Source organism: Aliinostoc maniaoense, assembly GCF_058172895.1.
Genome location: NZ_CP187952.1, coordinates 6,341,834 through 6,399,504 on the forward strand (window position 1 = coordinate 6,341,834; position 57,671 = coordinate 6,399,504).

Consider the following 57,671-nt stretch of genomic DNA (forward strand, 5'->3'; position numbering starts at 1 on the left):
CAGGGGATATGGTTAAGGTTTTAGCTGTGTTACAAGCAGGATTAGACTCTCCAGAACATACAGAATTTGTGGATAGCTTAAATTTAGTCTAGATTTATACCTTGTTGTTGCAGTCTTGTCAGTAAATCTTGGTATTTTTGGCGTTCTTGCTCAAGTTGTTGCAACGCTGCTTCTTTGGCTTGGCGTTCTATTTTTTAAAAATTAATAGTAAATATGTACTATAAAAATTAAGCGATCGCCAAATTAACCAGAGCATATCAAAACTTAGGCGATCGCTTTCTTTTCCCTACACCCCACATCCTACACCCCACACCCCGCCGCAACGGGGCTTGGTCACTATTCCCTATGACAGATGTCGGGTTCTAGCTTGATAATCTAACAACGCACCTTGACTAATCACAGTGCGTCCATTTCTTTTGTGAGTGGGGATCTGTCCCTTTTGTAGAGCCATGTAAAGGGTACTTTGGTCTACACCTAAAAGTCTAGCCGCTTGTACCAGAGAAGTACCTGGTTTTGGCATACCAGGTTTCTGCTTTCTTCGACGTGATGAGAATTTGAACATGGCGAAATGTGAAGAACTACTTAAGAAATCTCAACTTTTTTCACAACGAATCGCAAAATTAACATTAATTCAAAATTAACCAAAGCAGAGCTTGTGCTGCATCAGAAGATTACAGCATCAGTAATTCGATTTACCTCTAATTAGATTGGGGTCGAATTAAGTATAACAAATTATGAACAAAGAACAATTTCAGACCCTGCTACAATTTTTCAAAGCGTTGGCTGACGAAAGCCGATTAAAGATTTTAGGAATCTTAGCTAATCAAGAGTGCAGTGTTGAAGAATTGGCAGCACTCATGCAACTCAAAGAGCCTACCGTTTCCCATCATTTGGCAAAGCTAAGAGAGTTAAACTTGGTGACAATGCGTCCAGAAGGTAACAGTCGTATATATCAGTTAGACAGCGAAGTCTTACAAAACATCAGCAAAGAAGTGTTCACGACTGAACAACTAGCCTCTTTAATAGAGAATGTAGATACAGAAGCATGGGAAAGCAAGGTCTTAAAAAACTACTTGGAGACAGAACAAAGTAGTACGGGAATAGTACAAAAGCTCAAAGAGATTCCTGCTAGTCGCAAAAAGCGTTTAGTAATTCTTAAATGGTTAGCCAACAAATTTGAGTTAGGCGTTCACTATTCCGAACGGGAAGTGAACGACATACTCAAAACGTATCATCCCGACTACGCCGCTTTGAGACGGGAGTTAATTGGCTATCAGTTGATGCAGCGAGAAAATGGGGTGTATTGCAGATTATGAGTAATGAGTAATGAGTAATGAGTAATGAGTAATGAGTAATGAGTAATGAGTAATGAGTAATGAGTAATGAGTAATGAGTAATGAGTAATGAGTAATGAGTAATGAGTGATTTTTTCTCCCCTGCCCCCTGCCCCCTGCCCCCTGCTCCCTGCTCCCTGCTCCCTGCTCCCTGCCCCCTGCTCCCTGCTCCCTGCTCCCTGCTCCCTGCTCCCTGCCCCCTGCTCCCTGCTCCCTGCTCCCTGCCCCCAGTCCCCAATCCCCAGTCCCCTGCCTCATTGCCCCAAGTAAGCTTCTAAAACTTGGGGATTGTTTTGAATTTGGGCGGGTGTGCCATCAGCTAAATTCCTACCTTCTGCCAGTACCCAAACGCGATCGCACAAGGACATAATTACATCCATGTTGTGTTCGATAATCAGAAAAGTCATGCCGTCTTCATTCCACTTGGTAATGCGATCGCATATATCATCAATTAATCTGGGGTTGACTCCGGCGGCTGGCTCATCTAACAAAATCAATTTGGGATTAGTCATTAACGCCCTACCCATTTCTAGCAGCTTGCGTTGTCCCCCAGACAAGCCACCAGCATAATCATAGGCTTTATGGGCTAAACCGACAGATTCTAGCACTGTCATGGCTCTAGCTTTTAATTGCTTTTCTTCTTGAGCAACTACCTGGGGCTGTAACTGTACTTGCCAGAAATTTTCCCCGGTTTGTTTTTGGGCTGCTAACAGCATATTTTCTAACACCGACAGCCTAGAAAGTGTCCGCGCTACCTGAAAAGTCCGTACTAATCCTTGCTGGGCGATTTGGTAGGGTTGTAGGTTTTGGATGGGTTCGCCGTCAAAAACCACCCGTCCCTTATCTGGACGAATGAAACTGGAAAGTAAGTTAAATAAGGTAGTTTTACCAGCACCATTGGGGCCAATCAAACCGGTGATACTGCCTTGAGCAACTTCAATTTGGGCTTCACTAACAGCTTTAATTCCACCAAAACTTTTACAAAGTCCGGTAGCTGCGAGTAAGGGAAGTGGGGGTGATTGGTTATTTACCAAGGGTGAGTTCCTCCTTTTTCCCTAAAATACCTTGAGGCCGCCAAATCATCAGCACCATTAAAATCAGACCAATAACCATGATTCTAAATGCACCTAAGCGTGCTGTATCCAGAGGAATAATTTGGGGTAAAACTTCGCGGGTAATGGCATCGTAGGCAAAATAAATCACTGCACCTAAAATTGTGCCAACATTATTACCAGAACCGCCCAAAATCACCATAATCCAAGCGTCAAAAGTTAGCTGTGGCTGGAAGTTATCAGGGTAGATAGCACTGATTTGCCAAGCGAAGAAAGCACCAGCCACACCTGCGATCGCACCACCCAACATCAAAGATTGTAACTTGTACCAAAACACATTTTTACCCACAGCTTTGGGTACTTCTTCATCTTCGCGGATAGCTTTAAGGATTCTACCCCAAGGCGATCGCACTAAATACTCCAACCGCCAAAAGACAAACGCTAACACTAACAGCGATAACAACATTAAACCGGCTTTCGGAATGTAGTTATAGAGTGTAATCACCCCAGAAATATAAATCGCTATTGCTAATAAACCTAAGATACCGCCCACCACCAACCGCGAAGTAAATTCTTGCTTGTTACCGACACTGTAACCAGAATCAGCAACCCGCGATTTTTGAGCATGACGAATCCACCGCCACAATGAAAAGATAGTAATTCCTAACAACAAGGTTAATACACCAATCATCCCCAAGCGGAACAACAAATTTGGCTCTGTTGAGAGAGGGATAGGATAACTCTGCACACCAAACGCCCCAGATACCCAAGTATCACCCACAGGTAACTCTTGGTTATTCACCACCAAGCGAATTAATTCACCTGTGCCGATAGTGACAATTGCTAAATAATCTTCACGCAGGCGTAGAGTTGCTAAACCGATAATTAAACCTAATAAAGCTGCAACAACTGCCCCAATTAGGGCTGATATCAATAAGGGAACACCCTTAAGGCTTAATAACACAGTAGTGTAAGCACCCAAGGTCATAAAAGCGATATGACCAAAGTTAATTAACCCTGTAAAACCCCATTGTAAATTGAGTCCTAAACTAAACAGGGCAAAGGTAGCTGTAGAAATGGCGAGAAAAATAAGATATTCAATCATTGGTTATTGGGAATAGGGAATGGGGCATCGGGCATCGGGCATTGGGCATCGGGCATGGGGCATCGGGCATTGGGCATCGGGCATGGGGCATGGGGCATTGGGCATTGGGCATTGGGGTAAAATCTACCTTGTCTACCTTGTCTACCTTGTCTCCCTTGTCCCCTAAACCCCCACACCCCTAAACCCCCACACCCCCACCGTTAAACCCGGACAATATTTGGGAACAATACGTTTGTGTTTCGGTTGATATTAAGAATAGATGAACTTGTTGAGAATTAGAATCCATCATTTAATTGAGCAGTTGGGGGATGAAGAACTCGAAAGCGTTTGGAATGATATTCATGCGCTGCACTGTGATTTTTATATGCTAAGAGCAATACAACAAGTCAAGCGATCGCAGCAACCGTGGGATATCTTAACCCATGATGAAGCCGTCAGAATGATGATGTTTGTTTAGGGTTGGGGACTAGGAAAAAGGAGGCGAGGGGGCAGGGAGCAGGGAGAAATCAGGAAATTCTTCTCCCCCTTGCCCCCTGCACCCTGCTCCAATTCCTCTTCTATGCCTCTACTAAGGTGAACACAGTGAATCTGGAAATGCGTTATGCTAGGTCGTTTTTATTAGACCTGAAAAGTTTAGAACCTGCTGCTTATCAGCGAGTATATGATTTTGTATTTTTTGAGTTTGCTGAAAAGTGGCCTTTGCATTGTCTGCCAGAATTACGGCAACTTGATGATGAAGGCATCTTTCATCGGTTTACTATAGATGATTATTTGGTTGGCATCGAAATCCGGGGAGAGATTGTTAAATTTCTTCGCGTCATACCTATGCCGGATGTTTAGGCTGATGAGTTTCTCAACACTAAAAACTGTATAAGGCAAAGCAGGGATGGGTCTACCGTTACATTACACTTGATTTTAAGGACACTTTACTAGAGATTTCCCTATGGATGCGAAGGCACTTTGGCAACGATACCAAGATTGGTTATATTTCCACGAGGGATTAGGACTGTATCTAGATGTAAGTCGGATGCGTTTTGATGATGCCTTCGTGAAGTCGTTGCAGCCGAAGTTTGACAAAGCGTTTGCGGATATGGCTCAATTGGAGCAAGGCGCGATCGCTAATCCTGACGAAAACCGTATGGTGGGACACTACTGGCTCAGAAACCCAGATTTAGCCCCCACTCCAGAACTGACACAAGAAATTGTGCAAACCTTAGAACAAGTTGAAGCTTTTGCCGAACAAGTTCATACAGGTGCTATTCACCCACCCAAAGCAAGCCGCTTCACAGATATTATTTCTATTGGTATAGGTGGTTCTGCCCTTGGCCCTCAATTTGTTGCTGAAGCCCTCGCCCCAGATTTTCCACCTCTCAAGATTCATTTTATCGACAATACTGATCCTGCTGGTATTGATCGGGTGCTAACCCAAGTGAGAAATCATCTTGCTAGCACACTAGTACTAGTGATTTCCAAATCTGGAGGCACACCAGAACCCCGTAATGGCATGATTGAAGTCAAAAAAGCCTATGCTGGACAAAATTTAGACTTTGCTCAATATGCAGTAGCTATTACTAGTGCAGATAGTAATCTGGATAAATTAGCAAAAGCTGAAGGTTGGCTAGCGAGATTCCCCATGTATGATTGGGTAGGTGGACGAACTTCCGAAATGTCTACCGTCGGGTTAGTTCCTGCCGCTTTGCAAGGAATTGACGTTCGCACCATGCTAGAAGGTGCAAAAGAAATGGATGACGCTACCCGCGTCGCTGATGTGAAAAAGAACCCGGCAGCGTTGTTGGCGTTGTCTTGGTATTTTGCGGGTAACGGTAAGGGTGAAAAAGACATGGTTGTCTTACCCTACAAGGATAGTTTGCTATTGTTTAGCCGCTACTTACAACAGCTAGTTATGGAATCCTTGGGTAAAGAAAAAGACTTAGATGGCAACACTGTTTATCAAGGTATTGCTGTCTATGGTAACAAAGGTTCAACCGACCAACACGCCTATGTACAACAGTTGCGTGAAGGTGTACCCAATTTCTTTGCTACCCTTATCGAAGTTTTAGAAGATCGTGAAACTGCATCCCCAGAAATTGATCCTGGCGTAACTTCCGGTGACTATCTCTCTGGTTTTCTGCAAGGAACTCGTCAAGCCCTGTATGAAAATCAGCGTGACTCCATTACAGTAACTATTCCCCAAGTCAACGCCCGGACTGTCGGCGCATTAGTTGCTTTGTATGAACGGGCTGTTGGTTTCTACGCTAGCTTGGTAAATATTAACGCTTACCACCAACCAGGGGTAGAAGCAGGTAAAAAAGCGGCTGCGGCTATTTTAGATTTGCAAGCAAAAGTAGTAGGATTACTGCAAACAGAAAAAACAGCCCTATCTTTGGCAGAAATTGCTGATAAATTAGGTGCTGCTGACAAAATTGAAGCTATCTACATGATTCTGCGTCACTTGCAAGCAAATCAACGCGGTGTAGTCTTCCACGGAAGTCCTGCACAACCCAGTAGTTTAAAAGTTTCTCTTGGCTAATTAACAAGAAACCCGTTTTCAGAAAACGGGTTTCTTATTATCGTTGTTGACTAACAAAATGCAGCTTAAAGTAGCTCTTGGGTAAATAACAGCGATCTGGTAAAAAAGGATCATCAGTGTATTGGGCGAGGAAAGCCAACGGGGGATCTTTATGACAAAATGGCGCGATTAGTCCCCATTCTTCCGCTAACCAAATCCAGTATCCTATTTCAATTTTGCCGTAGTTCGATACAGTGTCAATTTCTCCGACGCTGTTATTAATAGCTACTAATTCAGATGATGACTTGACTTCAGTTAATAGCCAAGATAATTCATCTATAGTAAAGTAATAACCATAATTAGCGGCAATATTAACAAAATGCTCTGGGCTTTTAGCTGCTAACAATTCATCTTTGATGACTCGTACTTTCTGTGCTAAATCGAAAAACTCCCAAATTTGCTTTCTGGTGACTAGAAACCAAGCTAATTGTTCTGCGGTTACATTATAACCACTCTCATTAATTAAGTTAATGAACTCCTCTAGGTTTTGTGTTTCTCCTAATTGATGCTTTAAGAAAAAACTATTCTCTACAAAACCAAAGAAATTATTAATTTTTTCCCATGTAAAGTTAGTACAAGTACGATTCACTTTTATTTTTTCTTTCCAGGAGTTATATACATCATCTTTTAAGAAGAAATTCCAAATCTGGTAGTACATAATTCATTTTCCTCTCGCTGGGCTTCATGAAAAGTATGCTTAAATACCAGTGTAATAACCATATGCTTAGTTATTCGACAGTATTAATTAAAAAGTTTTTGTAAAGTAAACAACACAGGGTACAAGTATAATATAAACGTAGTGTATATAACTTGTAGTAAAATTTACTGATAAAAATTAAATATTAAAAAAAAGCGATCGCCTTTTTTTTGTTACATTTATTAATGTTAACAAATCGGTATTTTAGTGATAGCGATCGCTCATATTTTATCGTTACTTTTATTAATATAAAATTAAAGAATTGATTCAGCATAAAGTGTTTTTGAATCGTGTTGAGTATGCTAAAGGATGGAGTTGCTTTCATCTGTGAAGACACTCGATAGTTTTGGGTATGGTAATTTGTGACGAGCAAAAGCTTGCTTGGAACGTCGAATCAAATCAGTTTTATAAACAAATTCATTACGGGCATCCATTGGGTAAGACCGCAGTTTGAACTGAGTACCCCAAAGTTTTTCTTCCATAACCACGACAATGGGGAGTTTAAGCTGGGTGTACTTGCTGCTATATGCAGCCTGATACAAAATCCGTATCACCTGTTCTGCATCCACACTGTGATCAAAGTAAAAATCAGTAGCAACTTGGGCTTCTAGTTGCCCACTGTTGGCATTAGAGACAGCTTCTGTCCAGGTTTTATTGTGAGGGATAGTCACAGTATTATCATCGGGAGTCTGTAGTCGAATCCCCCGCAGTCCGAAGCCTACCACTTCACCATAATTGTCTGCTATTTGAATCCGATCGCCTACTCTATAAGGAGCTTCAAACAAGGCAACTACTCCGGCGATGATCGAACTAACATAATCCTTAAACGCAAATCCTAGGGCAACGGCAATCGTTCCTGTTAATGCCAAGAGATTTGCTTCGGATAGATTCAGGAATAGGTTGAGTAAATAGAAAATTGCCACCATCAAAATCAGCCCTTTCCAAAAAGGTACGGACTGTTTGATCAACAAGCGAAATCGCCGGGGGACTTGTTCTGAAAGCCAGTTTGTTAGTGATTGAACAGTTAATGAACTAGTATAGGCGATCGCAATGGTGATGATCGCCCGCAAGATTTTTTGCAGAGTAATGTTTGTGAGCAATCGTTGGGAGAGGTTTTGTGATGCCTCTAGTTGGGCAAGTAGGAATATTTGACTAGACCATTCCATAAAGTATCTCAGTATTATTTCAATCCTTACCAACAAAGAAGTTGTTATTTGCTAGTTCTTTCTTCAATTTATTATGGTGTACAGCTAGCACAGATAAAGCCCCGTTGCCTCGTTCCAATACACCTGCTTGTAATAATCGTTGAATATGAGGCTGGATGTGGTTTTCTGATTCACCCAAACTGAGTGCTAAATGAGCGCGGGTGAGATGCCCATGAATCAACACAGAATGAAGTAAATAGCGATCAGTGACTGTTAAAGACGGTAGATGGGGTAAAACAGGGTTGGTTTCGTGGAGGATAATGCGTTGTTTACTGCTATTGTTCGCTAACGTGAGTTGATTTAGCTCGCTATCTTCTATATCTGCTTGTTTAACGCGCAAACTCTGTAACCAGAGATTGGCGGCTATACTGCTGACTCCAGATGATTGACTCGCCAAGGAATCCCAATAAGATTGACGACGTTCTTCAAAGGTGCGATCGCTCTCAGCGTCTGCGGGTGTGTTTAGATCAATCACTGTTTTGGCAATGGGGTCTAGCCATGCTTGCAGCATAGCTCCATCCAGTATTGGTAAAGCTTTCACCTCACTAAAGTAGGAGCTAATCTGACAGACAAAATCGAGAAAGTCCCAAGCCCACTGATTACATCCCATAACCCAGAAACAGTTGCGATTGTCAATAGCTATGTCTCGCAAATATTCGATACCATTCCAGCCACCTATACAGCGCAGGAAACATTGCTCTAAACAAGGAATGACAATCACAGTAGTACGATCTTCCAGGCTTTCAATATCAAGTTGGTTATCAGCATCCCTGGAGTTAGTTGTAGTAATCTGCTCGTAGGATGCAAATGCCTCTTGAATCTTTTGGGTAATTGTTAATGGATCTCTGGGACGGTTCAGACAAGAAAGCGGTGTAATCACCTGCAAAGGTTGATTTGGCCAATTTTGCCAGCTATCGTGCAGAATTTTGGCTATCCCCTCTACCGGATTAGCTAAAATCACCAGGTTATTCGGTGCATCTAGGTTCTGTTGCCAAGTGTTAATTGCCTCTTTGATCGCCTCCTGCACAGTGGTTTGATATGCTTTGGGTGTAGGCAATGTCTGAATTTTCTGTATTAGTTGAGCTTGGATAGTATCAGGCGGCTCAACCAATTCTTGATCTGATTCTGGGTGTTTGACTTGGCTAAACCACAACCGCGCGCGCTGTCCAATGGATTTAATCAAAGAATCGCTCATCGATGCTCCTCTGGAGTGGCAGAAGAATCTTGTTTGGGAACTAAAGACGGATCTCGAAATGCTAGGGTATAGATTTCTGTTTTGGCCTCTGCTCCGGCTTGGTCTGCCTTGAGTTTCATTTCACTTAGCTTTACACTTCATTCTTGAGGTTTCGCTGCCATATTGACTCTCATAGGCGATATTCCATGACTTTTGCCTCACATTAGACTTTTAGAAAGCTTCATGGTTAGTATAAGTGCCAGGGCTAGAGCATGAAACTTTACTTAATTTTTTTTAAACTCTGAGGAATTACGCATTTTACAGAATATTACGGTGATATATACTTCAATGAAAATAGATACACCCGACAATACGGGAAACTTGGTAGCCTCGCATCTTTAGATCGAGGAGGAAAAGTGACTCGTGCGACTTTAGTCGCAGTCAAAAAAAATGGTAAAATAGTAGCGTGAGTAAGGTAATACTCCTACGTGAAGAACCATCCTAGTACGGCGAACTCCCGGCATCTTCGGAATTGCATTGTGACAATCTCCCAAGAATGCAAGTAAAGGCAGGATGGGGAGCGTACCGAATTGGCTGAGTGGAGAACCCCGGAAAGCATTAATTAATTGAATAAATAACGTAGCTGTAAGACTCATGGATGTCGTATGTTCAGTGATGTCAAGCAGGTAGGGGGACTTTTGACTGTCCCTTCTAAGTGTTTCTTAGAGAATCCCCCGACTTTTTGTTTAAATGAGCGTAGCGAAATTTAAACGGTCGGGGGAGTGTCAAACACTCTGGGTTATCATTAGTTAATTGGTAAATCACGGAGGTAGTAAAAGCGATCGCTTCTCCAATCACTACCTTTAATTCTTCCTAAATAACCTGTTAATGGTGATGAAAGTTCTATTAAAATTTCGTGCATTTCTCCTGGTTTAATTGGTTGTGGTGGCTTTGAACCAAAATATGCACCATGTAAAGCGTCAACACCAGCAGATTCTGCACCTGAGTTTTGCAGGTAGCTTTTAACAAGCTGGATAATGTGCGATCGCAATTGAAGATTTTGCCTAACTTTATCAATATAAAGATTAATTTTATCGTCAGCTATCCCAAAAGGAGCTTGTTGTAAATGCTCTTTTAGTTCTAATAGGTTGATAGAATTTTTGTGCTGTGCTTGCAATGCAACCAATTTTTGTAGTGTTTCAGGGCGAATAACATTCATATAGTGTTCAGTAGCTGTTCTTAAGGCATAATCATTTAATTCTCCAGCAGCAACAATTAATTTAATTGCTTGCTCATACTGGAACTTACCTAAATGGTTTACACCTATTTTGAGTAATTGTGCCGGTGTACCATCAGAAACTTTCTCTGTTTTAGTAGCTTTACACTCTCCTACAATTGGGAAAGGTGCTTCAGCATAAAAATCCATACCTCCTGCTCCGCCAGTTGCATCTGGATTTAAATGTGAACCTGTAAAGCCTAATTTTATTAATCCTCGGCGGACTAATTTCTCAAATGTTTGTCCGTCACTAGAATTTCCAATGTCAGCAATTTTATTAATCCATACAAAGTCTGAATCTAGAGTAATTTCTGAGCTATCGCTGCTCCAGCCAAGAATTTTTTTAATATCACTATCTAATTCTTTAGCTGCTGGACTATTATTAGAGATTTGGGTTAAAGCATTTTGCAATTCTTCTAATTCAGGATGCTTTGGAGGTTCTAATTTTTCAAGTTGTTGTCTGCGTTCTGCGAAAGCGCGATCGCTTAATATTGGGTTGTCTTCAGAACCCTTCACATTAGGTAAACTAATGAATCTACCCAATTTTTCTTGAATGTTGTGATTAACAGCAACTTCACAGACATGAGATAAATGATAAACACGTAAGTAAGCCAGAAATATGTTTTCTTGCTTCTGTATGATGGACTCAAATGCTTCTGATGTCCATATTGTTAAATCAGATAAAAGCTGTAAAGGTTTAGTCTTGTCTATAATTTGGCAAAGTTCACATTTAGCCCAGGCTTTAATTGAGACAGTTTGAGACGAGTTTAATTTAATATTTTTTTGAGTAATTGATAATGAATTGGCATGATAGTATTGCCCAATTGAAAGTATATTGTTGGAATACTCAGCAGGATAAAGAGAAAACCTCTGCCCAGGACGCATAAACATCTTGGGCATAGCTGCAATTGTTCGCCCCTGTATTAAAGCTTCAATTTCAGGGGCAGGTAAACACAGTGCTGTTGGAAGTGAGAACAGCTGATTCATTTCTATGTATCTATAGGGTTAGTTCGATATTTTCATTCACAGCAACGCTTTGAGGTATTCTCATAGGCAACTCATCGTCAGTTAAGTTAGTAGGTTCTTGACCAGAAGGATCGCTTAGAATTTCTCGTATCAGAGGATTATTGATTGCTAGTTGTGTTGCATCAAAAAAATCAAATATCTGTTCGTCTGTGAGTTCGTAGCTTTCACTGTTATACCAAACAAAATAGATAGCTAAAAGAGGTTTAATGTCTTGGGTTTGCAAGCCTACCCACTCTCCACCCTTTTTTTCCAACAGGGTTTTCAAATGCTGTCTAGCTAATCTTGCATTTTGACTAATTATCTTTGAACGCACCAAGCAACCTCTAGTTAGGTTAAATGTTTTGTAATCAATTAGTCTTCCCAAGGCAGCACCTATAACCGTTCGGTCTTGCTGAACTACATCTACTCCGATCCTCACTTTTTTATTATTACCAATAATTTTGAAATCCATAAAGCCATTATTTGCTGCACTAGGCTGTATTTCTTCAATTGATTCAATTTTTACACCCTCTATAGTTTCACCTATTAAACTATTAAATGCCAACCAAAGAGTATCAGCAATTGTTGCTTCTTCTTCCATTAATGAATCAATGGAAGCCTCAACATTTACTAATTCACTATCGAAGTATGGTTTAACCGGATGTATTGTTGTAACACTAGTATTATTTCCCTCTACTTCTGGAGGCTTTTCAATAGCTACAAAATTTTCTGCACACCATTTTAGAACTGATCTAATAGTTGGCTTACCTTTACCTAATTCTCTGAGTTTAGCTTCGTCAAATGGGTAGAGAGGATGAGGAGGATTTTGATTATTTTCCTGATAAAATTCCTTTAACCATTGCTGAACGAGAACAACAATATCATCAGCATTTAGATATTTTAATTCAATGGGTTGTCTGTCAGATTGTTCACTAGCTAATCTATCCATTACTGCTTCAGCGTGTGGTAATGCCCTGATTTGGTCGTTCCATATCTCAGGATACATTGTTAGCAATAAAACACCTTGCTTGAGGCTGTTATATAAATCTTTTGTTAAATTGGCAATAATTTGACCTACTGTAAAACCTGTATCAGAAATATCTGTACTATCTAATTCATCAAAGCAAATCACCGGAACTCTATAATGACTCGTTATGTCTAATATCTGTCGTATATTACTTAATGCTTCAGCTTCTCTGTCTTCATTGTTAGGATTTGGTAAACCCATTACATCAGCTTGTGTTTGAGTTATTTCTAAGCCAGATAGCCAATAGGTTGCATAATGAGCGTGTGTTGTCGAGAGTGTCCACAAAATAGCTCTAATAATGTAAGGGTTATTAATTTCAGGCTTAATTTTTAAGACTGACTCTGTTAAAATGTCGATTGTTTTAGTTGAATATTTGCTTAACCAATTTGGATAAATACTACTAATGTATTGTTGTGGTGTATTGTTCCAACTTTTAGCCTCATTAATTAAAGCTGTAGCTATTTCTTGCCACTGCATCACCTCTTGACTGCCAGATGCTCTCAGACTAGAAGCAACAGTTTGCTGAAATTGATATTTAATTTGATTCAAGTTGTCATACTTGCTCATGTAAATGAATAATGTATTATCTTGTGATTGCAAGTAATGACGTATACGGCTAATAATATGACTTTTACCTAAACCTTTCTCAGCAGTTATTGTAATGCCTACAGTTTCACGCTTACCATTACGAATTTTTTCAACTGCATCAAACACTGCTTGAGACGCATGGGTATTAATAGATGGAACATCAGGATAACTTTTACCCCATATTTGCTGAGGTCTGACAACAATATGTCCTGCAAATGGGTTGTGATTTCTAATTAGTTCATCAATGGTAGACGTGGTAGCAATCATAATATGTTGAGGTTTATTTAGTGAGGAGTTTAGAAAATCTAGGCTTTGAGAAGTTTGGCGTAACAACGTAGTCCATCTAATACAGTAGAGATAGAATCTTCTATTTTGTCAGGTGCGCTATCTTCTACACTTCCGCCTTGCAACTGCAAAATATCATCAGCTTGCATTTCTAGTAGCCAATCATTAAACTCTGAACGACTCACCCGATCGCCTATTGTTCTCCTAATCCGATAAATTGGAACTAGATGATTGAAGTTGTATTCATAATTCAACTTGTCGTAGACTTCCAGCACCGTTGATTTAAACTCGTCGTAAGATGCGATGATTGCAACCTTATTACCCTGCTTCGATTCCTTATCTGAAGTAGCCTGAGAAATCCCTACACTATCTATCTGACGAATCCATTTCACCAACGCATTTGCAACTCGCGCTCCAATTTGATTGCCATCAAACTCAAAATTGCTGTTTTTTAAACCATCGCCAAGGATTTGCACACCTGTATCAGTCAGAGAAATCTTTGCTACTCTGTTTGTAGTGGTGATTGCGATCGCTCCATTAGCTTGTAATTCCTCAAAAACTGGCTGATAGTCTTTCGCTTTTTCATTTGTCCGTGTAACTCGCTTGGTGAGATCACTTTTTTTAACTTCTGTTTTTGCGCCTCCCAAATCCCACAACGCCAGCAGAGTCAGAGTTTTAGCTTGAGTTTCTCCGCCTTTTAATCCCGTATTTTTTGATACCATAAAAATAGTTCCATCACATAAAACTAGTATAATTTTGTTAACTACTTAAAAAGTCCCGTAAAAGTGCGGAAAGAAATATAGCAATTTTGACTAGTATGGGAAATTTCACCTGTTATTTTTCTATTAACCAATAGTTTATATTTCCCGCGATCGCTGATTATTTCTCTGCACATATAACCTAAATTAAAGTCTATTCCTGGGGAGCGATCGCAATGTATTTCAAAAGCAAGACGGAACACTAAAAAAATCGGTTCATCATAACAAAGGGTAAAGAGAAATTTTGGAAAAACCTACTTGCTATAATTCAGCGAGGAATAGATTATGGTGGGCGATTTTTTACGGAAAGCTCAGGATTTAATCGGTGGTTCAAGACGTGAAGAACGTGAGGAAGAAAGAGATTATCGGGAATACCGGGGACGCAGGGGGAGACGAAATAGCGAAGACCGCTATGATGATGAGGACGAGGAAGAATATGGTCGCCGCCGCACCCATGAAGACCGCTATGATGATGAAGACGAGGAAGAATATGGTGATGTCCGCCCTTCCCGCAGAGGCCGCCACGATGAGGATGATGACGAATAACTATTGAAAAAGTTTGTTGTAATTAACCTGAGTTTGATGGCCTCTCCCCAACCCCTCTCCGACGCGGAGAGGGGCTTAAATATCTTGAAAGGGCGACGATCCCCCTAAATCCCCCTTAAAAAGGGGGACTTTGATTTTGTTTCTTGTTTCCCCGTTTTTTAAGCTACGGTGTACACATAAGTCATTCGATCCCCCTAAATCCCCCTTAAAAAGGGGGACTTTGATTTTGTTTCTTGTTCCCCCCTTTTTTCAAGGGGGGTTAGGGGGGATCAAGCCACATTTTGCACTCAGCACAAAGATGTGTGTACACGGTAGCTTTTTAAGGGGGGATCAAAATCTTAACTGAACCCTATTGAATTATATCGAACTTGTAGCAGCTAAAATTTCTTGCGATCGCTCAATATTTTTCCTGACAGATTGAGCCGAAATATGTAAAGCTTCTCTTTCACTATCACTCAAATTCAATTCTAAAATACTCTCAATTCCACCACAACCTAAACGACAAGGAACACCAATCACCACATCTTTTAAACCATATTCACCTTGCAGATATGCAGCTACAGGTAACAACCGTGACTGATTCAATAAAATTGATTCCACCATCACACTAGTAGCGGAAGCTGGCGCGAAAAATGCCCCACCAGTCTGCATTAATTCTACAATTTCCGCGCCACCATTGCGGGTTCTCTCTACCAAGCGTTCAATTGTATCTGCATCTAATAATTCCGTAATGGGGACACCATTAACTGTGGCATGACGAGATAAAGGCAGCATCAAATCACCATGACTACCTAAAACCATCGCCTTAACATCAGCAGGTAATACCCCCAATTCCAAAGCGATAAAAGTTTCAAACCGTGCTGAGTCTAATACCCCAGCCATCCCCATAATTCTCTGGCGAGGTAAACCCGTGGCTTCCCAAGCTAGATAAGTCATCACATCCAAAGGATTGGTGACTACGATAAAAATAGCATTGGGAGAATAGGCGATCGCATTCTTGGCCGCTTTAACAACAATCTTGGCATTAGTTTTAAGTAACTCATCCCGACTCATCCCAGGTTTGCGGGGAAATCCAGCCGTAATCACCACAATTTGCGAACCAGCCGTATCAGCATAATCATTTGTGCCAAGAATCTCACGATTATGTAATTCCAAACCCCTAGCTTCCAATAAATCCAGTGCCAAACCTTGGGGCATTCCTTCAACAATATCTAATAAAACCACATCTGCGAGATTTTTCTCAGCAATCCGTTGGGCTAACGTACTACCAACCCTACCAGCACCGATAATAGAGACGCGCGGTAGACGACACACAATTGGCGAATCAAAAGAATACAACATAAACTCAAGTACAAATGCAACCTGTATACCACCCAGGTTAACAAGTCGTAATTCGTAATTGGTAATAGCCTGCGGCTAGGCTAACACCTCCTATCCCCAATCCCCTAATCCCCTATAATCTTTTGTAATAAATTAAGAATGTCCAAATTTGAGAGGGGAACTTATGGCCATTAAAAAAGGAAATATGGCGCGGGCTATTCGTGAGAAGTTGGAAAATAGTGTAGAGGCTAAAGCTAGTGATACTCGTTTTCCGGCGTATTTGTTTGAAACTAAAGGTGAAGTTGTTGAAATTAAAGGTGATTATGCCCTGGTGATGTTTGGACAAGTACCAACACCCAATATTTGGTTAAAATTAGACCAACTCGAAACATTTGAGTAAAACCTAAAGACTACTTAAAATTCATTGAATGTAGGTTGGGTTAAGCGCAGCGAAACCCAACACGAATCTCACCGTACCTACATCCTTAATCAATTACGAATTACGTAGCTTGCTTCTCGCTTTGCGAGTATTACGTAGCTTGCTTCCGCGTAGCGGTATTACGAATTACATCTGGCACTGAGGACAAAAATGGCTGGATCTTCCAGCTAACTTAATTCGCTGAATAACTTCCCCACAAACTCTACAGGGTTCTCCCCCACGGTTGTAAACCCAGGCGACACCGCCATAGTTACCATTGATCCCCTTAACATTCAAGAAATTGCTAAAAGTTGTGCCGCCAGCCGCAATACTGGTTTCCAACACTTCAATAATTGCGGTTCGCAACGGTTCAATTTGCTGTAACTTTAAATCTGCACAGAGAGTTTGAGGCAATATCCCACTTTTAAATAATGCTTCATCAGCGTAAATATTACCCAATCCAGCCACGACTGATTGATCTAAGAGTGCGGTTTTAATTGGACGACGGCGATTATCTAGCTTATCGGCTAAATACTCAACGGTAAACTCTGGTGAAAAGGGATCAGCCGCCAGTTTACCTAAACCAGTGATGACACTTTCTACCGCTACCCCAGGCTGAACCCACCACATTTGTCCGAAAGTACGCTGATCAACAAACCGTAATTCCTGTTGATTCTCAAAAAAGATTCTTACTCTTGTGTGCTTGTGTAGTGGTTCATCTTGCTTTAACCATAGTAATTGACCAGTCATCCGCAAATGAACCCCCAGCCAATCACCAAAGGGAGAGGAAGTAGACACAGTAGAAAGTTCTTCAAACATTCTTCCTTGTCCCCCTTTATCCTCTGGGAAAGATTGACACAATTCAGCCAGGAGATACTTACCGCGACGTTGCCAATTAGTTATGGCTTTACCTGCGATCGCATTTACAAACTCATCTACAGAAAAAGGGTGAGCGATGGTACGATTGAGCAACACATCCCCACCCGTGATTTTGCGATCTAGGGTTAATTGATTCAAACCCCGACGCACTGTTTCAACTTCAGGCAATTCAGGCATTTAAGCTTATTCAGCAAGCAATTTGATTTATTTATGGGGATCAGAAAACAGATTAATTATATAGATGTTATCTTTGCCCAAACTCAGAAAAATAATCCGCAAATACCCCCAGGTGTCTGCTGATTTAGTAAGGTAGTCTGGGGTCAAGATTGAGAAAATTATAATTTTTATTCCTCAAGTATCTATATTTTACCCTTGACTTCATGATCCCAGTGAAGTACCGCGACTTATTTTGCTGTAATTGGGGCTACCAACCACAGCAAATAACAAGGGCGGTATAAGCTCACAGTCTGACTTGCTGCCAGGGGTAGCTAAGTTATTGAACTGTGTGCAGTGGAAAGCCTTAATTCCCTCCTCCCAGATTAGGGAATAGAGAATTAAGGCAATTGTTCAGTCAATCCCTCAAGGCTGGGCTACTTATTTTTTAGCTTTAGCCTTGGGTGCTTCAACTTCTAGCAGTTCATCAACAGCAAAGTTGTTGGTGTTGATGCCGGAGTAATTTACCTTATCAAAGCGCACAATTACAGGGTATTTGATGCCGCTTTGATCTACTGAAGCTACAGTTCCAACATCTTGAAACCAGTAGGATTCAGGGCGAAGAATACGTACTTTAGAACCACGTTGTACCATGATTATTTTCCCTTTTTAGTTATCAATCGCCATTTATGTAGGGCTAATTGATTTCACTCTACAACTTGAAGGTCGTTACTAGAGGGTTTGTTAAGTTATTTATCTGATTTGGGCATGGGGAATGGGGAATGGGGAATGGGGAATGGGGAATGGGGAATAGGGAATAGGGCATTGGGCATTGGGCATTGGGCATTGGGCATTGGGCATTGGGCATTAGAACAAAAATCTACCTTGTTCCCCTTGTCTCCCTTGTCTCCCTTGTCTCCCTTGTCTCCCTTGTCTCCCTGTCCCCTGCCCCCTGCTCCCCTGCCCCCCTGCCCCCCTGCCCCCCTGCCCCCTGCCCAACTACCAATCTCTACCTTTAGTTGCTTATATGTCCCCAAGGACAAATCTAGTATGGTATCAAAACCCCCTTGACAAAGTGGCAACAATGGCATAACTTCGTTCGCAAACACATTTTTAAGGAAAATCTTATGTTTTGCTCAAAACAAACACACTACCCTCGTTACCCCTGCCAATGCGGAGATTTTCGTCGATGTAGGTGATATCTAACCAGCCTTGTTGTGTCTCACTCTTGATAGGTACATCCAAAGCCGTAAATTTTTTACCTGCAACAATTTGTTGGATAAAATTCTCTGGAGAAGTGTATCCTATTAAACGTTGTAACCCAACGATAGAACGCTGAAATTTTACTTGCACACGCCGCTCTGAAACTGGCTCAAATTTCGCAGCGACACTGACTAATCCTTCGAGATAAGGTAAGCCATAAATCTCGGCGATGTTGTAAACACTGGCAGTTTCTACCCGAATACACTGATAAATTTGCCCAAGTTTATAGATTGGTAGGCGATCTATGTTCAAGAGAGCCTTACTAGTAGTGTAAAGTAACCGCCAATTGCCTTCTAAGAGGTTGGCAGACTCTAATGGACGCGGTGTAGGGTTGAGGTCTTCTAAAGTGGCGATCGCTGCTAAGATAGCCTGCTTTTGTGATTCACTTGCAAGTAACCCTCGATTGGTCGGAGCGATCGCATTTAAGAGAGCCGCTTTTTTGATCATCACCCATGTCCTCAAAAAACTATCAGGATTAAAGCCACATTAAATTGATATTAATGTCCTATGTATGAAGCCGGAAAAATTACTCAGAATCAATCGTCAATTGCTTTATCACTATTAAATAAAATATTTTCCTTAACTTGCGGATTTATTCAGCCGAGAGTTGAAGAAATAACTAAATTATCGCGTCTCAAGTGATAGACTTCTTAATGTCTAGTTACATAAGCTTTTTTGCCTATTAGTCTATATGTTAAATTCTCCCCTACGTGAAGAACCTCGGAATCAGCGTGCGGCTGTCATCCCCCTCAAGCAAGAGTCTTCTTTATTGGATTGGCTACAAGCCAACGGTAGAATCATAGCGCGCGATGTTCAAGAACCTAATTTTCAAGATGAAGAAGAAGAAATCTCAGAATTTCTGGGTGGAGATGACGGCATTGACTACCTCGATGATGATGACGACGATATCAGTCTAGATGAAGATTAATCTTGAGATGGACTGAAATTTCCGAAAACTTGTTCAGTTAAGCAGTTTTATTAAGTGTGGAGTGAAGGGAAGGTTTTGTGGACGCTAAATTATCTCCAAACCAAGGATTGAATTTTTCTGGCATCGGTCTAGCTTCTGGTTTAGCCACTGGACTAGGTATAGCAGCCGTAACTTTAGATTGGTTGGCAAACAGAACCCCTTGGCAGGGTATGTCTTTAACTCTGCCTTTGTTAACGTCTGCCATCATGTCAGCAGTGGTAGGTTATTTTGTAGTTCCTATGCTACAAAGACTGAAAGCCGGGCAAATTATCCGCGAAGACGGTCCCCAAGCCCACTTAAAGAAAGCGGGTACACCAACGATGGGGGGGATATTTTTCATCCCTGTAGCGGTGATAGTTGCTTGTGTTTGGTCTAATTTTGCTCCCCAAGTGCTTGCTGTCTCCGCATTAACTCTCAGCTATGGTTTAATAGGCTGGATTGACGATTGGCAAATTCTCCGCCGCAAGTCTAATAAAGGCATCTCTCCCCGGATGAAGTTGTTGCTGCAAATTGGGTTTGCGTTCGCTTTTTGTCTGTGGCTGATGTTTAATCAACCAGCTAACATTACAAGTATTGCATTACCGTGGGTGAGTTTTGCCCTACCTTTAGGATTCTTATTCTGGCCTTTAGCTGGGTTTGTATTGGTAGCAGAAAGTAATGCCACTAATTTAACTGACGGTATTGATGGTTTAGCCGGTGGGACAGTAGCGATCGCCTTGTTAGCATTAGGTGCTATAGTTGCTCCTAATTCCCCCGAATTAATGGTTTTCTGTACAGCTTTAAGCGGTGGTTGTTTAGGCTTCTTGGCACACAACCGCAACCCCGCCCGTGTATTTATGGGAGATACTGGTTCTCTAGCTTTGGGTGGTGGTTTAGCCGCAGTAGCGTTGTTAACTAACACCCTGGTAGCGTTATTTATTCTCAGTGGCATCTTCTTTGTAGAAACTCTATCTGTAATGGCACAGGTAAGTTATTACAAAGCCACCAAAGGCCCCGATGGCAAAGGCAAACGTCTGTTTAAAATGGCCCCTCTACATCATCATTTAGAATTATCTGGTTGGTCAGAATTGCAAGTAGTTGGCGTGTTTTACATTATCGCTGCAATTTTAGCGACAATTTGTTTAGCGATCGCTCCTTTTTAAATCTTTTTAAATAACCGTAAAAATTGAACCCCACTTTCTATAAGAAGGTGGGGTTATTCTATTCCAGTCGTGTCACGTCGCTTCCCCAAAGGGGTAGACTCCAAATTCAAAATTAAATACAACAGATTCGATCTTTATGAGTAGATACGTAGTGGACTAAAATATGGCAATAGATGTAGGTTGGGTTGAAGGCAGTGAAACCCAACATGAACTCGGAAAGTAAACATAAATATTGGTGTTGGGTTTCCTTACGTCAACCCAACCTACAATTTTTTTGCAACATTTAAGGCTAGACACGCCACTACATATACTGTAATTACGAATTAAACAGCTTGCTTCCGCGTAGCGGAATTACGAATTACGAATTACGAATTACGAATTACGAATTACGAATTACGAATTACGAATTATTCTTAGAACCAATACCCATGACTATTAATCCTTGCCAGTATAGGTAGACTAAAATCTCTAAATTTTCGCCAAAAGTATAAAGAAATAGAATCATTAAAATACTCAAGCCAACTTTAGCGGCGGGACGGTTGGGATCTAAGGACTTAATTAACAAATCAACGAAACTTAAAGCCATTGGTACAGCTAAAGCGATAAACCCGACAATTCCTTTAACAAACAATACACCTGCCCAAGTATGGTGAGAACCTATAGGCATATATTCCACTAGGTGCGGACCAGCTTCAACTACCCCATGTCCCCAAATTGGGGCTTCAGTATGCCAACGATAAACAGCAATTCGTTTTAAAGCCATCCGTACCCGTGTTGAACCTGCTCGTGCAGCCTTAAAACCGTCCCAAAAATTATTAAAAGCCAGAATAATCGATGGTGAGAAAATCCCCCCCAAGTAACTAATGATTCCTAGTCCAATCAGGATCATGGGGCGAGTCAGTCCAGATAACACCGTTGTCAGTAAGGGAATCGCTACAATACAAACTTGAGCCATGCGAGACTTACAAACGAAGCACATCAGGATAGATCCGATTAAGCCAAACCACCGCCATCTTTGATTTTTTTCTTGCAACGCCAGCATAAAATTCACATTGCCGACAAAACCTAAAGCTGGCCCCCAAGGAGTAAATAGCCGCCAACGCAAATCACCTGTACTACCATCAATTTCATAGAGAGGGACATCAAAAAATTCATTACCCGGCCCCCCTACTGCTTTTAATGGTGAGACATATAAGATTTGGGGCAAGTGCAGCATGGGAGTTAACAATAAAAAAGGGGTAATCATGAGGGTATGAAAACCAACAACACAAACAGCCCGATAAATCAGTTGTGGGCGAATTTTTAAACAACCAGCCAAGGGATAAAGAGCCAATGCAGCCCAACCTTTAGCCCAACCAATGGAAGACTTAATAATTAAACTAGTTGGTAGGTTGTAGTCCATATGTCCAGCTACTAAGGCTACTTCCATCGCCAACATCCCTGCAATCCATACCCAGATAGACCAGGGAATAGAAATTTTCTCCTCTGGTGGAGTGTCTTTTGTTTGTGCCAGGATTTTAATTAAGAGAAATACTAGCAGTATCCAACACAAAACAGACCCCACCACGTACAGTCCACCAAAAACCCAAATAACATAAGTGTTAGCGATCGCCCACCATATCACTTTTTCCGGGACATTCTCCGGCTGAATATCATCCTCTAACTTAAAAAATTTTTTCATCCCTCATCACTCACCACTCAGCACTCATTACTCAGCACTCATTACTCATTACTCATTACTCACCACTCTCAAGACAACCACTTAGCCAGCTTATCTATCCAAGGTTTGCGAATCCACAGGATTAAAAGACCAATGGTAGAAAAAACTGAACCAGCCGCCGCCCCAGCTAAAATCAAGCCCTTTTTAGGGGCTGTGGGGTCTTCTGGTAAACTAGGTTCCATTGCCAACTGCACTAGAGGATAAGCTGCAAAAACATCTCCTTGGCCTAAATCTAATTTCGTCAGCGTGGAAGCAAAGACAGCTTCAGCAATCTGTTGATCTCGCTTCAAATTTTCTAAGGTCGATTGTCGTTGAGATAAAGTATTTAAACGCCTCTCTAGGCGAGCAATTTCGGAGTCCAAAGCTTTAATTTGACCGATGAGTCCCTTTTGATCAGATTGGTAAACTATTAAACTTTGAAATAATGTATCCCGGCCAGAGCCATTAACAGCTAAAGTTAACCGTGTGAGTATATCGGCAGTCAGTCGTTTACCTGTAAGGAATTGACTACGCTCTAACAGGGCAATCCAAGCAGCCTCACGACGTTTAGTTTCTTTAATAACTTGGGGATGATTATCACCATACTTAGTCATTAAAACTTCTAAGGTTGTCGTAGCTTCACTGTAGTCCTTGAGGTTTTTTTGAAAGATTTGGTCTGCATGGAGTAAAAAGGCATCGGCTGCTTGTTGGGGAGTCAGTCCTAAATCTTGAATCAGCTGCTGCATTCGTTTGCTGGTAAGTTGTTCTTGTGCCGTAGCTTCTGCACGCTGTCGCCGCAACTGCTCAATATTAGAAGAAAGATTACCCACTTGATCAGGAAAACTCAAGCCAGAACTGACTTTATATTCCGAAAGCCGTTTCTGAGATTCTTCAAGTTTCTTTTGGGCGGAAAGCAAGATTTTTTCGGTTGGTTGACCACGCTGGCTAATTTCCTCAGCCCGTAAAGCATTGATGCGATTCACCATTGCTTGATAGAGAGCCAAAGATTTCAGGCGGGCATCTTCTGGACTTTTGCCTGTCACCTCAAATAACATCATCGTGGTGTTGTCTAACAATTTGATCCGGGGTTTGAATGACTCATCTGGCATTTTAGCGATCGCAGCTGCTGCCTTTAATACTGGCTCACTGGTAAAAATATACTCATAATTAGCTCTAGCATCGAAAGTAGAACTACTTAACCCAGAAGCACTAGAAGAAGAAGCCTGACCAATTTCTGGGAGGTTAACGTTCACGCCAAAACTCGCCCCTGTTAAAATCAGTGCAAACTCGCTGGTGTAGGTTGGTTTCGTCACTTTTAAATACTGGATTGATGAACCCCAGATCAGCACATTACCCAACACACTCAGAACTCCATAACGCAACCATCGGGCTTTTATAAGACCGATAATCATTGCTAGGGGAAAAATCAAGCGTCGTTGTGTCATCTGAATATGCTTCGCAGAATTGAGATAGGGTTAAGAATGGTTTGGAGGACATCCCGAACTTCCACTACTTTCGAGTCATAGCAGGCGACAACATCATTGGCCATTAAAAAGGGATTATTAGCATCATTATTAGACTTATCCATGAGAAGTCTGTTGACACTGCGCTCTATGTAAGTAGTGTTGCCAGTTAATTGTTCAGTTCTCACCAGAATGGCTTTACGTGCTGCATTCGTTCCTCGTGTTCCTCCCGCACAGTTAGCCGCAGCCACCGCATGGGAGAAACGCGCACCATAGGCAAAAGATGAGCCATCATTACCGACAGCAGAGGGAGCATTGCCTGTAGCTGGTACACTTAAATTCGACAGAAAGACTTTCACCCCAGTGGGGGTAATTGGTGAAGGACGCACTAACTCATTGTGCATCTTGCCAGAATCGGGAACGATAATGCGATCGCCTGCAATCAGAGGGATATCTGCAAAGGGTTCACCTGTCAAAATCCCAGATAAGTCTACAATCCGGGTTTCTGTATCGCGGATTAATTGAATGTTCTTAATATCAGCATTGGGTTTGACTCCACCCGCATCGCGGATAGCCTTTGCCAAGTAACGGTTAGGGGGATATTGTCCCGCCACAGCTACAGGGGGTTGTGTTTTCTCAGCTGGGGAGAGTTCGTTAATGAATACCCGTCCCGGTAAAAACGTCGCCCCACTCACAAACACTTCCACCGCAGCCCACTGCACCACCCTCACATTTACTTGCACAAACGAGGGTTTAAAAAAAGCCCCATCAATCAAAGCTCTCGTCAGATTTTCCTCAACTTGCTTGGGTTCTAACCCCACCACAGGTAAAGGAGATAAATAGGGAATTTCCAAGTCTCCCTCTAAATTAACCTCAAAAATCCCACTAAACTCCTCACCTTCAGGAATGATGATCTTAACGCGATCGCCTGGAGATAAAGGTAAAGCCCAACTAGGCGTTGTCCAACTCAGAATTATCAATATGGTATGGAGTATTAGATATTTCAACATAAACCCTGAACTATGAATTATATAAGATGATAAAAATTTCTTTGCATCTAGTTAAAATTACTGAGATTAAACCCTACTATTAAACTATACGAAATGTAAAAAATCTAAACCGTATAAATTTAAAATTAGAATACCTTTTGTTCAATTTAACTAATTAGCAAAGCATATATATTTTGCTTGTAAAGCGTGAAAACACTGACCAAATAACACCACCATTTATCGCCTATCAGTGATTTTGCCCTGAGATTAATTAAAGCGTTTTTAAGTATTAAAAAAGAAAAAAATTATACTATCAATTCTGATCAAGAAAAAAAGCCTTGTATAAGGAAATTATACGAATGAGCAAATAAGACACTGATAACTGATAACTGATTTAATGAAACTCACTATTGGTTTGGTAAATACCTATTCCACCTTAAATATTGGTGATGCAGCAATTTACAGTGCCTTAACTGCCCTAGCAGCTGATGCTCAAGTTGTCGCTAAATTCCAAGACTCAGAACCAGAGTACATTCCGGGTTTACAGATTGTGTCACAGTTACCACGCTGTGATGGTTATATCAGTGTAGGCGGCGATATATTCAACAATGCCCGTGAATATTTAATTACCAAAGCCTTCATACAGAATTTACTACAACTACAGCGATCGCCCCAAAAAACATTTTTATTTGGGCAATCAATACCGCGCTCCTGTCATGGCTTAAGTTTTCAGGCCTTAGCATTTTGTTTGCGACGGTTAGCTGCTGTGTGCGTCCGAGATGCCCAAAGCCATCAACGTTTAACCCAAGCTGGAGTTTCAGCCATTTTATCCTTTGATGTAGCCTTCAGCCTCTCAGTCAGTGAACTAGCCAAACAAACAGCCAGAGAAATCTTTCAAACACAGGAGATTCAACCAGAAACAGCCGCCTTAATTTCCCTCCGCGCCTTTGACTCCATGTATAGCCATGACAATCAAAAATTTCAACAGCAATTAATTACCCTCAGTCGCAACTGCCAACAAAAAGGATATCAACCCGTATTACTAATTCAATCTAGAGCCTACGGAGCAGATAACGACTTAGCAGTAGCAGAACAAATTGCCCAACAAGTTCCAGGAGTCAAAATTTTCAACCCCTTTGGAGTAACTAATACACTACCCACATGGCAACTAGTCATGGGTGCATTAGCCATTAGTCGTTTAATAATTGCCATTCGTTATCACACAGCCGTATTAGCCCTAGCAAGCGGCAGAATCCCCTTTAACTTGTATTACTCAAACAAAGGAAAAGACCTAACCCAACGCTTAGAAATTCCCGGATGTAACCTCAAAGAGTTTAACCCAGACATATATATGAATGCGATCGCCGCCACCGCCACCGCCACCTTCGATCATCAAACAATTCGCCAACAAGTCCAACAAGACTTCCACCAATGCTATAAACAAGCACTACAAAACTCAAAATAATGCCGTGTGCAACTTTCTCTCAAACCTAACCCCCAACCCCTTCCCTACAAGGGAAGGGGAGCAAGAATCAAAGCCTCTCTCCTTGCAGGGGAGAGGTACTCTGGCGAGAAGCCGCTCCGCGTCTTTGGAGAGGGGTTTCAAAAATAAGTTGCACATCGCGTAAAATAACTCCTCTTTCTTCCTTTGCGTCTTTGCGCCTTTGCGCGAACCCACACCAAAATGAAACCAAAAATTTACCACCTCATAGGCGGTCAAGGCATGGGCTGGACAGGCGGAATCAAAGCCACCCTAACCAGCTTAGAAAACTCCCACCTATCCCAAAAATTTGACTTTTCCATAGCCCCCCTATCAGAAGTTTCCACCCTACCATCCAAAGCAGACGTAATCATAGTTCACGCCCCTTCATCCTGGCGAAACCTGATACCCCTATGGAATCTCAAATTTACCGCCAAAGTCATCATTAACGAACATCATTACTCAGCCGGCTTTGAACCTTGGAATGTCCCCGCAGTTCCCCGATTTCATCGGATGCTAAAACTAGCTTACGGAATGTGCGATCGCGTCATTGCCATTTCCCAAGGACAACAGCAGTGGATGCTCAAAAACCGATTACTACCTGCTGAAAAAATCGCCCTCATTCAGTCCTCCAGAATCATCGATCACTTTTTAAACGTTCCCCTCAAACCCAGACTTACAGAACAACCATTTATCATTGGTGCGTATGGAAGATTCTGTTTACAAAAAGGCTTTGATATCTTAATTGATGCCGTCAAACAACTATCCAACCCTAAAATTATCGTCCGTATAGGTGGGGGAGGACAAGAGGAAACCCAACTCAAACAACTAGCCGCTAATTGTCCTCAGATTGAATTTGTCGGACGCATTGATGATGTACCCGCTTTTTTAAGTCAATGTGATGCAGTAGTCATTCCCTCCCGTTGGGAAGCTTGGGGTAACGTCTGCTTAGAAGCTAGAGCAGCAGGTAAACCGATTATTGCCTCGGCGGTGGATGGTTTGAGTGAGCAACTTCCAGGCTGTGGCATACTCATTCCACCAGGAAATCCAGTAGCACTCGCCAAAGCAATTCAGGAATTAGTCGATTTACCTGCATCGGAATTAGCCCAGATGGGAGAAACAGGAAAAGCTTCCGCCATCAACGCTTGGAATAACTATTTATCTAACTGGCAAAGATTGCTAGAGGCGGTGACATGAAAGCGATCGCTAAAATTTTAGCAGTCTTCAAACAAGACCGCTTTGTCCGTAATATTGGCTGGATGGGGGCTTCGGAATTAGTCATCCGCGTATTTCGCCTGTTTACTACAGTCATTCTGGCGCGGTTTCTCAGTGCGGAAGATTATGGACTCGCCGCCATTGTCCTGACTACTTACGAATTTATTCGCGTCTTTACCCGTAACGGTATAGCCGACAAAATCGTCCAAGCCGATGCTAGCGAGGTAGAAGAGTTATGTCGTACCGCCTTCGGGTTGAATTGGGTAATTGCTGGGGTGTTATTTACGGTGCAGTGTTTAGCATCATTAGCGATCGCGCAATTTTACAGTAACTCGAACTTAATTTTACCGATTTGTTTGATTGCGATTACATATCTGATTTACCCTCTGGCAATGGTGCAAACAGCCTTAATCAGAAGGGAAAACAAGCTGAATATTTTGGCTTTGATTAGTTCTGTGCAAGTATCCACAGATAACGTCTTAACAGCGATATTTTCCCTTTCTGGTTGGGGAATGTGGGCGATTATTCTACCGAAGTTTTTGGTAGCCCCCATCTGGATTATTCTCACCTTTAAATATCATCCCTGGCGCATGACTCAATCTCTCACCTTCGCTAAATGGCGACAGATTACGTCTTTCGCTACGCGGATTCTTGGTGTCGAATTACTCACTATCTTTCGAGAAAATATAGATTATCTATTAATCGGTCGGTTTGTTGGTTTGGAAGCTTTAGGTGTTTATTATTTTGCATTTAATGCCGGATTAGGCATGAGTTTAAGTGTAATAAATGCTATACGGGTATCGTTGTTTTCCGACCTGTGCAACCTCAACTCTCAGCCTGTGTTATTTGCCCAACGCTATCTGCAAAGTCTGCGAAAAATCGCCTTTATGATTGTGCCTTTAGTTGTATTGCAATCGAGTTTAGCACCGTTCTACATTCCCCTAGTATTTGGGCAGAAATGGGTAGAACGGGGAGCAGTGCCGATTTTAATGTTGATTTGTTGTTCGGCCTTATCCCGTCCCTTTGCTGATGCTGCTTCTTTGATGTTCCGAGCTTTTGGACAACCACAAATTGAATTGCGTTGGAATCTGATGTTTACGGTGTGTTTGGCTAGTGGGATTTGGGTAGGGACGCAATGGGGGATTTTAGGAGCTGCGATCGCAGTTATGGCAACCCATTTAATTCTGCAACCAATTTACACCATTTGGGCAACTCACCACACCTTCAATAATTCAAAATTCAAAATTCAAACCTAACTATCTTAATTACGAATTACGAATTACGAATTACGAATTAGTCTTAGAGGAGGGGAAGGGATGATAATTAGTAAGCCAATGGTATCGGTAGTTATACCTGCTTATAATGCGGCTGAGTTTTTAGGGGCGGCGATCGCTTCTGTACAACAACAGACTTTTGCTGATTGGGAGTTATTGATCATTAATGATGGATCTACTGATGACACTGTAGCAATTATCGAAGAATATCAAAAAATAGATGAGCGTATTCATCTAATCAATCAACCCAATCAGGGTGTTTCTACTGCCCGCAATCTGGGAGTAGAAAAAAGTCGCGGTGAAATCCTGGCTTTTCTCGATGCTGATGATCAGTGGCTACCAAATAAGCTCTACCAACACCTGAAGCATTTTGAATCCTATCCCCGCTTAGGGGTGAGTTTTTCTCAGGTGGAAATCCTAAATCAAACGGGTGAACCAACTGGACAAGTTTCTAGTTCCCGTTTAAGTAATTTAAAACCAGAATATTTCCTTTCGGAAAACCCTACAACTACAACTTCTAATTGGGTGGTGCGTCGGGAAGTCTTTCAGCAGGTGGGAGGCTTTTGTGATGACATGAGTTTCTCTGAGGATTTGGAGTGGTTGTTGCGAGTCAGTTGTACTGATTGGGAAATTGCAGGTATCAATCAGGTTTTGACTCGATATCGCACTAGTTCTGGTGGGCTTTCATCTCATTTATATCGCATGGAAGCAGGTTGGAATCAACTTGTGGATAAGGCGAGAGTTTATGCACCTGCGTTAGTTGAGCGTCATTTTGCTTTGGCTCAGGCTTTGCATCTGCGTTATTTGGCTCGTCGTGCTTTTCGTCTGCGGCTACCTGCAAATGTGGGGGTTGATTTTATGAGTCGTGCTTTGCGTTCTGATTGGCGGTTGTTGGTTTATGAGCCTCGCCGGAGTTTTTTAACTTTGGGGGCGGTGTTGGGGGTTTGGTTGATGGAGGGGATTTTGTTCGCGCATTCGCGGAGCGTCCCGAAGGGAAGGCGCAAAGACGCAAAGGGTGAGATTTGAGAAGAGTTTAGTTTGTAGTCAGGACTTTAGTCCTCATGAGATTTAAAAATATATGTGTAAGATATCTGTGATTATTCCGGTTTATAATTCTGCGGGTTCTGTGGCTGAGACGTTACGATCTGTTTTGGCGCAGACATATAAGGATTTTGAAATCATTATTGTTGATGATGGTTGTACGGATCAGAGTATTGAAATTTGTCGCCAGTTTGATGATCCTCGGATGAAATTTGTTCATCAACTCAATCGGGGTTTGGCTGGGGCGAGAAATACGGGGATTCGTCACGCGCAAGGGGAATATTTAGCTTTTATTGATAGTGATGATTTGTGGCTACCGGAGAAGTTGGAGAAACACGTTGAACATTTGGAGCGATCGCCTCATGTGGGTGTGAGTTTTTCTCGTTCTCGTTTGATTGATGAACAGAGTCAACCTCTGGGAATTTATCAAATGCCTAAGTTAACTGATATTACTCCAGAATATCTGTTCTGTCGCAATCCTATTAGTAATGGTTCTTCGGTGGTGATTCGCAGAGATGTTTTAACTGAGATTAGGTTTGAGGAGAATTTATACGGTGAGGTAGAAGACTTTTATTTTGACGATCGCTTTCGTCAATCTGAAGATATTGAATGCTGGCTGAGAATTGCTCTGCAAACAAACTGGAAAATTGAAGGTATCGCCGAAGCTTTGACTCTTTATCGGGTAAATATGGGCGGTTTATCAGCGAATATTTTCAAGCAATATGAATCTTGGGAAAGAATTTTAGTTAAAACCCAAGCTTATAATCCTGAATTTATCAAAAATTGGGGTAATAAGGCAAGAGCCTATCAACTACGATATTTAGCCAGGAGAGCAATTAGACAGCGATCGCCACAAATAGCTGTGAGTCTACTACACCAAGCTATAAAAATACATTGGCGCATCCTCTTAGAAGAACCTCGTCGCACATTAATCTCTTGCGTTGCTGCATATCTACTCTGGTTTTTACCCCAATCTCTTTATCAGTGGTTAGAAAAATTAATCATGCAAATCACCGGCTCAACTCAACAACGACGCATCCGGTATGAACAAGTTAACAGTGCCGAGTGAGGGTGTAGGGGAGGTAGGGAAGGGAGACAAGGGAAGGGAGACAAGGTAGACAAGGGGGACAAGGTAGACAAGGAAGCATGATTCCCCAATGCCCCATGCCCCATGCCCCAATGCCCCATGCCCCATTCCCAATGCCCAATGCCCAATGCCCAATGCCCAATGCCCCATTCCCCATTAACCTATGAAAGTATTATTAGTTTGCTCCTCCGGTGGACATTTTAAAGGTCTTCAACAATTGCGTTCTTTTTGGGAAAATTATGATCGAGCTTGGGTCAGTTTTAATACAGCCACTACACAAGCTGCTTTGAATGAAGAAAAGGTTTATTGGGCTTATAGTCCTACTAACCGCAATTTTCCTAATTTCGTCAAGAATTTATATCTGGCTTTTCAGGTGATCCGAGAAACTAAACCTGATGTGATTATCTCTACAGGTGCTGGTGTGGCTGTTCCCTTTTTGATTCTCGGAAAACTCTTTGGTAGTCAGACGGTATTTATCGAATCTGTAACTCGAATTGAAACTTTAAGTTTATCCGCCAGATTAGTTTTACCTTTCCTCACCCTTCTATATGTGCAGTGGCCACAACTCCAAGCCCGTTATCCTCAAGCTGAATTAGTCAGCCCCCAAGAGAGTTAAAGAAATTCGCAATTCGTAATTCGTAATTCACAATTCAAACATCCTCTTACACCAATTCACGAAAACCTTGATACAGACGTAAACCCTAAAAGCTTTGCTGCATCTAAGTTTTTTAATTGCGAATTGCGAATTGCGAATTGTGAATTGGTATTACACCCCCACACCCCTACACCCCTATGATTTTAGTAACCGTTGGTACAGAACAATACCCATTTAATCGCCTTATGCACTGGATTGAGGTGTTATTACAGCATGATTTAATTCAAGAGGAAATTGTAGTTCAGTATGGGAACTCGACGATTTTACCGGCTGGTGCAAAGGTTTATCGTTTCCTTAAAGAAGAGAAGTTTCAAGACTTGATTCGCAAAGCTCGAATTGTGATTGCTCACTGTGGTGAAGGAAGTTTATTACTGTTGGATTCTCTGGATAAGCCTTATATTTTGGTGGCTCGTAGTCAGGAGTTTCAAGAACACGTTGATGATCATCAAGTAGAACTAGCTTTAGCACTATCGCAGATTAATGTTCCTATTGCTTGGTGTCCTGGTGATTTGGTGCGATTTATTGATGCTCCTAGACAAGTCTCTGTTTCTGATGTTTCTAAGGCTACTGCGATCGCACTTTGCAATAGTCTAGAAAGCCGTTTTGGTCAAAATTCTCATCAACTACAAGTAAGTATTTAAACACAGATTACACTCGATAATTTAGGTATATAGCAATGGTCACTTCTCCTTCCAAGACACAATTAACTCTTGTCACTACTCGTTTAAACAACACTTTATTAGTGCAGATGCCACCCCGATTAACTGTTTTAGAGGCAATTAAATTCCGAGAGTTATTTAAAAGTTTTGTGGATGATTCTACTATCAACAAAATCATCTTAGATTTTGGACAAACCACAATTATTGATAGTAGTGGTGTTGGTTCAATGATTACTAACCTGAAATTGGCACAAACTAAAAAGGTGGAATTAGTTCTATGGAGTGTGAGTGAGCAAGTTAAATTAGCTTTTGGGTTGGTAGGGTTGGATAAAATTTTAAACATTGAATCTAATACACAACCTACTGCCCCGACTCTGAACCGCAAAATTGAAAAGCGTCCACCCTTAACCCATGCTTCGGTGCGATCGCCAATTAAACGTGCGGTTGATATTGTGGGTGCAGTGCTTGGTTTGGGTGTAACAGCCGTGCTATTTGTACCGATTGCGATCGCTATTAAAATTGATAGTCCAGGGCCTATACTATTTAGTCAAACTCGCTGCGGTTGGATGGGACGAAAATTTCGTATTTGGAAGTTTCGCTCAATGGTGACGAATGCGGAAGCTCTCAAATCTACTATTACAAACCAAGCTTCCGGTGCTTTTTTCAAAAATGATCATGACCCTAGAATTACCCGTGTAGGTCGTTTTCTTCGTAAAACCAGCCTTGATGAATTTCCTCAATTTTGGAATATCCTCAAAGGAGATATGAGTTTAATTGGTACTCGTCCCCCAACTCCTGATGAGTTAGAACATTATGAAATTCACAATTGGCAAAGACTAGATGTAAGACCTGGGCTGAGTGGGGAATGGCAAGTGAATGGCCGCTCAAAGATCCGTGATTTTGAAGATGTGATTAAACTAGATTTGCGTTATCAAGAAAATTGGAGTCTATTTTACGATTTCAAGCTAATTTTGAAAACCATAATTGTTGTTTTTAACAAAGACTCAGGAGCAGTATAAATATCAATGAAAACAGATGCGTTGATCCATAACTCTACGTTGCAAGTTACTAGCGACCTTGACGCAGTGGCAACAGTTGTCAGATGGTTGGAGCAATTCAACCACACACCAGTAAGTTATCAATTATGGTTAGAAGCTCAAACTGCTGTCATTGAAGGTTTTACCAATGTAGTTCGCCATGCTCATCGCCACCTAAATCCTGAAACTCCTGTGGATTTAACTGTCAAAATATCTCATGAATATTTTCAGGTTGCCATTTGGGATCAAGGCGAGATTTTTGATTTTGAATTGGCTTTAGAAAACTTTCATCAAGAAGTTAGCGATCGCGCATTTAATCCTTTAGATCATGAAGCCCATTGGGGGTGCATTTTCTTGCTAAAACTCAGACAAGAATATGGCTGGAAAATTAGCTACACTCGTGAATCTAAAGATAAAAACTGCTTGTTAATGAAAAAAATGTTAGTTCTGAAAAATTAATCATTAGTTATCAAATAAAGGGCAATCACAAAAATGATTATGAATTGCGAAATAAAAGTTATTCAACCTCGTGGGCTGTTTGATGGCAGAAGGGGTAGAAAACTGTATCAAGAAGTAATCGATATGATTGAATCAGGTGTATGCACAGTTTTAATTGATTGTCAAGACATTACCTTTATGGATAGTTCTGGATTTGGAACTCTGCTTTTAACAGTAAAAACAGCCCGACAGAAACAGGTAAGGTTGGTTCTTTGTTCACTTAATGAGCAAATGAGGATGATTCTAGACCTTACTGATACAGCAAAGGTGTTTGAAGTATTTCCTGATCAGGCCTCTTTTCAACAAACTCTTGTTCCCCTATGATTCCTATATAATTGCTACCCTATTAACAACCTGACTTTTCACGTTATGTGGAAAAGTTAACGTAAAATCTAACCCCCTAACCCCCTTCCCTACGGGTGAGGGAAAAAAGGTGTGGGAGGTGTGGGGAGTGTGGAGGGTAATTTTTTGGATACGTAGCTAGAAATCCCACATAAAATTTCGTTCACCCCTTCCCTACTAGCTAAGAGTGAATACGTAGAGACGTTTCATGAAACGTCTCTACATTGGTAGGGGAAAGGTACTTGGCTCTATGGAGAGGGGTTTTCCAGATGCTGTGAAAAGTCAGATTAACAACCTGATTCTAGACGTATCGCCACACTACCAGCGTGAGCCGGCAAACCTTCCGCTTCCGCTAGGGTAACGGCAGCTTGACCAATTTCCTGTAATGCGGCTTGATTACATTCTAAATAAGTAATGCGTTTGACAAAATCGTAGACACTTAAACCAGAGGCAAAGCGCGCGGAACGGGATGTAGGTAGCACATGATTAGGGCCACCTAAATAATCACCAATTGCTTCTGGGGTGTAGCGTCCCAAAAACATACTACCAGCACATTTAATTTGATTGGCGAGTACTTGGGGATTGTCTACACATAATTCTACGTGTTCGGGAGCTAATTGGTTTAATAAAGGGATGCTATCTGCTAGATCATTGACAATAATTACTGCACCATGCTTTTCCCAACTGGTACTAGCGGCTGCTTGAGTCGATAACTGGGGAATAACTTGGTCTACTGCGGTGATAACTTTTTGGGCAAAAGTTTCCGAGTCGGTAATTAAAATAGACTGTGCGCTGGGGTCGTGTTCTGCTTGGGAGAGTAAATCCCAGGCTATCCATTCTGGGTGATTTTTGTCGTCGGCTACCACCAAAATTTCTGAAGGCCCAGCAATACTATCTATACCTACAGTACCAAATACCTGACGTTTGGCTTCAGCAACGTAGGCATTACCAGGGCCAACAATCTTATCTACGGGGCTAATGCTATCTGTACCGTAAGCCAAGGCAGCTATTGCTTGCGCCCCACCAATACTATATATTTCTGTCACACCAGCAACTTGAGCAGCTGCTAATACGGCGGGATTGATTTCCCCGCGAGGCATGGGTACAGTCATCACAATGCGTTCTACACCCGCAATTTTGGCAGGTAGGGCATTCATAAGCAGAGAACTGGGATAACTCGCTCGTCCTCCGGGAACGTAAATACCAACTTGCGAAAGGGCAACCCAATTTAAGCCAAGTTTGACACCTACTGCGTCAGTGTAACCAATGTTTTGGGGTAGTTGCTTTTGGTGGAAAGCAGTAATACGTTGAGCAGCTAATTCTAATGCTGTTTTGACTTCATTCGGGCATTTAGCAGCTTGTTCAGCAATGAAAGTTTGACTCAACCTTAGAGAATCAGGGCTAAAATGGTCAAACCGACTGGTATAGTCTTTAACTGCGGCATCACCACGCACTTTCACATCAGCCAGGATATTATGCACTGTACCACTAACATCAACCGTTGCTTCCCGACGGCTATTAACAAGGGCTTGAAATTGGGGAGTAAAGTTTGTGTCGGTTGTTTTCAGGAGTTGCATGGACAGTTTCTCTGAGCTAGTGCAGGTTTGCAGTAGGAACAATATTTAGTGTAGAACGCTAGTCAGTCATCGTGCAAAATTAATTCACAGAGTAGTAGGGTGTGTTACGGCAGTGTGATGATTTGAGTATGAGCGACAGTTGCAAAGAAATTGTAGGTTGGGTTGACGCGAGGAAACCCAACACCAGCATCTATAGTTAAGTTTTCGATATTTATGTTGGGTTTCGTTCCTCAACCCAACCTACATCTAATCCACTATTTTAGCTGTGTCAGTCCAGTAGGGTGTGTTAGCAGCGAGAGTACAACACCTAGCACCAAGCCCTGTGGTGCGTTACGGCTTACGCCTAACACACCCTACACATACTTAGATTTTTTCAGAAATCAAATACTAGTCCTATATAGATGTTCAACCTTTTTTAATTGCAGTTGTTAATTTATTACCAATCTCCTCCAGACGCTCAGTACCAAATTTCATAGATATCATGATCTCAGACAAATCTGATACTAAATCTTCCCTTCCAATGTCTTTAATACTGTGCAGAATTTCCGGTGATATCTCAGTAAATTGTTGCTGATATGTTTGCAGATTACTAATCAGGTCTTTAATTACTAGTTGTGCTTCTTGAAGATTACTAGATATCCAGTTAATAGGATTTTCTAGCTCATCTAATGATGCGGTCAATGATTCATTGACTACGGATAGTGTAGATTTATTTTGTTTTAGCTTATACATATAAGCTAAAGTACGACTAATACTATTTTCTAGGTCTTGAAAGTCAAGAGGTTTATTGATAAAGTCACAAGCTCCTAAATTCATAGCTTGTCTAATCATTTTTAAATCTTCGTATGCTGACACAATAATAGCTTTAGTGTCTTCATGAAATTCGCGGATTTTAGCCAGTAAAGTCAATCCGTCCATTTCGGGCATATTAATGTCAGTAATTACCAAATTGATTAAAGGATTTTCTTGCAATTTTTCTAGTGCTTCTATACCATTATAGGCAAAAATAAACTCGTATTCTCCTTTACGGATTTGATTTCTAAAATAATGGGAAACTAACCGTTTAATTAGTTTCTCATCATCTACAAATAATATATATTCTGTCATAAATTGAATCCTAAAATGATGTTGCTGATTGTTGATGGATAAACTATGAAATTGGTATGGTTATCAGAAATTCTGTGTATTCTCCTACTTCCGTATTGACTTGAATATCTCCTTGGTGTTGACCAACAATAATATCTTGAATGATCGATAATCCTAAACCTGTACCATCTCCAGCAGGCTTAGTAGTAAAAAAGGGATTGAAAATTTTATCAATTAAATCTGGTGCAATTCCCTGGCCATTGTCTCGAATAGTAATGGAGAAAAACTTGCCTAAATTTTGGGTTTTGACGAAAAGTTTAGGGATGAATTGTTTACCAACCTCCTGTTTTTTCTTGTAAGCCGCATAACAAGCATTATCAATAATATTAATCAAGGCTCGATTGATATCTTGAGAAACAATAGATACCTCTGGTAGCGTGGAATCGTACTCGGTTTCTAGAGTTATATTAAAGCCTTCCCACTTATTGACTAGACTATGATAGGCGAGTTGGATAGCAGTGGCAACTAAAGCATTGAGATCGGTGATTTGTGGTTGACTATTACTATCAGTTCTAGCCACAAGTAACATATTCTTAATGATATTATCTGCCCTGAGTCCTTGTTGTTTAACTTCTGTGACATTTTCCACTATGTCATGGAGTGTTTCTTTGATGTACCCCCATGATTCTGGATTTAAAAACTCAGATTGAGATTCAAGTTCTGCAAGTGCATCCTGTGCTAAGTCAGCAGAAATTTCCGCGAAATTATTGACAAAGTTGAGAGGATTTCTAATTTCATGGGCTACTCCGGCTGTGAGTAAACCCAGTGATGCGAGTTTTTCTTGAGCAATAATTTTATTTTGGGCTGCTTTTAATTCTTGTGTTCTTTCTTCGACTTTAATTTCTAGAGTCCGGGAGTATTCTTCTAGTTGTTCATACAGTAAGGCATTTTCTAGAGAAATTGCTGCTTGAGAGCATAATAGCTGTAAAATGGCTAGGCGATCGCTAGTAAATGCCCCAAGCGTCAAATTGTTTTCTAAATACAGAATCCCTAGAAATTTTCCTTGATTAATAATGGCTGTGGCTAATACAGATTTTGGTTGCTCAGATTGAATATAAGGATCATTTCCAAAGTTAGATTCATCTGTTGCATCACTCAAAACCACATTTTCATGAGTTCTTGCCACATAATTAATCACAGATAAAGGCAGAATATCTTCAACCAAAGGTCTAGCAGGTTCTACAGTAATCACTCCTAGCTTATCAACGCAAATCTCTATTCCCAGTTTTTCCTGGCGGTTGAGAATTAAACAGCCATGAGAAGCACCAGCATTTTCAATAGCGATGGACATCAATTTTTGCAACAATTCACTTAAGACTATTTCCCCAGAGATGACTTGTGATGCTTTAATCACAGTTGCTAAATCTAAAGATTCACTATGATCAGTTTGAGTTGTTGTCACACTATTATGAGTAGTCAAAGATTTTTTACGATTACTGACTACTGCTTTTTTGTCTAGCAAGTAGGGATATTTAGCTAATAAATCTTCTACTTTACGGGTAGCACCCCACAATTGATAGCTGTAGTGAGCTTCTATCATGTAGAGTTGGGCAATATTTTCTTTACCTTGACTGAGCCAGAACTTAGCTGCTAGTTCATTACCTAATGCCACATTTTGGATAAATTCATGTTCTTGTGCTGATGCAATAGCTTGATCATATAGGTTTATTGCCTCCAAATGTTGACCAGATAAACGAGCCATTTCGGCGGCAATCAAAAGATACTTATGCAAGAAATTTTCGTGGCTATTATCTGCCCAAATTCGCATCAGTTCTTGATTAAGAATTAGTTTCTGCCAATACTCTTTTTTTGCTTCTTCAGTAAGTTGGGGATATATAGATGTGATGATTAATGATTGGGCAAAATTTTGATCAGCTACAGGAATCAGCCCTTTCAAATAATCCAAATACTTTTCTGCTTCTAGAGAATATTTAAGTGCCTCTAAACCTTCGTCATAAAAATAGAGAACCTGAGATTTTAAAGTCAGATAGCAGAATAAAGGTGCAAAACTATTACGTTCTCGACAACCTGCTAAATAGTCTGCCTCACTAATTTCACTACTATCAAAATTTAATCTTTCTGATGTTCTAGCAGTCAAATTGAACAAACCTAAACGGGCTGCTAACATAGTATCCTTTGCCCATTGGTTCTGATTTTTATGCACGAATTGTAAGCCATTATCTAGTTCTGATAATACATCTACTAAAGGCACTCCTTCAAAGAGAGTGTTAAATACTTGGAATGCCAGAATATACCCAGCAAATTGTAAATCTCCTGACTCTAAACCTGCGTGATATCCTTCTTGATTAATTGATCGTGTAAATTTGATGTGTTTCACCCAATTTGTTTGAAAATTCGCCAATACAAAACAGGCTTTACATTTTTGTGCTAAGTTATCGAATTTTTCACTAACTTGCAGAGCTAATTTACCGAACTCATAACCCTGTTGATAGTCTCGCCAAACAGCACCTAGTAACATCCCATAGTTGGTATATCCCTTGACTGATTCTCCTAAATTGCCATATTTAAGAGATAAATTTAATAGCTCTAAAACTACTATTATGTAAAGTTTTTGGTCTGCGAGATAACTAGCAGGGTCAATATTCATTAACAGATTTAAAGCTACTATTTTCTCAGGAATTACCATGTCTGGTTTATTAATTAATCCGGCAATATCCTGATTTTCTAAAAGTTGCTTGGTTTCCTTGAGTAAAATCTCTAAAGCTGGTTCAAAATTTGATTCTGGTAAGTGAATATCTAACAATGCTAAACCTTTACGTCCGGCTACAATAGCATCACTTAATCTTCCTAGTAGAGTATATTGAACGATGAGAAGATTATAAATTTTAGCTTTTTCTAAGTTAGTTTTAGTCCGCTCCAACATCACCGCAATGAGAGCTTGGGAATCTTCAAAATTACCAAGTAAATATTCAACCTCTGACCTTTCTAGATGTAAACTTAAGGTTAAATCGTAGTGTTCTTGCCAAGGCTCACCAGGTAACACTTCCATACCTGCAATTAAATATTGCAAAGCAGCACTATAAGCTGTCGCTTCTTTGGCTTTCTTGCTCGCAGCTAAATTTAATTGAGATAATTCAATCTTTTCGTCATTATTGACTAGCGGGACTTAGACAAAAATCAAGCCCAAATGTAACCCAAACTAGCTTTGTAAGCAGCAAACACGTCACGATTTAAGTTCAACCAATCAATAAATCGAAAAGACATGGCTGTTCTGAAAGCTTCTAAAGCTTCAGTAAAAGTATTTAAAGGTTTGTTTGCCCACCGTCGTCTTAATCCTCCAGTTAACTGATGCCAAAGAATAAAAGTATAGGCACAGAAAACCAAAATAAAATGGCGCAGTAAACTCCTTTTATCACGAACTTGATATTCTTTAAGTCCTAACCATCCTTTAGCTTCCCTGTAAAAAACTTCTACCCAATTCCTTTGAGAATATGTATCAACTATCCATTGTGGTGTAACAATTGATGAAGATATATTAGTGATGAAGTAGTCAATATCGGTGGCTGCTGAGAAAGTAGAAGCATTCATGACGATAGCAATATTTCGCTTTCCAGTTAAACTTGATATTTCCACTTCACAAGTTACTACCCATAATGTTTTGGGTTTATCCAAATCTGTTTGAATTTCTGTGAAAGCCTCTTTGGGTAAGCTCTGGGCTAATTCATCTAACCGAATTGTTTGTTGAATATTATCTGTTTGATTAACTGTTACTTTTCGATTTTTAGCTAATCCTCCTAAATATTTTAATTGCCGTTTTTCCAACTCTAATAAAAATGATGTATTGTTGCCATATCCAGCATCTACAATTACTATCCCAGGTTGATATTTTCTGTTTAGGGCTTGATCTATTAACTTGATTGCTAGTTCTGGTTTTTTCTCAAATAGAGGATCTTGTTTTCCTTGAGCTAAAGAATCAGCGTGTTGATATAACTCTATATCTAACGGTAAGCTTTTTCTGCCATCATATAAATGCGTTGTTACTACTACGATTCCATTATCTGTTTTGCCAATTTCTCCAATATACTGTCTCCCCACACCAGCAGTAAAATTACCACTTTTTCTATGACCAGAATCATCAATTATTAAGCTAAAACCTCTACTAATTCTCGTTTGACTGCACTTATTCATGATTTCCAATCGACGCTCATTCACCTGCCCACTAGACCAAGGTGCTTCGGTCAAAAAGTGATGTAATCGGTGGTAAGTTACACCTACAGCATTATCCGCCATTTGAAACAGGTTTTTCCTCTCACTTTCCCCCAGTAATCCCCCTATATAGTGTCTAAACTCTCTTTTTTGAGCTTTATGAGTAAACACATCATCAAATCTTTGACACCATCTTTCAAAGCACGGGGGCATCGCTGTGGGAGTGGTTTCTTTCATGAGCTTTTTCTAACGTGAAAGCTATGTTAGTTAAGCATTATACTCTTTTTTGGCTTAATTTTTGTTTAAGTCCCGCTAGTAATTCTCGTCCTAAATTGAGATGATCAACAACTTCAAATATTCTATTTACAAGTTCATTTTGGGATATATTATGTAATAATAACTGTCCGATTTGCAGATGAATGCTTTTCTTATTATTTTCATCAATTAAAGCATATGCCGCTTGTTGCACGCGGTCATGCAAAAAGCGATAGTTGATAATCATCAGGGGAGATGCGATCAAATTTGCTTCGGTAATTTCCAAGTCAGAAGTAGGTATAATTAGTCCTTCTTGAGTAGCAGGGGAAATATCTCTAAATGTTTGAATGATGGATTTTTCCGAAATAATTGCCAGGGTATTTAAATCAAAACTATTACCTACACAAGCTGATAACTGGAGAATATGTTGGGTGTTTTGAGATAGCTTTCTTAACTTGCTAATCATTAAATCTACAACATTATCTGTGATACCCATTTCCTCAATTTGGTCAATATTCCACTGCCAAATCAAGTTCTCTAAATCAAATAAGAGGAGGTTTTCTTGATATAATGTCTTTAAAAATTGACTAACAAAAAAGGGATTACCACCTGTTTTACTTTCTACTAGTTTAGCTAAGGGTTCTACAGAAATTAAATCGCTGTATAGACTGTCAGAAATTAGTTGAGTAATATGCTCTAATGTCAGGGGTGCTAAGGTAATCTCCTCAATAATAAAGCCGGCTTTCTTTAAGGATTCAATAGTAATGATGGTGGGATGATTAATATCTACTTCGTTATCTCGGTATGCACTAATCAGAAATAAATATCCTAGGGCTTCATCTCTCATAATTAGGTCAATTAATTTGAGAGTAGCAGAATCAGCCCATTGTAGGTCATCTAAAAATATGACTAATGGGTGTGCTTGTTGGCAAAATACACGAATGAAGTTTTGAAAGACAAGGTTAAAACGGTTTTGTGATTCTGCGGGGCCTAATTCTTGTACTGGTGGTTGATGTCCAATAATTAGTGCTAACTCTGGTATAACATCAATAATTACCTGTCCGTTGATTCCTAAAGCTGTTAAAATTTTCTTTTTCCATGTTTGCAGTTGACTTTCGCTTTCTGTGAGGAGTTGACGAATGAGAGATTGAAAGGCTTTAACTACTGCACTATATGGAATATTTTTTTGAAATTGGTCAAATTTACCTGCAATAAAATATCCTCGTTTTTCGGTAATCGGTTTATAAATTTCCTGTACTAATGTGGATTTGCCAATACCAGAGTAACCACTTACCAACATCATTTCTGTATTACCAGTAGTAACTCTGGTAAAAGCTGTGAGGAGAGCATCAATTTCTGTTTCTCTACCATAGAGTTTTTGTGGAATTTTAAATTGATCAGAAATATCTTGACTTCCCAAGGTAAATGAAGGGATTTTACCTTGACGATATTGCATCAAACAAAACTCTAAATCGGCTTTAATACCCAAAGCACTTTGATATCTTTCCTCCGCAGTTTTTGCCATTAATTTCATGACAATATCGGATAGGGTTTTGGGTATATCTGGATTGATTATATGTGGTGAAATTGGTTGTTTCGCTAGATGACAATGGACTAATTCTAAAGAATCATCAGTGTCAAAAGGAAGTTTTTGAGTTAGTAATTCATACAATGTCACACCCAGGGAGTAAAAGTCAGTGCGATAATCGAGGGTGCGGTTCATTCTCCCTGTTTGTTCCGGCGACATATAGGCGAGAGTACCTTCTAAAACATTGGGATGTTTGAGGGTAGTATTTTCACGAGTGAAAACTGTAGCAATACCGAAGTCAATAATTTTCACTACTCCGGTTTTGGGGTTAAAAACTATATTAGAGGGGTTAATATCTTTGTGAATGATATTAGCGGCATGGATTTGCGCTAAAGTGTCGGTGATTTTAATGGCGATCGCTAAAAATTCTTCTAGAGAGTTAAAATGATCATAATTCCTGAGTGAATCCCCACCAAAATCTTCCAGGATAATCACTAAAGTTTTTTGATAGGGTACTAAATTATAAGCTTTCACCACTCCATCTAGATGTAAATTTTGGGTGATTTCATACTCTTGCTTATATCGAGTTAATTCTGCTGATGTCGGATAATCTTGCTTGAGAACTTTCAAAATTACAGCTTGATGATCTTGCTGCCGAATACTCCGATAAACTTCGGAATTATAACTTTCATAAATTTTTTCTAATATTTGATAACCAGCAAGTTTGATCATAGCTATTTGCGGATTTGCATATCTGAAGATTATAAAGATATTGTTCCCAAAACTAGAGGATGTTACACAAGTCTCTAGGAAAAATTAGTCAAATATATTATAAGGTTTCCAGGAATACAAATTATAAGCTATTGTTACAAAATTGACATTTAACTTTTCTAGGATCAAGATAGTAAGTATTGATGGTTTACTCAAATCAATTCATCTAATTGACTTTTGTACTTTCCGTACTTAAGTAGGAGTAGAAAATGTAAGTAAGGAAAATAACTCTTTCAAGCAACGTCTGTGAAACCAGATACCAGGTTGAAATTGTAAAATAAAAGTTTACTCTTAATATATACTCATAATCAATGTACAATGGCAGCATTTTTCATACCTATGTATTTACGAAGATTCACATTCTTGTCTTCAATATATATACGGTTGAGATAACTAAGTCATCCAAAGATAATTGACAATAATTAATTAAAAATACTGTATTTAGACATTCTGCAAACATGACTAATTAAACAAATTATTTTTCAACTAGTATTAATACTTACTTAAATAAAACAATTGACAATTGAGTTTTAATATTATGACTACTGCACAAAATCATGAATTAAGAAACTTCAATATTACACCTGAACAATTTGCAGAATTATTTCCCTTTCATTTGGTAATAGATCGGGAAATGAAAATTGTGCAGGTTGGCCGATTACTTCAGCGTATGCTTGAACCTGTGGTGCTAGTTGGTAGTTCCCTAGCAGAACATTTTGAGATTAATCGCCCCAACTGTCCAGTGAACTTTGCAGCAATTATACAGCGATCGCGCTCTCTGTTCCTGCTAAAATCCCAGCATCAAGAAATGTCCCTCAAAGGACAGATGTTATATCTAGAAGCATTTGATCATCTTTTATTTATTGGCTCTCCTAACATTAGCGATATTGCTCAGTTGAAAAAATTAGACCTGAGCCTGAATGATTTTCCCTTCTATGACTCTGTTGTCGATAATTTATTTCTTTTACAGACTCAGAATACCGCCCTCGCAGATGCCCAAAAACTTACAACCGAACTCAAATCTCAACAGACAGAATTACGCGCCACAGTATTACTCTTAGCTAGGCTAATTGAAAGTTTACAAGTTGGTATTCTACTAGAAGATAGCACTAGAAATATTATTCTAGCGAATCACGAATTTTGTCATCAGTTTGCCATCCCCTTCCCTCCAGAAGCTTTACAGGGTATGGATTGTCAGCAACTAGCTAAAGACACTCAAAAACTGTTTGCTCAACCAGAGCAATTTATGTGGTACTTAGAAGAGGTGATTAGCCAGGGAAAATTAGCTCTTAATCAAGAATGGCAGATGCAAGATGGACGCACCTTAGAACTGGACTATATACCCATCTTACTTGAGCAAAAATTGTATGGTCATCTGTGGAAATATCGGGATATTACCGACAGAAAAAAATCCGAAAATGCCCTGAAATTAAGTGAAGAAAGATTAAAGTTAGCCCTAGAAGCCGTAGATGAGGGAATTTGGGATTGGAATTTAGTCACAGGAGAAGTTTATCGTAGTCCACGCTGGTTTACCATGCTAGGCTACAGCCCAGATGAACTAGACAAAGAAATTAAATTAACAAATGGGTTAATCCATCCAAAGGATTTACCCCAAATGCAACAAAAGTTAAAAGCCCATCTCAAAGGTGAAACTCCTGTATATGAGGCCGAAATCCGCTTACTAACCAAATCTGGTGAATGGAAGTGGATTCTAGACAGGGGTAAATTAGTCAGTCGTGATTCCCAAGGGAAAGCTGTGCGAATGGCGGGAACACATTTAGATATTACTGAGCGCAAACAAGCTGAAGCCGAACTCCAACAGCAATATCAACAAGCCTTACTGTTTAAACAAATTACCGAAGAAATTCGTCAGTCTTTAAAACTAGAAAAAATCCTCAAAACCGCAGTAAAAGAAGTCCAAAGGATTTTGCAGGCCGATCGCGTCTTGATTTTCCAAATTAACCCTGATGGTTCTGGTAAAGTTGTGCAGGAAGCTGTAGTGCCAGGATGGTCAATAACTTTAGATCAAGATATTAATGATCCTTGTCTCAAGGATGGATATCTTGATTTTTATCGTGGTGGAAGAATAACTGTCATTCCCGATATAGAGCAAGCAGGATTTAAAGCTTGTCATGTGGAATTTTTACAGCAATTTCAAGTTAAAGCTAACTTAGTTGTCCCCATTTTGATCAGAGAAGATTTATGGGGTTTATTGATTGCACATCAATGCGATCGCCCCAGGCAATGGACTAATCAAGAATTGGATCTGCTCAAGCACCTCGCAAATCAAATGGGTATTGCTCTCAACCAAGCCCAGTTACTATCTCAAGCCAGCCATCAAGCTGAACTCTTAGCACAACAAAATGAAGAATTGAATCTTGCCAAGCAAACGGCAGAAAATGCCAACATGGCTAAAAGCAACTTCCTCGCTACCATGAGCCATGAAATTCGTACCCCCATGAATGCCATTATCGGCATGACTGGAATACTTTTAGATACGACTTTAAACCCTGAGCAACTTGATTGTGTAGAAACTATCCGTAACAGTGGCAACGCTTTATTAACAATAATCAATGATATTCTCGATTTTTCTAAAATTGAGTCTGGCAATTTAGAGTTAGAAGCACAACCCTTTGACTTACAAACCTGTGTAGAAGAAGCTTTAGATTTATTAGCACCTCAAGCCGCTTCCAAAGGCATTGAATTAATGTATCAACTAGAATCTGACACACCAACTTTAATGATTGGTGATATTACTCGTTTGCGTCAGATTCTCTGGAATTTAATCAGTAATGCCGTCAAATTTACTAGTGAAGGAGAAATAATCGTAGCGATCGCCTCTCGCCAGTTAGTTCCGCAGAAATACGAGTTAAAATTTGCAGTTCAGGATACAGGTATTGGCATTCCAGGCGATCGCTTACATCGACTGTTCAAGCCCTTTAGTCAAGTAGACGCTTCTATGACCCGACGTTATGGCGGTACTGGGTTAGGATTAGCTATCAGTAAGCGTCTGTGCGAAATCATGGGTGGTAAAATGTGGGTGGAAAGTGAACTTAACAAAGGTTCTACCTTCTATTTCACCAGCATTTTGCCAGTTCAACCCTCTCATATTGAGAACGCTTGCAGCATTGATTCAGAATTAGTTGGTAAGCGAATCCTACTAGCAGTAGGTAACACCAACCTGAGAAAATGCTTAACTTTACAACTCCATACCTTGGGCTTATCTGTCCACACCGTTGAATCTAATGCTACTGCCTTACATTATTTGTGGGAACAAAAACCATTTGATCTAGCAATATTAGATATTGATGATCTAAACTTTCATCAACTCAACCTGACAGCGAAAATCCGAGCCATACCAAAATACCGAGAGCTACCTTTAGTCATGCTAAGTTCCAAAGGCAAGCAAACCTTAGAAGTTAAGCAGATAGCAGCAGAGTTTACAGCCTTTCTACACAAACCTGTGCGGCAATATCAATTACATAATACCCTCTTGCAAATTATTCGCGGTAGCTGGTTGAAGACAGTAGATCCTAAAGTTATCATCCCCTCTTACTCCCGATTCCCCACAACCAATCGCCCGGCTATTGATACCCAACTAGCCCAAAGCTCACCATTGAAAATTCTGCTAGTTGAGGATGTGTTAGTCAATCAAAGAATTGCCCTAAAAATGCTGCAAAAGTTAGGCTATCGGGCAGATATAGCTAATAATGGCTGTGAAGCATTAGAAGCCCTACAAAGACAACTCTATGATGTTGTATTTATGGACATCCAAATGCCAGAAATGGATGGGTGGGAAACAACTCACCGCATTCGCACAGACTTCTCCCCAACAGTGCAACCTTGGATTATTGCCATGACAGCCCATGCACGCCCAGAGGATGAGCAGCGATGCTTAATGGCGGGTATGGATGACTATATCAGTAAACCCATTAGTATTGAGGCACTGGAAGTAGTTGTGAAAAAATTGCTGGATGAGCAAGGGGAGGCAGGGGGGCAGGGGTGTAGGGGTGCGGGGGAGGCAGGGGGGACAAGGGGGATAGGGGAGACAAGGGAGACAGGGGAGCATGATTCTCCAATGCCCAATGCCCCATGCCCCATGCCCCATTCCCAATCCCCAATTACCACTAAGCCAGTGCTTGACCACAAAACTATAGAATATCTACGGAAAATAACCGGTAGTGAAGCTAATATCCTGATTGCTGAACTGATCGAGATTTATATACAAGATACACCAGTTCAAATCCAGGCGATTGAGCAAGCTTTAGCGGCTGGAGAACGAGACAATCTCAAAAAAGCGGCTCATGCTTTGCGATCGCCTAGTGTTAGTCTAGGCGCACTTACCTTGGGCGAAATCTGTGCCACTTTGGAAAATTCAGCAAATCAACAAACATTAGAGCAATTATCTAGTCTGGTTGATCAGCTGAAAAACGAATATAACAATGTTATCAACGCTCTCCCCAAATATTTGGAAGACTAGAGAATAGATAATGGGGGATATTTTCGGCTTTCAGTTCTCATGGTTGCCGTGGGAGGAATTTTTAGCTACTTTCAAATTTATTTCTGATTTTTATTTTATCGAATAAAATATGTTAACCAATCTCAAATCTCTAACCTCCGCGCCCTTGTGGTCGGGGTCAATCTAAAATCCGTCTTGAAAAGTTTCCTACGGCGGGAAACCCGCCTACAGAACTTTCCGCAAAATCCAAAATCCAAAATTGATTGACAATTGCAATCAATGATAATATGCCTAAAATACCTGATTCCAAAGTTAAAGTTTTAGTAATTGATGATGATCGCATTATCCAACTAATTCTCAAAGGTACACTAGAAGAACAAGGATATGAAGTGATTCTTGCTTCTACTGGGATGCAAGGGTTGGAAAAAGCTCATAAATATTATCCGGCGATCATTATTTGTGATTGGCAAATGGATGAAATGGATGGCTTGGAAGTGTGCCGAGAAATTAAATCTCAACCATTTCTAGCAAATACCTTTTTTATCTTGCTCACTTCAAGAACATCTGTAGAAGACCGGGTAGAAGGCTTAGATACAGGTGCAGATGATTTCTTGAGTAAACCTATTGAGATGAATGAATTAAAAGCACGGGTGCGCGCTGGACTCAGACTATATCAAGCCAATAGAGAACTTCAGAGATTAGCTAAAGATTTAAAAGTCCAAAAGCATCTTTTAGAAATAGAGTTAAAAGAAGCTGCTGATTATGTGACATCTATTCTGCCTGAACCAATGTCAGGAACTGTTAATATTAATTCTAAGTTTTTACCCTGTCGTCAACTTGGTGGTGATTGCTTTGATTATTATTGGCTAGATGATGAGCATTTAGTTATCTATCTTCTAGATGTTTCTGGACATGGATTAGCTGCGGCTCTACCTTCAATTTCTGTGCATAATTTATTGCGATCGCATTCTCTGCCAAAAGCAAAACTACATCAACCATCTGAAGTGCTTCAAGATTTGAATGAAATATTTCAAATGGATAAACATAATGCTCAATATTTTACAATTTGGTATGGTGTTTTTAACCGCAGTTCTTATCAATTAACCTATGCTAGTGCTGGACATCCTCCAGCTTTACTGTTTTCTCCATCCCCTGAATCTGGTTTAGAAATTGAACGATTATCTACCCCCAGTCTACCCATCGGAGCTTTTGCAGAAGCTGAATATCACAATGTAGTATGTAATATTCAACCAGCTAGTACACTTTATGTTTTTAGTGATGGAATTTATGAAATAGAAAAGTCTAATGGTACTATGTGGAATTTAGAAGGATTTATAAATTTCTTAACTTTATATAATCAATCATTAAATATGAAGTTAGAATTTATTTTAGAAGATATTAAAAATTATACAAATAGTCAAATATTTGCAGATGATTGTTCTTTTTTAGAAATCAAATTTTAACTAATTGTGTATAAAAAGTTACGTTTTTTTGATGGCGATCGCCATCAAAATCATTCAGTTTTAACTAAAATCTTACCATCATTTCAAAACTTAATTAGGGTTTGCTCAACTCCCTTCTCTACTTCCCTGCGGGACACGCGTAGCTTGCTTCTCCGTTCGCGGAGCGTGTCGTAGACACAGGCTGCGCCAACGGGAGAGGGTTGGGGGTTTAACAGTTATCAGTCCTGACGGCGTATCGGCGTAGGTTTAAACCCGCCACCAACGCACTGCACCAATTGGTGGGGGACTTCAACCCATAAAAGAACTGATAATACCAATTCTCTAAATCCCGGCTACAGATAATTCTTCCCCTGCCCCCTGCCATCTATGTGTAGGTTTATTTTGGAGAATTGGTATAACTGGTCACTGGTCACTGGTCACTGTTAAATCCCGCATCACAGGCAGCCCCCGTTCTTCGTTAATTTTGAATTGATTCATCTGTGTAACAATTGGGAACATTATTTTTGGCACAGAGGTTTTCGGCGGATACAATAAACGCAAGAGAGATGTTCTGTCTGCTTAATCAGCTACATTAAGTGGCAAAATTACGTAAAATCGCGGCATTCTACTAAAGATTATGGCTCAAACTGTAACCCCGCATCAGAGAGGAATTGTGGCTTTTCAACCGCTTGATGTTGAACTGCGGAATGTGTTCAAATTTTTTAACCAAGAACCAGCAGTACACGGGATAGATTTAGATATTAGACAGGGAGAGTTTTTTAGTATTTTAGGGCCTTCTGGTTGTGGTAAAACTACTACACTGCGTCTGATTGCTGGGTTTGAACGGGTGGATGCGGGTAAGTTATTGATTCAGGGTCAGTCAATGACTGATATACCTCCTTATCGTCGCCCTGTGAATACAGTATTTCAAAGCTATGCTTTATTTAATCATCTGAATGTGTGGAATAATATCGCCTTTGGACTACGGTTGAAAAAACAGAAACTGGGTAAAGGTGAAATTGAAAGTCGAGTCACCGAAGCTTTAAAGTTGGTGAAAATGGAAAGTTTGCGATCGCGTTTTCCGCATCAACTTTCCGGCGGTCAACAGCAAAGGGTAGCATTAGCTAGGGCTTTAGTGAATCGTCCGGCTGTGGTGTTGTTAGATGAGCCTTTGGGGGCGTTAGATTTGAAACTCCGTAAGGAAATGCAGGTGGAGTTATCAAATTTACACAAAGACCTCGGTTTAACATTCATTATGGTGACGCACGACCAAGAAGAAGCGTTATCATTAAGCGATCGCATTGCGGTGATGAATCAAGGCAAAATTGAGCAAATTGGTACTCCTAGCGAAATTTACGAGCGTCCTAAGACATCTTTTGTAGCAGATTTTATTGGGGATACAAATTTATTTAGCGGCGAAATCACAGCCGTGGAAGCTTCACTAGTGCAAGTTGTTACTAAAACCGGACTAACTCTTGTAGTAAATCGCACTGAAGATACACCAACAGAACTCCTCAAAACTGTAGTCGTCAGTATCCGCCCAGAAAAAATCCAGCTGTCGTTATATCAGCCGACTTTAGTACACAATTGCTTTGAAGGCAGACTAGTTAATGTGATGTATTTAGGTACTCACGTTAATTATGTTGTGGAATTAATTAACGGCATCACTATTAATGTTTTACAACCTAATACCTTTGGTAGTTTACCAGATCGCAATACACCTATTTACGCTTGGTGGGCAGAAGATGATTGTTTAGCTATTGATTCTTAACTAATGACTAAAAGACGCAATTTTTTACAAGGATTAACAGCACTATCTACTTTATCTTTAGCTAGTTGTGGCTGGAGATTAGCTGATGTACGCGCTTCTACTAGTTCTGGACGCACCGACCAGTTATATTTATATACTTGGACACAATATGCTGATCAGGAATTATTACAAACTTTTAGAACTCAAACGGCAATGAAGGTATTGGTAGATACCTATGAATCGAATGAGGTGATGTTAGCTAAATTATTAGCGGGAGGTGGTGGTAGTTATAGCTTGATTTATCCATCTGATTATATGGTGCAGAAGATGGTAGACAAGAATTTATTAATAGAATTAAACCACGATCGCCTGATTGGTTTAGATAATTTATTACCTCAGTTTCAAAATCCTAGTTACGACCCAAAAAACCGTTATAGTATTCCTTTTAATTGGGGAACAACAGGCTTATTATATAACTCCGAAGTCCTCAAACAAGCACCAGAAGACTGGGGTTATCTCTGGGACAATAAAGAGTTACTTTATAAGCGCATGACATTATTAAATGATGTGCGGGAAGTTATGGGTGCAGTATTGCGAATGTTGGGTTATTCCTACAACTCACAAAACGAGAATCAAATTAAACAAGCTTATGAAAAATTAAAGGAATTAAAACCAGCGATCGCATCTTTCGATACTGATGCTTGGCAAAATCAAATTTTAGCAGGTGATTTGGTTTTAGCAATGTGTTATTCTGCCGATGCCATTAGAATCAGCAAGGAAAACCCCAAGTTAAAATATGTAATTCCTCGTAGTGGTTCATCACTATGGACAGACACAATGGTAATTCCTAAATCAGCACCAAATATAGATGGTGCTTATGCTTGGATGAACTTTATTTTACAACCAGAAATAGCAGCTAAAATTAGCAAAAGATTAAAAATTGCTACCCCAAATAGTGGAGGATTTGAACTGTTACCAAATGAACTCAAAAATAATCTTAATTTATTTCCGCCAAAAGCAATTTTAGAAAAATGTGAACGACTCAGTCCTTTAGGACAATTTGAAGCAATTTATGAACAATATTGGACACGATTAACCAGCAGTTAAAATAATTCGTAATTCGTAATTCGTAATTCGTAATACCCTACGGGTACTCTGCGAGAACGCCTTTGGCGAACGCGTAGCGTTCTCGCAGAGTAGCAAGCTACGTAATTCATATTAATTATCATTGGGGATAAAAAATATAATCTACCTTGTCTACCTTGTCTAACTTGTCTACCTTGTCTACCTTGTCTACCCATGCCCCATGCCCCATTCCCCATTCCCCATTCCCCATTCCTAAAATATGTCTACCAAAATTCGTAATTTTGAAAACCTAGAATTAAATCGCCACGGATTTAATTGGCTGCAACCTTTAACATTACTTGCACCTGCTGGTGTTTGGTTATTATTGTTATTAGTACTACCAACGCTGATTATTTTTCAGTTAAGTTTAGTCCCGGATATTCGACCAGGTGATCTAGTCAACCCAAGTGGATTTGATAACTATATTCGCATTTTTGATCCTCTATACTTAAAAGTAATTGTGCGATCGCTATTTTTAGCAGGTAGCACGACAATTGTCTGTTTAATTCTGGGTTTTCCTGTTGCTTATTGGATTGCTCAAATTGCGCCGCAACGTTGGCGAAACTTATTATTGTTGGGTTTTGTTTTACCTTTGTGGACTTCTTCCCTACTGCGTTCCTACGCTTGGATTAGTATTTTACGTCCGACGGGTTTATTAAATACTCTGCTGAGTAATCTAGGCTTACCCACTTTACAATTACTCAACAGTGTGCCATCTGTATTAATTGGCATGAGTTACAGCTTATTACCCTACATGGTGTTAATTTTATATGCTTCCCTAGAAAAATTAGATAAGCGTTTACTAGAAGCAGCCGCAGATTTAGGGGCAAATCCCGTCCAGGCTTTTTGGAAAGTCACAGTCCCCCAAATTTTACCAGGAATCATGGCTGGTTCTTTGCTGGTGTTTATTACAGGGTTAGGAGATTTTATTGATCCTGAGTTGCTGGGTGGGAGTTCTAGTATGACGGCAGCGCGGTTAGTTTATATGCAGTTTATTGGAGTTACTCAAAATTGGGGATTTGGTTCAGCGTTGAGTACGACTTTAATTTTAGCAGTGAGTGTGGCGATCGCTCTACTGATTAGAGTTGGTGAAGCTACACCTAAACAGTGAAAGGGAACGGGGAACGGGGCATTGGGCATTGGGCATTGGGCATTGGGCATTGGGCATGGGGAATGGGGAATGGGGCAGAAAAATTCAAAATTTACGAATTACGAATTACGAATTACGAATTACGAATTACTCAATCGCGCCTCTGACTAATATAACTGTACTATTAACATTAGAGGCGATCGCTTCTGGGATGTTACCTTGAATTGCTTGTTGTAATAAGCCTTCACGGGAAGCACCTAAGACTACCACATCAAAACTTTCATTCTCCACTAAGGTAATTACCCCCTCAGCTACAGAATCAGCTTGCACGGGAGTAGCAATCACTGTACTAGATAATTGGCGGCGGCGCATCAGTTGGCGGATGGCTTGTTCAATAACCGTCATATCTGGCTGGAACTCAAATGGTTTAAACACCCGTGTTAAACAAATTTGGGGATGATCTCCCAAGGTGACTAAAGCTGGTAATAATTTAATTGCTATCCTAGCGTTAGGGCCTCCAGCCATCGGAACTAGCCAACGGTTAAAGGCGTGTTGACTCTCGCCTAGTTTTACTAATACTACATCACAGGTGGCTTGACGGATGATCGTATCTACGACATTACCGAAAATTCGGCCGGGGGTGGAGGTGTTACCTTTCCAACCCATGAGAATTAAGTCTATGTGATGTTCGTTGATGGTTTCTAAGATAGCTTGGGCGGAGTCATGGGCGACGCGAATTTGGGTATGTAGGGGAATGTGCCATTTTTTAGCTAAGACTTCCGCTTGTCTGAGGAGACGACGACTTTTAGCAGTTCTGACAGAGGTTTCCGAGGGGGGACTGTGGCGGGATACTAAGATAACTTGCACACATTCTATTTCATAGTGGCGATCGCGGGCAATGGCGGCGGCCATTTCTAATAATATGCCTGCGGTTTCGGGGTTAGCGACGGGGACTAATAATCTACCTCTGCCAATGCTGGGCGATCGCGTTTGGTAAACTACATAGGAAGGCTCTGGTTGTGGCCCTGGGATCAGGTTTTTACCATTGAGATGATCTGCTTCAGCGCGAATGATATCCGCACGGGTGATAATCCCAATCAGTTTTTTCCCCTCTACGACTGGTAAGCGACTCAGTTGATATCTATCTAGTAGATACAATACATTACTTAAGCTGTGTACAGGTGTCACCGTCATGGGATTGGCGGTCATAATCTTTCTCAGGGAGGTATCCTTTTTTACATGGCGATTTTGGATTTTTGTTAAATCTGATTGGGTAACAATTCCTACGAGTTTGTTATTTTCCACCACTGGGAAACCCCGATGATGGGAAGTAGAAAAGGCTTGTGTGGCTTCTTCTAAAGTCATATCTGCATCTAGAGTTTCTACCCGTTGTTGCATCACATCTTTGGCGGTTAGCTCACTTAAAACCCCTTCTACAGAAACTTCTTTGCTCAAGGTGATACCATTGAGTTGCAATAGCTTTTCGTACAATGAACCCGGAAATACTTTATCTGCTACTAAATAAGCCGTCACTACCACAATCATTAAAGGTAGCACCAGATTAAAATCAGTAGTCATTTCAAATACAATCACAATAGCGGTGATTGGCACTTTAGAAACTGCACTAAAAAATCCTCCCATTCCAGCCAAAGCATAGGTTATGGGCGCACCTTGATCTAAAATCTGCTGTGAAAATACCCCTACCAAATGCCCCAAGACCGAACCTAAAATTAAACTAGGTGCAAATAACCCGCCAGGTGCGCCCGAACCAAAGGCTACTAGGGTGAGGAGAAACTGACATACAAACGCGATCGCTGCTATGCTAGGCTGTAAATCACCTGTAACAATATATTCTCGTAAACCCGTATTATCTCGAAAATAAGCCGGCAAAAAAGAGACAACAAGCCCAGAAATTAAGCCGGCTAAAGCCATTCTCAAGGGTAAAGTAATATGCAGTCGTCGATAAAGTTTGATACTAAAAATCAAGCCTCGATTGAATAATGCTCCCAGTAACCCCGCCAAAACACCCAACATCAAAAAAAAAGGGATTTCAGTAAAGTAAAATCCACTTGAATAATTCATCAATTCAATACTTAAATTAAAACTGCCACCACCCAATAACCGCGACACCACCCCACCAATAAACGCCGCGATAATGGCAGTTCCTAAAGTCAGTCCCGATAAATCTTGTAATAATTCCTCAATAATAAATAATACACCAGCAATCGGAGCATTGAACGCCGCCGCCAACCCTGCCCCCGCACCAGCCGCAATCATTTGCCGACGATGGTCAGGAGAAGTAGGCACTAAGCGGCTCATCCCCGCCGCCAAAGCTGCTCCTACTTGCACGGTTGGCCCCTGTCTACCGAGAGTCATCCCTGAACCTAAGACAATAATGGCACTCAGAAGCTTGACAAATGCCACCCGCCATGATAATTTCATCGGCACATTAGCCAAAGTCGCCTTGACTTGGGGAATACCACTACCTGCGGCCTCTGGTGCTAACCTTTGTACCAACCAGCCAGCAAAAAACCCCAGACTCATCCCTACCAATGGTAATGCTAACCACACAGGTAAAATCTGGGGTACTTGTACTCGCAATGCGCCCAGCGAACCAGAACCAACTTTGAGAAACACGGCAGATAATGCCGCCACTACCCCGATAATACAAGCTTCTGCGATCGCTAGACCTTTTCTCGGCTGCAACCAGCTACGAAAGTGCATAATAATTCGTAATTCGTAATTCGTAATTCGTAATTCGTAATGGGCTTCGTTTCGCTTCTGGAGCGAGACGCTACGCGTAGCTTGCTTCCACAAAGTGGTAAGCTAACGTAATTCATAATTTGTTAATTGGCATTAAAGATCAAAAAATCAATTAATTTTGAATTTTGAATTTTGAATTTTGAATTAATTATTTCTCCCCGTTGTTGATAGTCCTTCTACAATCAAAGATGGTGTGTAGCAAGAACCGTTCCAATCAGCATCATTACCTAATTCTACTTGTTTGAGGGCGGCGTAGATGTTACCTGCCACCATCGTATCTTTAATACGTCCGATAACTTCACCTTTACGGACACGATAACCTAATTCGATGTTGATGGAAAAGTCACCGGAAATACCGCCACCACTGCCTAGCATTTGATCGATAATTAAGCCATCATCCATTTGTTGAATTAACTCTTGTAATGATGCCTGACCGGGTTGGATGAGGAAGTTAAATAAACCGGGGGTGGGATAGCTGCCTAAAGTCGGACGGAAACCATTCCCGGTTGTACCTGTTTCCAGTTTGCTGCCAGTGGTGCGATCGCAATAATATTCCTGTAATATACCTTTCTCTACAAATACTAATGGCTTTGTGGGTGTCCCCTCATCATCAAAAGGACAACTGTAAGGCCCCGCTTGGGGGTCTTGATAAAGGGTGATATGAGGATCTATTACTTGTGTCCCTAGCCGTTCTGCCCAAGGGGAAGCTGATTCTAGTACCCGCTTACCATTTAAAGCGGCTTGGGCTGTTCCCCAGAGCATATCAGCTGCTTTAGCAGTAAACAACACCGGCACACGACGATTAGGGGATGAAACGTTATGTTTAGCCCAAATCAATCTTTGTAAAATTTGTTCGGCTAATTTCTCTGGCTCTAAAGTATCACGCTGGGTTTGACCATCAGCGACACTTAAAAAATCATCCCCCCGCACCCACTCGGCTGACAGATAACAGCTTAGTGTAGTATCAGTGTAATAACAATCTAAACCTTGACTATTAACCAATCTTGTGCTTTCAGTATCACATTCCCAATCACTATTACAGACGACATCTGGATAAACATCACGGATAATAGCGATCGCTTCCTTACCCCAATTCACCAACACATCCATAGGTACAGATGTACCCAAATCGGGATAATTGGGCTGAAAATCCCTAACTAATTCTAAGACTTCTGGTGGGTTAAGTTGGCTGAGGGCGATCGCTCTTTCCACCATCAATTGTGGCTGCACAGAACCATAAGCTACCGTGAGTCCTGGACGACCATTGCACCATAGCCGTAGTGCTGTGCCTTCAGATTGACTAGTTTCTAGCTGTTTGAGCCGATTAGCCTCAAAAAAAACCGGGCGAGAAAGCGATCTTGACTGATATACCTCAGCTGCTTCCGCTCCCGATTTG

Annotated in this window: 52 protein-coding genes (2 of these 52 running past the window's edge); 24 read left to right on the forward strand and 28 right to left on the reverse strand. The window is 40.6% G+C overall.

The annotated features are described in order from the left end of the window. Nucleotides 1-92, forward strand: the 3' end of a protein-coding gene (locus tag ACPZ3T_RS27910; RefSeq protein WP_490277394.1) for a Uma2 family endonuclease. 595 nt of this gene lie to the left of the window's left edge; the window shows 92 of its 687 coding nt (coding positions 596-687); its start codon lies beyond the left edge, outside the window; the stop codon is at nucleotides 90-92. 251 nt (nucleotides 93-343) lie between these two features. Here the strand turns inward: ACPZ3T_RS27910 and ACPZ3T_RS27915 are convergent, their stop codons facing one another. Then, entirely contained in the window at nucleotides 344-520 is a 177-nt protein-coding gene (locus tag ACPZ3T_RS27915) for a helix-turn-helix domain-containing protein (RefSeq protein ID WP_490272676.1), read from the reverse strand. 214 nt (nucleotides 521-734) lie between these two features. On the opposite strand from ACPZ3T_RS27915, the gene ACPZ3T_RS27920 reads away from it, so the two are divergent. After that, nucleotides 735-1,316, forward strand: a complete 582-nt coding sequence (locus ACPZ3T_RS27920) for a DUF2087 domain-containing protein (RefSeq protein WP_490272677.1) — start codon at nucleotides 735-737, stop codon at nucleotides 1,314-1,316. Here the strand turns inward: ACPZ3T_RS27920 and ACPZ3T_RS27925 are convergent. From ACPZ3T_RS27925 to ACPZ3T_RS27940, 4 genes are read right to left on the reverse strand one after another with little or no spacing between them, the layout of a single operon-like run. Beyond that, entirely contained in the window at nucleotides 1,311-1,592 is a 282-nt protein-coding gene (locus ACPZ3T_RS27925) for a hypothetical protein (protein ID WP_490272678.1), read from the reverse strand. The genes ACPZ3T_RS27920 and ACPZ3T_RS27925 overlap by 6 nt on opposite strands. Beyond that, nucleotides 1,589-2,368, reverse strand: coding sequence for an ABC transporter ATP-binding protein (locus tag ACPZ3T_RS27930; protein ID WP_490272679.1), 780 nt, complete (start codon nucleotides 2,366-2,368; stop codon nucleotides 1,589-1,591). Before ACPZ3T_RS27930 ends, ACPZ3T_RS27925 begins: the two co-directional genes overlap by 4 nt. Continuing rightward, nucleotides 2,358-3,491, reverse strand: a complete 1,134-nt coding sequence (locus ACPZ3T_RS27935) for a branched-chain amino acid ABC transporter permease (RefSeq protein ID WP_490272680.1) — start codon at nucleotides 3,489-3,491, stop codon at nucleotides 2,358-2,360. Before ACPZ3T_RS27935 ends, ACPZ3T_RS27930 begins: the two co-directional genes overlap by 11 nt. After that, a complete protein-coding gene (locus ACPZ3T_RS27940; RefSeq protein ID WP_490272681.1) occupies nucleotides 3,488-3,667 on the reverse strand; it encodes a hypothetical protein in 180 nt (59 codons plus the stop codon). Before ACPZ3T_RS27940 ends, ACPZ3T_RS27935 begins: the two co-directional genes overlap by 4 nt. Nucleotides 3,668-3,750: 83 nt before the next feature. Between ACPZ3T_RS27940 and ACPZ3T_RS27945 the strand changes: the two genes are divergently transcribed. The 3 genes from ACPZ3T_RS27945 (at nucleotide 3,751) to ACPZ3T_RS27955 (ending at nucleotide 6,021) form a co-directional block, all read left to right on the forward strand. Then, complete coding sequence (locus tag ACPZ3T_RS27945; protein ID WP_490272682.1) at nucleotides 3,751-3,948, forward strand: hypothetical protein; 198 nt, start codon at nucleotides 3,751-3,753, stop codon at nucleotides 3,946-3,948. Between the two features lie 125 nt (nucleotides 3,949-4,073). Next, nucleotides 4,074-4,331, forward strand: coding sequence for a cytotoxic translational repressor of toxin-antitoxin stability system (locus tag ACPZ3T_RS27950; protein WP_490272683.1), 258 nt, complete (start codon nucleotides 4,074-4,076; stop codon nucleotides 4,329-4,331). A gap of 103 nt (nucleotides 4,332-4,434) precedes the next feature. Further along, nucleotides 4,435-6,021, forward strand: a complete 1,587-nt coding sequence (locus ACPZ3T_RS27955; protein ID WP_490272684.1) for a glucose-6-phosphate isomerase — start codon at nucleotides 4,435-4,437, stop codon at nucleotides 6,019-6,021. Between the two features lie 37 nt (nucleotides 6,022-6,058). Here the strand turns inward: ACPZ3T_RS27955 and ACPZ3T_RS27960 are convergent, their stop codons facing one another. From ACPZ3T_RS27960 to ACPZ3T_RS27990, 7 genes are all read right to left on the reverse strand, one after another. After that, a complete protein-coding gene (locus ACPZ3T_RS27960) occupies nucleotides 6,059-6,718 on the reverse strand; it encodes a Nif11-like leader peptide family natural product precursor (protein WP_490272685.1) in 660 nt (219 codons plus the stop codon). Between the two features lie 341 nt (nucleotides 6,719-7,059). After that, nucleotides 7,060-7,923, reverse strand: coding sequence for a mechanosensitive ion channel family protein (locus ACPZ3T_RS27965; protein ID WP_490272686.1), 864 nt, complete (start codon nucleotides 7,921-7,923; stop codon nucleotides 7,060-7,062). 19 nt (nucleotides 7,924-7,942) lie between these two features. Next, complete coding sequence (locus ACPZ3T_RS27970) at nucleotides 7,943-9,157, reverse strand: hypothetical protein (protein WP_490272687.1); 1,215 nt, start codon at nucleotides 9,155-9,157, stop codon at nucleotides 7,943-7,945. After that, nucleotides 9,154-9,276 carry a hypothetical protein gene (locus ACPZ3T_RS27975; RefSeq protein ID WP_490272688.1) on the reverse strand — a complete coding sequence of 41 codons (123 nt, stop codon included), beginning with the start codon at nucleotides 9,274-9,276 and terminating at the stop codon, nucleotides 9,154-9,156. The genes ACPZ3T_RS27970 and ACPZ3T_RS27975 overlap by 4 nt, the downstream gene beginning before the upstream one ends. Before the next feature lie 665 nt (nucleotides 9,277-9,941). Next, complete coding sequence (locus tag ACPZ3T_RS27980) at nucleotides 9,942-11,399, reverse strand: DUF1802 family protein (RefSeq protein ID WP_490272689.1); 1,458 nt, start codon at nucleotides 11,397-11,399, stop codon at nucleotides 9,942-9,944. 10 nt (nucleotides 11,400-11,409) lie between these two features. Next, nucleotides 11,410-13,299 carry a hypothetical protein gene (locus tag ACPZ3T_RS27985; protein ID WP_490277395.1) on the reverse strand — a complete coding sequence of 630 codons (1,890 nt, stop codon included), beginning with the start codon at nucleotides 13,297-13,299 and terminating at the stop codon, nucleotides 11,410-11,412. Nucleotides 13,300-13,337: 38 nt separating this feature from the next. Next, the gene (locus tag ACPZ3T_RS27990) at nucleotides 13,338-14,039 is read right to left on the reverse strand and encodes a hypothetical protein (protein WP_490272690.1); all 702 of its coding nucleotides are present in this window, start codon (nucleotides 14,037-14,039) and stop codon (nucleotides 13,338-13,340) included. Between the two features lie 321 nt (nucleotides 14,040-14,360). Here ACPZ3T_RS27990 and ACPZ3T_RS27995 point away from each other — a divergent pair, with 321 nt between their 5' ends. Then, on the forward strand, nucleotides 14,361-14,621 hold the full coding sequence (locus tag ACPZ3T_RS27995) for a hypothetical protein (RefSeq protein ID WP_490272691.1): 261 nt from the start codon (nucleotides 14,361-14,363) through the stop codon (nucleotides 14,619-14,621). 357 nt (nucleotides 14,622-14,978) lie between these two features. On the opposite strand, the gene mdh is transcribed toward ACPZ3T_RS27995, so the two are convergent. Next, a complete protein-coding gene (gene mdh, locus ACPZ3T_RS28000; protein ID WP_490272692.1) occupies nucleotides 14,979-15,962 on the reverse strand; it encodes a malate dehydrogenase in 984 nt (327 codons plus the stop codon). Between the two features lie 163 nt (nucleotides 15,963-16,125). On the opposite strand from mdh, the gene ACPZ3T_RS28005 reads away from it, so the two are divergent. Further along, the gene (locus ACPZ3T_RS28005; protein WP_490272693.1) at nucleotides 16,126-16,341 is read left to right on the forward strand and encodes an NAD(P)H-quinone oxidoreductase subunit O; all 216 of its coding nucleotides are present in this window, start codon (nucleotides 16,126-16,128) and stop codon (nucleotides 16,339-16,341) included. Between the two features lie 165 nt (nucleotides 16,342-16,506). On the opposite strand, the gene ACPZ3T_RS28010 is transcribed toward ACPZ3T_RS28005, so the two are convergent. From ACPZ3T_RS28010 to ACPZ3T_RS28025, 4 genes are all read right to left on the reverse strand, one after another. Then, the gene (locus ACPZ3T_RS28010) at nucleotides 16,507-17,415 is read right to left on the reverse strand and encodes a DNA-formamidopyrimidine glycosylase (protein ID WP_490272694.1); all 909 of its coding nucleotides are present in this window, start codon (nucleotides 17,413-17,415) and stop codon (nucleotides 16,507-16,509) included. 417 nt (nucleotides 17,416-17,832) lie between these two features. After that, complete coding sequence (locus ACPZ3T_RS28015; protein ID WP_490272695.1) at nucleotides 17,833-18,045, reverse strand: photosystem I reaction center subunit IV; 213 nt, start codon at nucleotides 18,043-18,045, stop codon at nucleotides 17,833-17,835. 95 nt (nucleotides 18,046-18,140) lie between these two features. Then, nucleotides 18,141-18,482 (reverse strand): hypothetical protein, encoded by a 342-nt coding sequence (locus tag ACPZ3T_RS28020; protein ID WP_490272696.1) that lies wholly within the window; start codon nucleotides 18,480-18,482, stop codon nucleotides 18,141-18,143. A gap of 34 nt (nucleotides 18,483-18,516) precedes the next feature. Beyond that, nucleotides 18,517-19,101: a PAP/fibrillin family protein gene (locus ACPZ3T_RS28025; protein WP_490277396.1), complete on the reverse strand. Its 585-nt coding sequence runs from the start codon at nucleotides 19,099-19,101 to the stop codon at nucleotides 18,517-18,519. Between the two features lie 244 nt (nucleotides 19,102-19,345). On the opposite strand from ACPZ3T_RS28025, the gene ACPZ3T_RS28030 reads away from it, so the two are divergent. Next, entirely contained in the window at nucleotides 19,346-19,582 is a 237-nt protein-coding gene (locus ACPZ3T_RS28030; RefSeq protein ID WP_490272697.1) for a DUF3134 domain-containing protein, read from the forward strand. 77 nt (nucleotides 19,583-19,659) lie between these two features. Then, nucleotides 19,660-20,763: a phospho-N-acetylmuramoyl-pentapeptide-transferase gene (gene mraY / locus ACPZ3T_RS28035; protein ID WP_490272698.1), complete on the forward strand. Its 1,104-nt coding sequence runs from the start codon at nucleotides 19,660-19,662 to the stop codon at nucleotides 20,761-20,763. 400 nt (nucleotides 20,764-21,163) lie between these two features. Here mraY and ACPZ3T_RS28040 read toward each other — a convergent pair whose 3' ends face one another. The 3 genes from ACPZ3T_RS28040 to ACPZ3T_RS28050 form a co-directional block, all read right to left on the reverse strand. Beyond that, nucleotides 21,164-22,444, reverse strand: coding sequence for an O-antigen ligase domain-containing protein (locus ACPZ3T_RS28040; protein WP_490272699.1), 1,281 nt, complete (start codon nucleotides 22,442-22,444; stop codon nucleotides 21,164-21,166). 68 nt (nucleotides 22,445-22,512) lie between these two features. After that, nucleotides 22,513-23,907, reverse strand: a complete 1,395-nt coding sequence (locus ACPZ3T_RS28045) for a GumC family protein (protein ID WP_490272700.1) — start codon at nucleotides 23,905-23,907, stop codon at nucleotides 22,513-22,515. Further along, nucleotides 23,904-24,935, reverse strand: a complete 1,032-nt coding sequence (locus ACPZ3T_RS28050) for a polysaccharide biosynthesis/export family protein (protein WP_490272701.1) — start codon at nucleotides 24,933-24,935, stop codon at nucleotides 23,904-23,906. The genes ACPZ3T_RS28045 and ACPZ3T_RS28050 overlap by 4 nt, the downstream gene beginning before the upstream one ends. 376 nt (nucleotides 24,936-25,311) lie before the next feature. On the opposite strand from ACPZ3T_RS28050, the gene ACPZ3T_RS28055 reads away from it, so the two are divergent. The 10 genes from ACPZ3T_RS28055 to ACPZ3T_RS28100 all read left to right on the forward strand — a co-directional run bounded on the left by ACPZ3T_RS28055 (nucleotide 25,312) and on the right by ACPZ3T_RS28100 (nucleotide 34,184). Beyond that, the gene (locus ACPZ3T_RS28055) at nucleotides 25,312-26,379 is read left to right on the forward strand and encodes a polysaccharide pyruvyl transferase family protein (RefSeq protein ID WP_490272702.1); all 1,068 of its coding nucleotides are present in this window, start codon (nucleotides 25,312-25,314) and stop codon (nucleotides 26,377-26,379) included. Nucleotides 26,380-26,598: 219 nt separating this feature from the next. After that, a complete protein-coding gene (locus tag ACPZ3T_RS28060; RefSeq protein ID WP_490272703.1) occupies nucleotides 26,599-27,591 on the forward strand; it encodes a glycosyltransferase family 4 protein in 993 nt (330 codons plus the stop codon). Continuing rightward, a complete protein-coding gene (locus tag ACPZ3T_RS28065) occupies nucleotides 27,588-28,865 on the forward strand; it encodes a lipopolysaccharide biosynthesis protein (protein WP_490272704.1) in 1,278 nt (425 codons plus the stop codon). The genes ACPZ3T_RS28060 and ACPZ3T_RS28065 overlap by 4 nt, the downstream gene beginning before the upstream one ends. 60 nt (nucleotides 28,866-28,925) lie before the next feature. Continuing rightward, entirely contained in the window at nucleotides 28,926-29,909 is a 984-nt protein-coding gene (locus ACPZ3T_RS28070; RefSeq protein WP_490272705.1) for a glycosyltransferase family 2 protein, read from the forward strand. A gap of 52 nt (nucleotides 29,910-29,961) precedes the next feature. Continuing rightward, on the forward strand, nucleotides 29,962-30,993 hold the full coding sequence (locus ACPZ3T_RS28075) for a glycosyltransferase family 2 protein (protein ID WP_490272706.1): 1,032 nt from the start codon (nucleotides 29,962-29,964) through the stop codon (nucleotides 30,991-30,993). A gap of 181 nt (nucleotides 30,994-31,174) precedes the next feature. After that, nucleotides 31,175-31,627 carry a PssD/Cps14F family polysaccharide biosynthesis glycosyltransferase gene (gene pssD, locus ACPZ3T_RS28080; protein WP_490272707.1) on the forward strand — a complete coding sequence of 151 codons (453 nt, stop codon included), beginning with the start codon at nucleotides 31,175-31,177 and terminating at the stop codon, nucleotides 31,625-31,627. Nucleotides 31,628-31,803: 176 nt separating this feature from the next. Next, nucleotides 31,804-32,307: a glycosyltransferase gene (locus ACPZ3T_RS28085; RefSeq protein WP_490272708.1), complete on the forward strand. Its 504-nt coding sequence runs from the start codon at nucleotides 31,804-31,806 to the stop codon at nucleotides 32,305-32,307. Nucleotides 32,308-32,342: 35 nt separating this feature from the next. Continuing rightward, the gene (locus tag ACPZ3T_RS28090) at nucleotides 32,343-33,344 is read left to right on the forward strand and encodes a sugar transferase (RefSeq protein ID WP_490272709.1); all 1,002 of its coding nucleotides are present in this window, start codon (nucleotides 32,343-32,345) and stop codon (nucleotides 33,342-33,344) included. A gap of 6 nt (nucleotides 33,345-33,350) precedes the next feature. Continuing rightward, nucleotides 33,351-33,821 (forward strand): ATP-binding protein, encoded by a 471-nt coding sequence (locus ACPZ3T_RS28095; protein WP_490272710.1) that lies wholly within the window; start codon nucleotides 33,351-33,353, stop codon nucleotides 33,819-33,821. Between the two features lie 39 nt (nucleotides 33,822-33,860). Next, on the forward strand, nucleotides 33,861-34,184 hold the full coding sequence (locus ACPZ3T_RS28100; RefSeq protein WP_490272711.1) for an STAS domain-containing protein: 324 nt from the start codon (nucleotides 33,861-33,863) through the stop codon (nucleotides 34,182-34,184). 305 nt (nucleotides 34,185-34,489) lie between these two features. Here the strand turns inward: ACPZ3T_RS28100 and hisD are convergent, their stop codons facing one another. From hisD to ACPZ3T_RS28125, 5 genes are all read right to left on the reverse strand, one after another. Next, nucleotides 34,490-35,779, reverse strand: a complete 1,290-nt coding sequence (gene hisD, locus ACPZ3T_RS28105) for a histidinol dehydrogenase (protein ID WP_490272712.1) — start codon at nucleotides 35,777-35,779, stop codon at nucleotides 34,490-34,492. 405 nt (nucleotides 35,780-36,184) lie between these two features. Then, a complete protein-coding gene (locus ACPZ3T_RS28110; protein WP_490272713.1) occupies nucleotides 36,185-36,886 on the reverse strand; it encodes a response regulator in 702 nt (233 codons plus the stop codon). Between the two features lie 43 nt (nucleotides 36,887-36,929). Then, nucleotides 36,930-39,956, reverse strand: a complete 3,027-nt coding sequence (locus tag ACPZ3T_RS28115; protein WP_490272714.1) for an ATP-binding protein — start codon at nucleotides 39,954-39,956, stop codon at nucleotides 36,930-36,932. A gap of 107 nt (nucleotides 39,957-40,063) precedes the next feature. Next, on the reverse strand, nucleotides 40,064-41,329 hold the full coding sequence (locus tag ACPZ3T_RS28120) for an IS701 family transposase (RefSeq protein ID WP_015116159.1): 1,266 nt from the start codon (nucleotides 41,327-41,329) through the stop codon (nucleotides 40,064-40,066). Nucleotides 41,330-41,366: 37 nt separating this feature from the next. After that, a complete protein-coding gene (locus tag ACPZ3T_RS28125) occupies nucleotides 41,367-43,607 on the reverse strand; it encodes an ATP-binding protein (RefSeq protein WP_490272715.1) in 2,241 nt (746 codons plus the stop codon). 577 nt (nucleotides 43,608-44,184) lie between these two features. On the opposite strand from ACPZ3T_RS28125, the gene ACPZ3T_RS28130 reads away from it, so the two are divergent. The 4 genes from ACPZ3T_RS28130 to ACPZ3T_RS28145 all read left to right on the forward strand — a co-directional run bounded on the left by ACPZ3T_RS28130 (nucleotide 44,185) and on the right by ACPZ3T_RS28145 (nucleotide 52,404). Continuing rightward, complete coding sequence (locus ACPZ3T_RS28130) at nucleotides 44,185-48,126, forward strand: response regulator (RefSeq protein WP_490272716.1); 3,942 nt, start codon at nucleotides 44,185-44,187, stop codon at nucleotides 48,124-48,126. A gap of 266 nt (nucleotides 48,127-48,392) precedes the next feature. Next, nucleotides 48,393-49,568 (forward strand): SpoIIE family protein phosphatase, encoded by a 1,176-nt coding sequence (locus ACPZ3T_RS28135; RefSeq protein ID WP_490272717.1) that lies wholly within the window; start codon nucleotides 48,393-48,395, stop codon nucleotides 49,566-49,568. 616 nt (nucleotides 49,569-50,184) lie between these two features. Further along, nucleotides 50,185-51,318 (forward strand): ABC transporter ATP-binding protein, encoded by a 1,134-nt coding sequence (locus tag ACPZ3T_RS28140; protein WP_490272718.1) that lies wholly within the window; start codon nucleotides 50,185-50,187, stop codon nucleotides 51,316-51,318. A 3-nt stretch (nucleotides 51,319-51,321) separates the two neighbouring features. Beyond that, nucleotides 51,322-52,404 carry a polyamine ABC transporter substrate-binding protein gene (locus tag ACPZ3T_RS28145; protein WP_490272719.1) on the forward strand — a complete coding sequence of 361 codons (1,083 nt, stop codon included), beginning with the start codon at nucleotides 51,322-51,324 and terminating at the stop codon, nucleotides 52,402-52,404. On the opposite strand, the gene ACPZ3T_RS28150 is transcribed toward ACPZ3T_RS28145, so the two are convergent. After that, entirely contained in the window at nucleotides 52,401-52,619 is a 219-nt protein-coding gene (locus ACPZ3T_RS28150) for a hypothetical protein (RefSeq protein ID WP_490272720.1), read from the reverse strand. The two genes, ACPZ3T_RS28145 and ACPZ3T_RS28150, sit on opposite strands and share 4 nt — an antisense overlap. Before the next feature lie 23 nt (nucleotides 52,620-52,642). On the opposite strand from ACPZ3T_RS28150, the gene ACPZ3T_RS28155 reads away from it, so the two are divergent. After that, complete coding sequence (locus ACPZ3T_RS28155) at nucleotides 52,643-53,533, forward strand: ABC transporter permease (protein WP_490272721.1); 891 nt, start codon at nucleotides 52,643-52,645, stop codon at nucleotides 53,531-53,533. Between the two features lie 126 nt (nucleotides 53,534-53,659). Here the strand turns inward: ACPZ3T_RS28155 and ACPZ3T_RS28160 are convergent, their stop codons facing one another. Then, nucleotides 53,660-56,236, reverse strand: coding sequence for a chloride channel protein (locus tag ACPZ3T_RS28160; protein ID WP_490277397.1), 2,577 nt, complete (start codon nucleotides 56,234-56,236; stop codon nucleotides 53,660-53,662). Between the two features lie 183 nt (nucleotides 56,237-56,419). Then, nucleotides 56,420-57,671 carry the 3' portion of a TldD/PmbA family protein gene (locus ACPZ3T_RS28165; RefSeq protein WP_490272722.1) on the reverse strand. It continues 59 nt past the right edge of the window, so only the last 1,252 of its 1,311 coding nucleotides appear in the window; its start codon lies beyond the right edge, outside the window; it ends in the stop codon at nucleotides 56,420-56,422.

Coding starts and splice junctions, on each gene's coding strand:
- ACPZ3T_RS28055 (WP_490272702.1), top strand. CDS start 25,312: ATGAAACTCACTATTGGTTTGGTAAATACCTATTCCACCTTAAATATT.
- ACPZ3T_RS28040 (WP_490272699.1), bottom strand. CDS start 22,444: ATGAAAAAATTTTTTAAGTTAGAGGATGATATTCAGCCGGAGAATGTC.
- ACPZ3T_RS28155 (WP_490272721.1), top strand. CDS start 52,643: ATGTCTACCAAAATTCGTAATTTTGAAAACCTAGAATTAAATCGCCAC.
- ACPZ3T_RS27960 (WP_490272685.1), bottom strand. CDS start 6,718: ATGTACTACCAGATTTGGAATTTCTTCTTAAAAGATGATGTATATAAC.
- ACPZ3T_RS28150 (WP_490272720.1), bottom strand. CDS start 52,619: ATGGGGAATGGGGCATGGGGCATGGGTAGACAAGGTAGACAAGGTAGA.
- ACPZ3T_RS28145 (WP_490272719.1), top strand. CDS start 51,322: ATGACTAAAAGACGCAATTTTTTACAAGGATTAACAGCACTATCTACT.
- ACPZ3T_RS28110 (WP_490272713.1), bottom strand. CDS start 36,886: ATGACAGAATATATATTATTTGTAGATGATGAGAAACTAATTAAACGG.
- ACPZ3T_RS27995 (WP_490272691.1), top strand. CDS start 14,361: ATGGTGGGCGATTTTTTACGGAAAGCTCAGGATTTAATCGGTGGTTCA.
- ACPZ3T_RS27985 (WP_490277395.1), bottom strand. CDS start 13,299: ATGATTGCTACCACGTCTACCATTGATGAACTAATTAGAAATCACAAC.
- ACPZ3T_RS27970 (WP_490272687.1), bottom strand. CDS start 9,157: ATGAGCGATTCTTTGATTAAATCCATTGGACAGCGCGCGCGGTTGTGG.
- ACPZ3T_RS27925 (WP_490272678.1), bottom strand. CDS start 1,592: ATGAGGCAGGGGACTGGGGATTGGGGACTGGGGGCAGGGAGCAGGGAG.
- ACPZ3T_RS28010 (WP_490272694.1), bottom strand. CDS start 17,415: ATGCCTGAATTGCCTGAAGTTGAAACAGTGCGTCGGGGTTTGAATCAA.
- ACPZ3T_RS28050 (WP_490272701.1), bottom strand. CDS start 24,935: ATGTTGAAATATCTAATACTCCATACCATATTGATAATTCTGAGTTGG.
- ACPZ3T_RS28060 (WP_490272703.1), top strand. CDS start 26,599: ATGAAACCAAAAATTTACCACCTCATAGGCGGTCAAGGCATGGGCTGG.
- ACPZ3T_RS28140 (WP_490272718.1), top strand. CDS start 50,185: ATGGCTCAAACTGTAACCCCGCATCAGAGAGGAATTGTGGCTTTTCAA.
- ACPZ3T_RS28100 (WP_490272711.1), top strand. CDS start 33,861: ATGAATTGCGAAATAAAAGTTATTCAACCTCGTGGGCTGTTTGATGGC.
- ACPZ3T_RS28005 (WP_490272693.1), top strand. CDS start 16,126: ATGGCCATTAAAAAAGGAAATATGGCGCGGGCTATTCGTGAGAAGTTG.
- ACPZ3T_RS28020 (WP_490272696.1), bottom strand. CDS start 18,482: ATGCCATTGTTGCCACTTTGTCAAGGGGGTTTTGATACCATACTAGAT.
- ACPZ3T_RS28160 (WP_490277397.1), bottom strand. CDS start 56,236: ATGCACTTTCGTAGCTGGTTGCAGCCGAGAAAAGGTCTAGCGATCGCA.
- ACPZ3T_RS28090 (WP_490272709.1), top strand. CDS start 32,343: ATGGTCACTTCTCCTTCCAAGACACAATTAACTCTTGTCACTACTCGT.
- ACPZ3T_RS27915 (WP_490272676.1), bottom strand. CDS start 520: ATGCCAAAACCAGGTACTTCTCTGGTACAAGCGGCTAGACTTTTAGGT.
- hisD (WP_490272712.1), bottom strand. CDS start 35,779: ATGCAACTCCTGAAAACAACCGACACAAACTTTACTCCCCAATTTCAA.
- ACPZ3T_RS27990 (WP_490272690.1), bottom strand. CDS start 14,039: ATGGTATCAAAAAATACGGGATTAAAAGGCGGAGAAACTCAAGCTAAA.
- ACPZ3T_RS28025 (WP_490277396.1), bottom strand. CDS start 19,101: ATGATCAAAAAAGCGGCTCTCTTAAATGCGATCGCTCCGACCAATCGA.
- ACPZ3T_RS28095 (WP_490272710.1), top strand. CDS start 33,351: ATGAAAACAGATGCGTTGATCCATAACTCTACGTTGCAAGTTACTAGC.
- ACPZ3T_RS27935 (WP_490272680.1), bottom strand. CDS start 3,491: ATGATTGAATATCTTATTTTTCTCGCCATTTCTACAGCTACCTTTGCC.
- ACPZ3T_RS28030 (WP_490272697.1), top strand. CDS start 19,346: ATGTTAAATTCTCCCCTACGTGAAGAACCTCGGAATCAGCGTGCGGCT.
- ACPZ3T_RS27945 (WP_490272682.1), top strand. CDS start 3,751: ATGAACTTGTTGAGAATTAGAATCCATCATTTAATTGAGCAGTTGGGG.
- ACPZ3T_RS28015 (WP_490272695.1), bottom strand. CDS start 18,045: ATGGTACAACGTGGTTCTAAAGTACGTATTCTTCGCCCTGAATCCTAC.
- ACPZ3T_RS28070 (WP_490272705.1), top strand. CDS start 28,926: ATGATAATTAGTAAGCCAATGGTATCGGTAGTTATACCTGCTTATAAT.
- ACPZ3T_RS27975 (WP_490272688.1), bottom strand. CDS start 9,276: ATGAAACTCAAGGCAGACCAAGCCGGAGCAGAGGCCAAAACAGAAATC.
- ACPZ3T_RS28065 (WP_490272704.1), top strand. CDS start 27,588: ATGAAAGCGATCGCTAAAATTTTAGCAGTCTTCAAACAAGACCGCTTT.
- ACPZ3T_RS27965 (WP_490272686.1), bottom strand. CDS start 7,923: ATGGAATGGTCTAGTCAAATATTCCTACTTGCCCAACTAGAGGCATCA.
- ACPZ3T_RS28045 (WP_490272700.1), bottom strand. CDS start 23,907: ATGACACAACGACGCTTGATTTTTCCCCTAGCAATGATTATCGGTCTT.
- ACPZ3T_RS27955 (WP_490272684.1), top strand. CDS start 4,435: ATGGATGCGAAGGCACTTTGGCAACGATACCAAGATTGGTTATATTTC.
- ACPZ3T_RS27980 (WP_490272689.1), bottom strand. CDS start 11,399: ATGAATCAGCTGTTCTCACTTCCAACAGCACTGTGTTTACCTGCCCCT.
- ACPZ3T_RS28120 (WP_015116159.1), bottom strand. CDS start 41,329: ATGAAAGAAACCACTCCCACAGCGATGCCCCCGTGCTTTGAAAGATGG.
- pssD (WP_490272707.1), top strand. CDS start 31,175: ATGAAAGTATTATTAGTTTGCTCCTCCGGTGGACATTTTAAAGGTCTT.
- mdh (WP_490272692.1), bottom strand. CDS start 15,962: ATGTTGTATTCTTTTGATTCGCCAATTGTGTGTCGTCTACCGCGCGTC.
- ACPZ3T_RS28075 (WP_490272706.1), top strand. CDS start 29,962: ATGTGTAAGATATCTGTGATTATTCCGGTTTATAATTCTGCGGGTTCT.
- ACPZ3T_RS28130 (WP_490272716.1), top strand. CDS start 44,185: ATGACTACTGCACAAAATCATGAATTAAGAAACTTCAATATTACACCT.
- ACPZ3T_RS28085 (WP_490272708.1), top strand. CDS start 31,804: ATGATTTTAGTAACCGTTGGTACAGAACAATACCCATTTAATCGCCTT.
- ACPZ3T_RS28135 (WP_490272717.1), top strand. CDS start 48,393: ATGCCTAAAATACCTGATTCCAAAGTTAAAGTTTTAGTAATTGATGAT.
- ACPZ3T_RS27920 (WP_490272677.1), top strand. CDS start 735: ATGAACAAAGAACAATTTCAGACCCTGCTACAATTTTTCAAAGCGTTG.
- ACPZ3T_RS28125 (WP_490272715.1), bottom strand. CDS start 43,607: ATGATCAAACTTGCTGGTTATCAAATATTAGAAAAAATTTATGAAAGT.